General features: G+C 38.2%; 47 protein-coding genes, 1 tRNA gene and 1 pseudogene. 47 read left to right on the forward strand and 2 right to left on the reverse strand.

Features of this window, described 5'->3' with window-relative positions; genetic code table 11:
* The first annotated feature begins 419 nt into the window (after positions 1–419).
* From QM857_RS08660 to glmS, 9 genes are all read left to right on the forward strand, one after another.
* On the forward strand, positions 420–1,214 hold the full coding sequence (locus tag QM857_RS08660; protein WP_414275702.1) for an FxLYD domain-containing protein: 795 nt from the start codon (positions 420–422) through the stop codon (positions 1,212–1,214).
* Positions 1,215–1,577: 363 nt separating this feature from the next.
* Positions 1,578–2,162 carry a DUF6287 domain-containing protein gene (locus tag QM857_RS08665; protein WP_414275703.1) on the forward strand — a complete coding sequence of 195 codons (585 nt, stop codon included), beginning with the start codon at positions 1,578–1,580 and terminating at the stop codon, positions 2,160–2,162.
* A 298-nt stretch (positions 2,163–2,460) separates the two neighbouring features.
* Positions 2,461–2,973 carry a GNAT family N-acetyltransferase gene (locus QM857_RS08670; RefSeq protein ID WP_178894601.1) on the forward strand — a complete coding sequence of 171 codons (513 nt, stop codon included), beginning with the start codon at positions 2,461–2,463 and terminating at the stop codon, positions 2,971–2,973.
* A gap of 146 nt (positions 2,974–3,119) precedes the next feature.
* Positions 3,120–3,806, forward strand: a complete 687-nt coding sequence (locus QM857_RS08675) for an XRE family transcriptional regulator (protein ID WP_178894602.1) — start codon at positions 3,120–3,122, stop codon at positions 3,804–3,806.
* 3 nt (positions 3,807–3,809) lie between these two features.
* Positions 3,810–5,225 carry a Y-family DNA polymerase gene (locus tag QM857_RS08680; RefSeq protein ID WP_414275704.1) on the forward strand — a complete coding sequence of 472 codons (1,416 nt, stop codon included), beginning with the start codon at positions 3,810–3,812 and terminating at the stop codon, positions 5,223–5,225.
* The gene (locus QM857_RS08685) at positions 5,222–5,584 is read left to right on the forward strand and encodes a hypothetical protein (protein WP_414275705.1); all 363 of its coding nucleotides are present in this window, start codon (positions 5,222–5,224) and stop codon (positions 5,582–5,584) included. Before QM857_RS08680 ends, QM857_RS08685 begins: the two co-directional genes overlap by 4 nt.
* Positions 5,577–5,870 (forward strand): DUF5960 family protein, encoded by a 294-nt coding sequence (locus QM857_RS08690; RefSeq protein ID WP_414275706.1) that lies wholly within the window; start codon positions 5,577–5,579, stop codon positions 5,868–5,870. The genes QM857_RS08685 and QM857_RS08690 overlap by 8 nt, the downstream gene beginning before the upstream one ends.
* A 100-nt stretch (positions 5,871–5,970) precedes the next feature.
* Positions 5,971–6,771 (forward strand): ADP-ribosylglycohydrolase family protein, encoded by an 801-nt coding sequence (locus QM857_RS08695; RefSeq protein ID WP_414275707.1) that lies wholly within the window; start codon positions 5,971–5,973, stop codon positions 6,769–6,771.
* Between the two features lie 270 nt (positions 6,772–7,041).
* Positions 7,042–8,850 carry a glutamine--fructose-6-phosphate transaminase (isomerizing) gene (glmS, locus tag QM857_RS08700; protein ID WP_414275708.1) on the forward strand — a complete coding sequence of 603 codons (1,809 nt, stop codon included), beginning with the start codon at positions 7,042–7,044 and terminating at the stop codon, positions 8,848–8,850.
* A 32-nt stretch (positions 8,851–8,882) separates the two neighbouring features.
* Here the strand turns inward: glmS and QM857_RS08705 are convergent, their stop codons facing one another.
* Positions 8,883–10,358: a M protein trans-acting positive regulator PRD domain-containing protein gene (locus QM857_RS08705; RefSeq protein ID WP_414275709.1), complete on the reverse strand. Its 1,476-nt coding sequence runs from the start codon at positions 10,356–10,358 to the stop codon at positions 8,883–8,885.
* Positions 10,359–10,510: 152 nt separating this feature from the next.
* A complete protein-coding gene (locus QM857_RS08710) occupies positions 10,511–11,995 on the reverse strand; it encodes a DUF1846 domain-containing protein (protein WP_414275710.1) in 1,485 nt (494 codons plus the stop codon).
* A 149-nt stretch (positions 11,996–12,144) separates the two neighbouring features.
* Here QM857_RS08710 and QM857_RS08715 point away from each other — a divergent pair, with 149 nt between their 5' ends.
* From QM857_RS08715 to QM857_RS08900, 38 genes and pseudogenes are all read left to right on the forward strand, one after another.
* Entirely contained in the window at positions 12,145–13,755 is a 1,611-nt protein-coding gene (locus tag QM857_RS08715) for a glycoside hydrolase family 13 protein (protein WP_414275711.1), read from the forward strand.
* Between the two features lie 169 nt (positions 13,756–13,924).
* Positions 13,925–15,892, forward strand: coding sequence for a peptide ABC transporter substrate-binding protein (locus tag QM857_RS08720; RefSeq protein WP_414275712.1), 1,968 nt, complete (start codon positions 13,925–13,927; stop codon positions 15,890–15,892).
* Positions 15,893–16,053: 161 nt separating this feature from the next.
* Positions 16,054–18,012 carry a peptide ABC transporter substrate-binding protein gene (locus tag QM857_RS08725; protein ID WP_414275713.1) on the forward strand — a complete coding sequence of 653 codons (1,959 nt, stop codon included), beginning with the start codon at positions 16,054–16,056 and terminating at the stop codon, positions 18,010–18,012.
* Between the two features lie 194 nt (positions 18,013–18,206).
* Positions 18,207–19,655, forward strand: a complete 1,449-nt coding sequence (locus QM857_RS08730; protein WP_414275714.1) for an LCP family protein — start codon at positions 18,207–18,209, stop codon at positions 19,653–19,655.
* A gap of 1 nt (position 19,656) precedes the next feature.
* Entirely contained in the window at positions 19,657–20,388 is a 732-nt protein-coding gene (gene cps4B / locus QM857_RS08735) for a capsular polysaccharide biosynthesis protein Cps4B (protein WP_414275715.1), read from the forward strand.
* A gap of 8 nt (positions 20,389–20,396) precedes the next feature.
* A complete protein-coding gene (locus QM857_RS08740) occupies positions 20,397–21,089 on the forward strand; it encodes a CspC family polysaccharide chain length determinant protein (RefSeq protein WP_414275736.1) in 693 nt (230 codons plus the stop codon).
* Positions 21,090–21,099: 10 nt separating this feature from the next.
* Positions 21,100–21,792 (forward strand): tyrosine-protein kinase, encoded by a 693-nt coding sequence (locus tag QM857_RS08745; protein ID WP_263394413.1) that lies wholly within the window; start codon positions 21,100–21,102, stop codon positions 21,790–21,792.
* A 23-nt stretch (positions 21,793–21,815) separates the two neighbouring features.
* Entirely contained in the window at positions 21,816–23,186 is a 1,371-nt protein-coding gene (locus QM857_RS08750) for a sugar transferase (RefSeq protein WP_414275716.1), read from the forward strand.
* A gap of 41 nt (positions 23,187–23,227) precedes the next feature.
* Positions 23,228–24,400, forward strand: coding sequence for a beta 1-4 rhamnosyltransferase Cps2T (cps2T, locus tag QM857_RS08755; protein WP_414275717.1), 1,173 nt, complete (start codon positions 23,228–23,230; stop codon positions 24,398–24,400).
* 2 nt (positions 24,401–24,402) lie between these two features.
* Entirely contained in the window at positions 24,403–25,548 is a 1,146-nt protein-coding gene (locus tag QM857_RS08760; protein ID WP_414275718.1) for a glycosyltransferase family 4 protein, read from the forward strand.
* Positions 25,549–25,559: 11 nt separating this feature from the next.
* Positions 25,560–26,558 (forward strand): Stealth CR1 domain-containing protein, encoded by a 999-nt coding sequence (locus QM857_RS08765; protein WP_414275719.1) that lies wholly within the window; start codon positions 25,560–25,562, stop codon positions 26,556–26,558.
* Between the two features lie 33 nt (positions 26,559–26,591).
* Positions 26,592–27,560, forward strand: a complete 969-nt coding sequence (locus tag QM857_RS08770) for a glycosyltransferase family 2 protein (protein WP_414275720.1) — start codon at positions 26,592–26,594, stop codon at positions 27,558–27,560.
* Positions 27,561–27,929: 369 nt separating this feature from the next.
* Positions 27,930–28,394, forward strand: coding sequence for a hypothetical protein (locus QM857_RS08775; protein ID WP_414275721.1), 465 nt, complete (start codon positions 27,930–27,932; stop codon positions 28,392–28,394).
* Between the two features lie 380 nt (positions 28,395–28,774).
* On the forward strand, positions 28,775–29,950 hold the full coding sequence (locus tag QM857_RS08780; protein ID WP_414275722.1) for a polymerase: 1,176 nt from the start codon (positions 28,775–28,777) through the stop codon (positions 29,948–29,950).
* 47 nt (positions 29,951–29,997) lie between these two features.
* Positions 29,998–31,413 carry a flippase gene (locus tag QM857_RS08785; RefSeq protein WP_414275723.1) on the forward strand — a complete coding sequence of 472 codons (1,416 nt, stop codon included), beginning with the start codon at positions 29,998–30,000 and terminating at the stop codon, positions 31,411–31,413.
* Positions 31,414–31,415: 2 nt separating this feature from the next.
* Positions 31,416–32,414: an acyltransferase gene (locus QM857_RS08790; protein WP_414275724.1), complete on the forward strand. Its 999-nt coding sequence runs from the start codon at positions 31,416–31,418 to the stop codon at positions 32,412–32,414.
* Positions 32,415–32,427: 13 nt separating this feature from the next.
* On the forward strand, positions 32,428–33,531 hold the full coding sequence (gene glf / locus QM857_RS08795; protein WP_414275725.1) for a UDP-galactopyranose mutase: 1,104 nt from the start codon (positions 32,428–32,430) through the stop codon (positions 33,529–33,531).
* 27 nt (positions 33,532–33,558) lie between these two features.
* On the forward strand, positions 33,559–34,611 hold the full coding sequence (locus QM857_RS08800) for a galactofuranosyltransferase (RefSeq protein ID WP_414275726.1): 1,053 nt from the start codon (positions 33,559–33,561) through the stop codon (positions 34,609–34,611).
* A 234-nt stretch (positions 34,612–34,845) separates the two neighbouring features.
* Positions 34,846–35,715 (forward strand): glucose-1-phosphate thymidylyltransferase RfbA, encoded by an 870-nt coding sequence (gene rfbA / locus QM857_RS08805; RefSeq protein ID WP_414259665.1) that lies wholly within the window; start codon positions 34,846–34,848, stop codon positions 35,713–35,715.
* On the forward strand, positions 35,716–36,309 hold the full coding sequence (locus QM857_RS08810) for a dTDP-4-dehydrorhamnose 3,5-epimerase family protein (protein WP_414259664.1): 594 nt from the start codon (positions 35,716–35,718) through the stop codon (positions 36,307–36,309).
* Between the two features lie 12 nt (positions 36,310–36,321).
* Positions 36,322–37,371: a dTDP-glucose 4,6-dehydratase gene (rfbB, locus tag QM857_RS08815; protein ID WP_414275727.1), complete on the forward strand. Its 1,050-nt coding sequence runs from the start codon at positions 36,322–36,324 to the stop codon at positions 37,369–37,371.
* A gap of 215 nt (positions 37,372–37,586) precedes the next feature.
* The gene (gene rfbD / locus QM857_RS08820; RefSeq protein ID WP_414275728.1) at positions 37,587–38,438 is read left to right on the forward strand and encodes a dTDP-4-dehydrorhamnose reductase; all 852 of its coding nucleotides are present in this window, start codon (positions 37,587–37,589) and stop codon (positions 38,436–38,438) included.
* 392 nt (positions 38,439–38,830) lie between these two features.
* Positions 38,831–40,022 (forward strand): annotated as a pseudogene (gene ftsA / locus QM857_RS08825) (cell division protein FtsA); the annotation flags it as partial.
* Entirely contained in the window at positions 39,998–40,198 is a 201-nt protein-coding gene (locus QM857_RS08830) for a cell division protein FtsA C-terminal domain-containing protein (protein ID WP_414275737.1), read from the forward strand. The pseudogene ftsA and the gene QM857_RS08830, both read left to right, overlap by 25 nt.
* 16 nt (positions 40,199–40,214) lie before the next feature.
* Positions 40,215–41,468 carry a cell division protein FtsZ gene (gene ftsZ, locus QM857_RS08835; RefSeq protein WP_414275729.1) on the forward strand — a complete coding sequence of 418 codons (1,254 nt, stop codon included), beginning with the start codon at positions 40,215–40,217 and terminating at the stop codon, positions 41,466–41,468.
* 5 nt (positions 41,469–41,473) lie between these two features.
* Positions 41,474–42,145 (forward strand): YggS family pyridoxal phosphate-dependent enzyme, encoded by a 672-nt coding sequence (locus QM857_RS08840; protein ID WP_414275730.1) that lies wholly within the window; start codon positions 41,474–41,476, stop codon positions 42,143–42,145.
* 9 nt (positions 42,146–42,154) lie between these two features.
* Positions 42,155–42,703, forward strand: coding sequence for a cell division protein SepF (locus QM857_RS08845; RefSeq protein ID WP_414275731.1), 549 nt, complete (start codon positions 42,155–42,157; stop codon positions 42,701–42,703).
* Positions 42,703–42,963, forward strand: coding sequence for a YggT family protein (locus QM857_RS08850; RefSeq protein WP_006153053.1), 261 nt, complete (start codon positions 42,703–42,705; stop codon positions 42,961–42,963). Before QM857_RS08845 ends, QM857_RS08850 begins: the two co-directional genes overlap by 1 nt.
* On the forward strand, positions 42,960–43,745 hold the full coding sequence (locus tag QM857_RS08855; protein ID WP_195184111.1) for an RNA-binding protein: 786 nt from the start codon (positions 42,960–42,962) through the stop codon (positions 43,743–43,745). The genes QM857_RS08850 and QM857_RS08855 overlap by 4 nt, the downstream gene beginning before the upstream one ends.
* Before the next feature lie 7 nt (positions 43,746–43,752).
* Positions 43,753–44,016: a DivIVA domain-containing protein gene (locus QM857_RS08860; protein WP_414275732.1), complete on the forward strand. Its 264-nt coding sequence runs from the start codon at positions 43,753–43,755 to the stop codon at positions 44,014–44,016.
* A gap of 16 nt (positions 44,017–44,032) precedes the next feature.
* The gene (locus tag QM857_RS08865; protein ID WP_414275733.1) at positions 44,033–44,845 is read left to right on the forward strand and encodes a DivIVA domain-containing protein; all 813 of its coding nucleotides are present in this window, start codon (positions 44,033–44,035) and stop codon (positions 44,843–44,845) included.
* A gap of 250 nt (positions 44,846–45,095) precedes the next feature.
* Complete coding sequence (gene ileS / locus QM857_RS08870; protein WP_414275734.1) at positions 45,096–47,888, forward strand: isoleucine--tRNA ligase; 2,793 nt, start codon at positions 45,096–45,098, stop codon at positions 47,886–47,888.
* A gap of 101 nt (positions 47,889–47,989) precedes the next feature.
* Positions 47,990–48,358: a hypothetical protein gene (locus QM857_RS08875; RefSeq protein ID WP_004254107.1), complete on the forward strand. Its 369-nt coding sequence runs from the start codon at positions 47,990–47,992 to the stop codon at positions 48,356–48,358.
* A 131-nt stretch (positions 48,359–48,489) separates the two neighbouring features.
* Positions 48,490–49,182: a phosphoglycerate mutase gene (locus QM857_RS08880; protein ID WP_016466134.1), complete on the forward strand. Its 693-nt coding sequence runs from the start codon at positions 48,490–48,492 to the stop codon at positions 49,180–49,182.
* 120 nt (positions 49,183–49,302) lie between these two features.
* Positions 49,303–49,455, forward strand: a complete 153-nt coding sequence (gene rpmG, locus QM857_RS08885) for a 50S ribosomal protein L33 (protein ID WP_001809375.1) — start codon at positions 49,303–49,305, stop codon at positions 49,453–49,455.
* A 9-nt stretch (positions 49,456–49,464) separates the two neighbouring features.
* Positions 49,465–49,641 (forward strand): preprotein translocase subunit SecE, encoded by a 177-nt coding sequence (gene secE, locus QM857_RS08890; protein WP_004254104.1) that lies wholly within the window; start codon positions 49,465–49,467, stop codon positions 49,639–49,641.
* A 49-nt stretch (positions 49,642–49,690) separates the two neighbouring features.
* Positions 49,691–50,227, forward strand: a complete 537-nt coding sequence (gene nusG / locus QM857_RS08895; protein WP_016466132.1) for a transcription termination/antitermination protein NusG — start codon at positions 49,691–49,693, stop codon at positions 50,225–50,227.
* 108 nt (positions 50,228–50,335) lie between these two features.
* Positions 50,336–50,407: transfer RNA gene (locus QM857_RS08900), tRNA-Glu, on the forward strand.
* The last annotated feature ends 19 nt before the right edge of the window (positions 50,408–50,426 follow it).

A 50,426-nucleotide genomic window follows, 5' to 3' on the forward strand; every position in this document is an offset into this window, starting at 1 on the left:
GTAAAATCCACACCATTTAGATAAAATTAGTTGAATTTGATTGGAAAAACGCTTTTATAAAAGCGGAGAAAAGTCTTGATATTACGCTGTTTTTAGTCCAACTGAAATTCATACTTTCCAAACCAGGTCTTAAGAAAGCTCGTAAAGCATCACAATTCTCAAAACGTTAATCAATACGATTATATCAACGTTTACAGACATTCAAGAATTTACTCTTGGATGTCTTTTTTGTTGAAAAGTAAGACTTATCACAAAATTTTTCTTGAGTTATTTTTTATCGATAACTTATATCAAATAAATGAAATTTATTTGATATAAAAAAGGGACCGTATTACAATATCTAGTAAAAACTTCTATTAGTTTGACAGTAATCAAAGGAGTGTTATAATAGAAAAAAAGATAGAAATGAGAGATTGATTGTGGGAAAAAAACTAATAGGTGTAGTTTCAATACTTCTACTAATGCTTTTGCTTATATTTAATGCAAGTAAAAACAACAATAATACCTATGATAATGAATTTCTAACTTCGTTAGCAAAAGGGTTAGATAAACGTTGGGAGTTTGTTGCCAAAAGGGAGTATGATAAAGAATCACTAAAAAACTATAGAATCTGTGTGGATTATGAACTAAATGAACTTAAGAAATATAAAAATCGAGAGTTCGAAAATCCTGAGTTAAAGAAACTAGCTGACACCTATATTGATGTCCTTAAGAATGAAAAGGAAACGGCAATAAATCGAAAATACTTGGATAGAATCTTTAGAAACGAGTGGAACAAACTCCAATATAAACGTTATGAATTACTTTTAGATATTAATTCAATAAGTGAAATCCCTGTTCAAGATAAAAATAGTTTAAATAATATATTGAGGTCCGGTGAAGCTGTTAAAGAATTTAATAGAGTTTACGGAATATTAGTAGATACGTTTGATGCAAAAAACTTTGTAGTTGAAGAGGTTGAAGATGGATCAGAAAAAGAGAAACGATACGTGGGGAATTTTGAAAATACTACAGGTCATCGCATCAATTACATTGATATAAATATTTCTTTTTATGATGAAAATGATAAAATTTATTCTGGTTTTAAGTTTGAAACAAGATATTTATGGGAAAATGGAACTAAACAAAGCTTTGAATTCTCGATTCCAGATTCAGACAAGAGGTTCAAATATTTTAAGGTTAATTTGGGTGAAAACAGTTTTAGGTATGAGTAAGTTTCTTGTTTTATTAGCATAAAAATAATATATATTCAATAGACCTTAAGAAAGCTCGTAAAGCATCACAATTTAGTAAACGTTAATTCGAGAGAATTACTATACTTACAAAGAGCACCTTTCGAGGTGTTCTTTTTTGTACTTTCTTACTAAATTGGTGCAACATGACAAAGTCAGTTGCCTCAAAACGTTAATCAATACGATACTATCAACATTTACAGACATTCAAGAATTTTCTCTTGGATGTCTTTTTGTTTTAAAAATACAAAATTCACCCAAACAATATATTTAAATCCAATATTTTGTTCCTTGTATGAGTGTAGTATGATATAATTAAGTAAGAATAATTTAAAGGAGTTATGAATGAAAATAGGAAAAGGCATAAATTGGCTTTTGATTTTGTTATGTTCCTTAATCCCTATAGTGCTGATAAGTTCTCTCTTCTTCCTTTTTAATCATAAGAAGCAAGATGCAGAAGTAGTGACTACTCCTACAACGGAACAGCGTTCTACTACTAGTACGACAACGACTAGTTCACCAAGTACTAGTTCAACGACTTCCCAAGATAGTATTACTACTACCACAGAGGAGGAAAGACCTTCGACACAAGAAGAGAAAACGAATGCTGAATCACAAAAAATAGATGAGCAAGCCATTCTAAATGGAGATTTCTCTACTCTAGTTGGGACATGGAGAAATGGGCTTGGACAAGAGTTTACATTCGATAAAAATGGACTAGTAAACAGTGGGAACATTGAGAAAGTGAGCATGGGTAGCCATGGAACTATTGAATTCAGTGTTAGATCTGGTTTTACAGGGTATGGAATGAGTGTTTACCCTGCTGGACTTATTATAGATGGGTTAGATTCTGACTTAAGTAAAAACAGGCTTACTGCTGGTCAAGCTGCTCCAACTAGCTCAGAACAAGTTTTTTATAAAGTAGACTAAATAATCAACCATCTCAGAATTGATGAGATGGTTTTCTTCTTTATTTGTAAGTCATTATCATTTTATGAAGATGAAGCAAGTAGGGTTTAAAAATAGCTTCCATAGGTGTTTCCAGCTTGTTTAGCAAGATGTTGGAATTTATGAGGACCTTGATGGATATTATTTTTCTTCATAGTATGTTGTGTTATAATGTAGATGCGATATGAATAAATTAAGATAGCTCTGTAAATTCTGTAAATATCACTTTGTGTGAACATGACTACATTTGAATTTATAGAATGGTAGGAGGTGGTTTACAATGATAAGTTTAGAGTTGATGTCTGAAGAAAATAGCATAGATGTTTATTCTTTTGAAAAAGAAAATAGAGAGTATTTTGAGCGAAGTTTACCTCCTAGACCAGCTCACTATTTTGATTCAGAAAGTTTTAAAGAAATTACAAGGGAATTGTTAAGGGAACAAGAGAATCATGATGTCTACATGCATCTTATTAGAGATACACAAGGTGTTATGGTTGGAAGAATCAATTTAAGTGTTTTAGGGAAGGATAGAAAAACAGCAGAACTTGGATATAGGATTGGAGAAAATGTTACTAATTTAGGATATGCCAGCGAAGCGGTTAAACTCGTTTTAGAAAAGGCCTTTACTACTTATGGTTTACATAAGATTATTGCGGGGACGGCAACGTACAATCTGGCTTCTCAGAGAGTGCTTTTAAAAAATGGTTTTACCTTTAGTAAAATCATAGAAAATGACTTTCAAATGAATAACGAGTGGATTAATACGGCAGTATTTGAGATAAGGAATCTATAGCATCATCATTACCAGCCGTTTGCCAAACCTCAACATTTCTAGTAGACATTCGTCTACTTTTTTTATATAATAAAACTAAACCAAAATGGTTGAATTTTGAAAACAAAGTCAACCTACGATGAAAACATCACGCTAGGAGGTAAAACATGTACCAACCAGAAAAACTCAAAGCTCGGAGAAAAGAGTTAAAGCTAACACAGAAAGAAATTGCAGAGCAGCTTGGCATTAGTTTTCAGGCTTATTCAGCTTGGGAACGTGGAGTCAAGGAGCCTTCTAAAGAGAAGGTTGCTCAACTAGAAGATCTTTTAAAAGTACCAAAAGGCTATTTCACCCAAATCGAAATTGTCCGTCTCTATAATAGCCTCTCGAACCAAGGGAAAGAAAAGGTGGTAGTCTATGCCCGTAATTTGGCTCAAGAAGAACAAGCCAAGAAGGTGACTGCTATTTCAGAAAAACTCTACGAGTATCACGTCTATGAACGCATGTCGGCTGGTATCGGAGCTTCGGTTTATGATGATCGAAACTTTGATACGGTTTACTTCAATGAAGAATTGGCTCACGATTTTGCTTCATGGGTGTCTGGGGATTCTATGGAACCTAAATATCAAAATGGTTCCGTGGCTCTGATTCGAGAGACAGGATTTGATTATGACGGAGCTGTCTATGCAGTGGTTTGCAATAACCAGACCTATATCAAACGGGTCTACCGTGAAGAAGATGGTCTGCGTCTGGTCTCTATCAATCCTAAATACAAGGATATTCACATTTCTTACGAAGAAGATCCGCGGATTGTGGGAATTATCGTAGGTAATTTTGTACCGATGGAGGGATAGCCTATGGGCTACTTTGATTATTCCAGAGAGCCCAAAAGTGATATTGCCTTTGTTGATATGAAGTCCTTTTATGCCAGTGTTGAGTGTGTGGAAAGAGGACTCCATCCCCTTAAAACCTCCCTTTGTGTCATGAGTCGAGCGGATAATTCTGTTGGGCTTATTCTAGCCGCCTCTCCTTTGTTTAAAAAGGTCTTTGGGAAAGCGAATGTAGGCCGTGCTTATGACCTTCCCTTTGATATCCAGACGCGCAAATTTTCCTACTACAATGCCAAGAAACAAGGCTTACGGACAGACCAAGACTATGTGAAATTCATCGAAGACTGGGCTCGGGTGACCGTCATTGTTCCTCCTCGGATGGATAAGTATATCGCGGTCAATATGGAAATTCAGCGCATTTTCCAGAATTATGGCAGTCCAGATGATATTTATCCCTACTCTATTGATGAAGGTTTTATCGATTTGACTAGTTCACTTAATTATTTTGTTCCAGACCAGCAGATTTCTCGTAAAGATAAGCTGGATATGCTTTCGGCTCGTATCCAGAGGGATATCTGGCGGCAGACCGGGATTTACTCGACAGTCGGCATGTCGAATGCCAATCCTCTGCTTGCTAAGTTGGCCTTGGATAATGAAGCCAAGCACACACCGACTATGAGGGCCAACTGGTCCTATCAAGATGTGGAAGATAAGGTCTGGTCCATTCCAAAGATGACCGACTTTTGGGGGATTGGACATCGGATGGAGAAGCGCTTGAATGCCTTAGAGATTTATTCGATTAAAGAATTAGCCAATAGCAATCCGGATTTTCTGAAGAAAGAACTTGGCCAAGCTGGACTGCGCCTATGGTTTCATGCCAATGGGATTGACGAGAGTAATGTTCATAAGCCTTATAAAGCTAAATCTCATGGTTTGGGCAATTCGCAAATTTTACCGAGAGACTATGTCAAACGGCGAGATATTGAAATTATCCTTCGAGAGATGGCTGAACAGGTGGCTATCAGGCTTCGAAGGGCTAGAAAGAAGACGACGGTGGTATCTATCCATCTTGGTTTTTCTAAGCAGGAACAAAAACGTTCCATCCATACCCAGATGAAGGTTGAACCGACCAACAGCACCAGTCTTTTAGTCAGTCATGTACTGAAATTATTCCATAGCAAATACACTTCTGGAGCCGTCAGAAGTGTTGCCGTTAGTTATTCAGGATTTGTGGATGAATCCTTTGCGTTGATTTCCCTTTTTGATGATGTTGATAAAGTAGAAAAAGAAGAAAGGCTCCAGACAGCCATTGATTCCATTCGAAAACAATTCGGCTTTACTTCCCTTTTGAAGGCGACTGCCTTAGAGGATGCGTCGAGAAGTATTGCCAGAAGTAAGCTCATCGGAGGACATTCTGCTGGAGGATTAGATGGACTCAAATGATTGATCGTTCTTATTTACCCTTCCAATCCGCAAGGGACTATCAGGATCCAGGGATGCAGAAGTGGATGGGCTTCTTTTTATCAGAGCATACGAGCTCGCTCAGTGAAGAAAAAAATCGTGTCGATTTCTCGACAGATTTGACTCCTGTTGAGAAGTTGCTCTTGCTCTCTCAACTCTATATAAATCGACTAAAAGGCTCTTTCATATTTAGAGAGAAAGAAGGCAAAAGCAGGATATTCGGTGAAGTAAGAGAATTATCTCCTGAAGGAGTCTCTATTAGAACGGATGATGGCTATAGACTGCTAAGGGTTGATGACATCCTAGAAATTCAACTGTGTCAGGAGGAAGTTGATGACTAGAAAAGAGCTTTATGAAAATAAATTGCAGATGGACTATTTCTCAGATGACTACATTCGTTTTGAGGAAGATTTTCAAAAATTCTCTGCCATGAATGTGCCTCTGACTTTCTTGATTGATGATATACTACGAACCATGGCTATTAACCAAAAGGACTACTTTGTCTTAAACAAGGAAAACGCCAAGGACGGTAGGGAACATCGGTTTTATTTTAGGGTGAGGATGGAAAAAGATTGTCCACGTACTCGAACCTATGCTTATCTTGGGCTGAAACAAAACTGCCTGTAGATTGCATAGGAAATACCGAAACAATAGTAAACATGGTATAATGAAGAAAATTCATGAAGTATTACCTGTGAACAGGAGAAAAACTTCTAGGAGGTAGCTTATGCTAGGAGCAGTTATTGGAGATATTATTGGTTCCCGATTTGAGGCGGATAATCATAAAAGCAAAGAGTTTGATTTGTTTACTCAGGATTCTTGCCCGACCGACGATAGTATCATGACATTGGCGATTGCTAAAGCCTTATTGGCTAGTAGGGAAGACTGGAATCAACTCTCACAAAATGCTGTCAAGTACATGCAAGAGATAGGGAGACAATATCCAGATTGTGGCTATGGCGGTCATTTTTTCTACTGGATTTTTTCAGATGATCCTCAACCCTATGGTAGTTATGGGAATGGTTCTGCTATGAGAATTAGCGCTGTCGGTTTTGCAGCAGACAGCATAGAGCAGGCAAAGGCTTTGTCCCGAGCAGTGACAGAAGTGAGCCATGATCATCCTGAGGGACTAAAAGGTGCAGAAGCAGTTGCAGTAGCAATCTTCTTGGCTAGAACTGGTTCTAGCCGCCTTGAAATCAGAGACTACATCGATAAAAACTACTATCCGATGGACTTTACCCTGGACCAAATTCGTGAGGACTATAGCTTTGATGTGACTTGTCAGGGTTCAGTTCCTCAGGCCTTCCAAGCCTTTTTTGAGTCACAAGATTTTGAAGATGCTATCAGAAATGCTATTTCCATCGGAGGAGATAGTGATACGATCGCTGCTATCTGTGGAGGTCTTGCAGAGGCCTATTATGGAATTCCTAATCCAATCAGAGATCAAGCTATGACCTATTTGGATGATCGTTTAGTAGAGATAGTGGAAACTTTTGAAAGTACTTATCCCTTCCAATCTAATAAATAATAGGCTGCGAGGGGTGAGAACAGATAAACTGTGATGTCTGGTGTTCGATAGGGTATAGACATAAGTTGATCAGCTATATTTCTAAGCCATTCAAGAGCTATTTCTTGAATGGTTTTTTGTTTGCGGTTTAAAAGTAATTGAACTATACCAATTTTTATTCTTGACAAGTAAAAGAAACAATTATATACTGTTTTTGCTGATTCTTTAAAGCGAGAATTAGACTATACCAATTTTAAGGAGAAAGCACAGCTTGTCTGTGTCGTATATACTATGTGTGGAATTGTTGGTGTTGTTGGAAACTCAAATGCAACTGATATTTTGATTCAAGGACTTGAAAAACTCGAATACCGTGGTTATGATTCGGCTGGAATTTTTGTTCTAGGTGGTGCTGAGAGCCATCTGGTCAAGGCTGTTGGTCGTATTGCAGAATTGTCTGCCAAGACAGCAGGCGTTGAGGGGACAACTGGTATCGGACATACTCGTTGGGCCACTCACGGGAAGCCAACAGAGGACAATGCTCACCCGCACCGCTCTGAGACAGGACGTTTTGTCTTGGTGCACAACGGGGTGATTGAAAACTACCTTGAAATCAAGGAAGAATACCTTGCGGGTCACCACTTCAAGGGACAAACAGATACAGAAATCGCCGTTCACTTGATTGGAAAATTTGCGGAAGAAGACGGCTTGTCAGTACTTGAAGCTTTCAAAAAAGCTCTTCACATCATCCGTGGTTCATATGCCTTTGCCTTGATCGACTCTGAAAATCCAGATGTCATCTATGTGGCCAAGAATAAATCACCTCTCTTGATTGGTCTTGGAGAAGGCTACAACATGGTCTGCTCAGACGCCATGGCCATGATTCGTGAAACTAACCAATACATGGAAATCCATGACCAAGAATTAGTAATTGTGAAAGCTGATAGTGTCGAAGTTCAAGATTATGATGGGAATAGCCGTGAGCGTGCTAGCTATACAGCTGAGCTTGACTTATCTGATATCGGTAAGGGGACTTATCCTTACTACATGCTCAAGGAAATCGATGAGCAACCAACAGTTATGCGTAAGCTCATCCAAGCCTACACAGATGAGGCTGGTCAAGTTGTCGTAGATCCAGCTATTATAAAGGCTGTTCAAGACGCGGACCGCATCTACATTCTTGCAGCTGGAACTTCTTACCATGCAGGATTTGCTTCTAAGAAAATGCTGGAAGAATTGACAGATACACCAGTTGAACTTGGCATCTCCTCTGAGTGGGGATATGGTATGCCACTTCTCAGCAAGAAACCACTCTTCATCTTTATCAGTCAATCTGGTGAAACAGCTGATAGCCGTCAAGTTTTGGTTAAGGCCAATGAAATGGGAATTCCAAGCTTGACAGTGACAAACGTGCCAGGATCAACGCTGTCACGTGAAGCTAACCATACCATGCTTCTTCACGCAGGTCCTGAAATTGCCGTAGCATCAACTAAGGCTTATACTGCCCAAATCGCAGCCCTTGCCTTCCTTGCAAAAGCGGTTGGTGAAGCAAATGGAAACGAAAAAGCTCAAGCCTTTGACTTGGTTCACGAGTTGTCTATCGTAGCCCAGTCTATCGAATCAACTCTTTCAGAGAAAGAATTGATTGATGCTAAGGTTCGTGACCTTCTTGAAACAACACGCAATGCCTTTTACATCGGACGTGGTCAAGATTATTATGTATCCATGGAAGCCAGTCTCAAGCTCAAAGAGATTTCTTACATCCAATGTGAAGGTTTTGCGGCTGGGGAGCTCAAGCATGGAACCATTGCCTTGATTGAAGATGGGACACCTGTTTTGGCCCTCTTGTCAGACCCAGTCCTTGCTAACCACACTCGTGGAAATATCCAAGAAGTGGCAGCGCGTGGTGCTAAGGTCCTCACCATCGCAGAAGAAAATGTTGCCAAAGATACAGACGATATCGTTCTTACGACCGTACACCCTTACCTCTCACCAATCTCAATGGTCGTACCAACGCAACTAGTCGCTTACTTTGCAACCCTACACCGTGGACTCGATGTGGACAAACCACGTAACCTTGCTAAGTCTGTAACGGTAGAATAACAAAAAAGTCTAGTTTAACTAGACTTTTTTTATTATAAATCTTGCATGGAAATCTTATTGAGTTCGTTGACAACTTGCAGGATAGATAGTCGACTGATATTGATGACGAGCATATCTTCGAGGCCTTTGATATCAAAATTAGTGACAATAGCGTCATAGTCACTTTGCCTAATTTCTTCGATATTTAGAGTTTCTTTGTCCCAAGTTTCATACTGGATGTTATTTGAAGTATGGAATTCGTAGAGAGATATCAAGAATTCTGGATGAGCAAAGTCATACTCACTCAGAACTAAGACTTTGACTTTCTTTTTATGTTCAAATAATTGATCTGTAAGTCCCTCTGCGTGAGTAAACAGGGTGTAGATCAGGTGAGAAAGAGCAGGTATCTTCTCCTTTTGTCCCATAATGTTCTTATAGCGCATCATTTCAAAGACGGTTGCTTCATAAAAATTAGGGAAGAATTTTTTAATCTTTCCAAGTGTATAGTCTTTATTTTGTGAAATGATCGATTCGGAGTTGATTTCTCTTCGCTCGAGTAAGGCAGTATTGTGCAAGTTCCAAATCAAAGTATCCGTATTTGAAAATTGAACACTAAATCTTCGAGTTAAGTTGTCCAGAATGTCTCGTGCAGCATGATAGGACAAATTAACTTTTTCGTCAGATTGACGAGCAGCTAGAAAGTCTTCGACTGTGAAGAAGAGACTAGGTTCAGCAAATGGACTGAAAATTTGATAGAGATTTTCCGGATTGATATCAATGTTAAGTCCTTGGGCCAATTCTTGTAACTGATGCTGAAAATCGGGTAGTTGGTCGAAAATAGGATTTAACCAGGAAATGTTTTGTTCTGATAACTGAACGAAATATCCTCTCTTCATTCGGTGCAAATCGACTGTAGCCTGTGTTCTGATTTGGTAAAGATTTTGATATTTTGCAGGGAATTTCGCCAAATTAATGAAGAAAGAGACAAAATTATTTATATTTCCTTCCTTAACCTCCTCAAAGGGCCAGTCCAGAAAATTATAAGCTTCGTGGAAAAATTGGGAGAAGAAAAATCGAATATCTTTTTCATCTCCAATGATAGATATTGGGGTTACCTTGAGCTTAAAGCGGTAAGTTCCATCAAGTGTCTTATTGATATCCGCAATTTTCTTTCGCAAGGAAGGAAGGGAAATATCCAAAGATTCAGCAAGATGCTCATAGGTAAAGGGGCTGTCCAAAAGGAAAAATGCTTTTAAAATTTGAAAATATTCAGACGTCTGTAAAAAATATTGGTAAATTCGCTCAATGCCATTATTTTTCGTATTCACCATCATTATCCCCGCAGTTGAGTGTCGAATATCAAAATCAGGAAAGATTTCACGTAATTCTTTGATATCACTTTTAATGATGCGAGCATTGTGTCCAATGGTTTTAGATAAATCATCTAGGTAAATCCAGTCAGGATTTTCAAACAAATATTCTAAAATCTTTAATTGCCTTTGCTCTTTTTGACTGAGTAATTCTCTCATTTTTAATAAACTCCCGAAGTAATGTTAGAATAATTAGAAAAGAAGATAGTCGGAAATCGTCAGAATCATAAAATAAAGTCACCCCTTAAGAGAGATTCGAAATCTATCGAAGAGGGGTGATACTTGATAAGAAGTTCTTACTAGTTTTCAATCTACTTACGATATAAACGGTCGTATTGGTAGTAGGGATCAAAGGTTACGTTAATTCCCAATTTACGGAGAACATTCTTATCTTCGTCCGTTAAGATGATCGTAGAATGAGCTTCGCTACCTTTGAGATTTCCGAGTTCTTTCATAGCACGGTCTGCATCAGGATTCTGCATAGCTGTAATTGCAAGAGCGATGAGAATCTCATTAGAATGAAGACGTGGATTGCGACTACCTAAGTGATTAATTTTCAAACCTTGGATTGGTTTCACCACTTCTGGTTCAATTAATTTTGTTTCGGCATCGATGTTAGCTGACTTTTTGATTGCATTGATCACAGCAGCAGCTGTTGGACCAAAGAGTTCCGAGTTCTTACCAGTGACAATTTCACCAGAAGGTAACTCAAGTGCTAGAGCGGGTCCATCTGTTTCTTCAGCTTTTTGTCGAGCAGCAACAGCTACCTTACGGTCAGCTGGTGTGATGCCGAGATCATTCATGAGAAGTTCGATTTTCTTGACAGCAGACTCAGCAACTTTTTCGGCTTTAAAGTCGAGAACTGTTTGATAGTAGCGACGGATAATCTCTTGTTTTGATGCTTCAATTGCAGCATCGTTATCAGTGATTGCAAAACCAACCATATTTACACCCATGTCAGTTGGAGATGCATAAGGAGACTCACCCAAGATACGTTCGAGCATACGCTTAAGAACAGGGAAAATTTCAATATCACGGTTGTAATTGACTGTTGTTTCTCCGTAAGTTTGGAGATGGAATGGGTCAATCATATTGACATCGTCAAGGTCTGCCGTAGCAGCTTCATAGGCTAAATTGACTGGATGATGGAGAGGAAGGTTCCAAACTGGGAAGGTTTCAAACTTAGCGTAGCCAGACTTAATGCCATTTAGTTGGTCGTGGTACATGTTAGACATACAAGTTGCCAACTTACCTGACCCAGGTCCAGGAGCTGTAACGACAATCAAATTGCGGCTAGTTTTGATATAGTCGTTTTTCCCCATACCTTCTGGAGAGATGATGTGATCCATATCTGTCGGATACCCTTTGATTGGGTAGTGAAGATAAGAGTCGATACCGTTTTTAGCTAATTGATTGCGGAAAGCATCTGCTGCAGGTTGGCCAGCATATTGAGTAATAACAACTGAACCTACAAAGATACCTAGCTCGTTGAATTTATCAATCAAACGAAGCACTTCTTGGTCGTACGAAATACCCAAATCACCACGAGCCTTTGAGTGCTCGATATTGCTAGCGTTAATGGCGATAACAACCTCAACTTGTTCTTTCAACTCTTGTAAGAGCTTGATTTTGTTATCCGGCTCATAGCCAGGAAGGACACGGGCAGCGTGGAAGTCCTCCAACATCTTGCCTCCAAACTCCAAGTATAGCTTGCCGTCAAACTGGTTAATACGCTCCAAAATATGGTCGCGTTGTAAGTTTAGATATTTTTCAGAACTAAAAGCTTGTTTTTTCATTTTTTTACCTCTGTTTTCTATTATATAAAAAAAATAGAAGATAAGAAACTACAGAGTAATAAAAGTAAGAAAAAAGATAAAGCAAACGCTTGCACAAATGATGAAAAAAGTCTATGATGGAGTAAAGTTAATTTAAAAGAGGTGAAAAGATGCAAGAAAAATGGTGGCATAATGCTGTTGTTTATCAAGTTTATCCAAAAAGTTTCAAGGATAGTAATGGAGATGGGATTGGTGATTTACCTGGAATTACTAGTAAGCTTGACTATCTAGCTAAGCTAGGAATCACAGCAATCTGGCTTTCACCAGTTTATGACAGTCCAATGGATGATAATGGTTATGACATTGCCAATTACCAAGACATCGCTGCTATCTTTGGAACCATGGAAGACATGGACCAGCTGATTGCTGAAGCCAAAAAACGAGATATTCGAATCATCATGGACTTGGTTGTCAATCATACCTCAGACGAGCATGCTTGGTTTATTGAAGCGCGTGAAAATCCTCAAAGTCCCAAACGTGACTACTATATTTGGCGAGATAAACCCAATGATTTAACCTCTACTTTTAGTGGTTCTGCTTGGGAATATGATGAAAAATCTGGTCAATACTATCTACACTTTTTCAGTAAGAAACAACCAGACCTCAATTGGGAAAATGAAGAGCTCCGCCAAAAAATCTATGAGATGATGAATTTCTGGATTGATAAAGGAATTGGCGGATTCCGTATGGATGTCATTGACATGATTGGGAAGATTCCTGATCAGAAGATTGTCAACAATGGTCCCATGCTTCATCCCTATCTCAAGGAAATGAATCAGGCAACTTTTGGCGACAAAGACCTTTTGACAGTAGGGGAGACTTGGGGGGCAAATCCAGAAGAGGCCAAGAAATATTCGAATCCAGAAGGTCAAGAGTTGTCTATGGTCTTCCAGTTTGAACATATCTGTCTTCAGTATCAGGAAGGACAACCTAAGTGGCACTACCAAAAAGATCTGGATGTCTCTAAGTTGAAGACTATTTTTAATAAATGGCAAACAGAACTCGGAGTTGAAGATGGCTGGAATTCACTTTTCTGGAACAATCATGACCTCCCTCGTATTGTCTCTATCTGGGGAAATGACCAAGACTACCGTGAAAAATCTGCCAAAGCGTATGCCATCTTGCTTCATCTCATGAGAGGGACGCCTTATATCTACCAAGGGGAAGAAATCGGGATGACCAATTTCCCGTTTGAAAGCTTGGATCAAGTAGAGGATATTGAATCCCTCAACTATGCGCGTGAGGCTCTTGAAAAAGGCGTTCCGATTGAAGAAATCATGGACAGCATTCGTGTGATTGGACGTGACAATGCTCGTACGCCAATGCAGTGGGATGCTACAGATTATGCTGGTTTTTCAAGTGCAAAACCTTGGCTATCAGTCAATCCAAACTATGCGAAGATAAATGTAAAAGAAGCTTTAGCAAATCCGGATTCTATCTTCTATACCTATCAAAAATTGGTAAACATTCGTAAGGAAAATAGCTGGTTGATTCGTGCTGACTTTGAACTGCTAGAAACGGCTGAAAAAGTTTTTGCTTATACCCGTAAAGATGGAGATCGTCGTTTCCTTGTGGTGGCTAATTTGTCCAATCAGCAGCAAGAGTTTACAGTAGAAGAGCCAGTTAAGTCTATCTTGATTGAAAATACCTCAGTAGAAGATGCTTTAGAGAAACAACTCTTGGCTCCATGGGATGCTTTCTGTGTCGAATTAGCTTATTAGACCTAAAAAAACTCAAGTATCTAAGATGCTTGAGTTTTTTCTAAAATAAGTGTAGAAATTTCTTTAAAAAATATTAGTTTGAATTTTCTAAAAAATTGCATGAAAACCCTTGCTTTTATAAAAAAATAGGGTATAATGGTGAAAAATAGTATTTTAAAGGAGAATACCGATGAAATCGAAAAAGTTGCTCGCAGTAGCAGGGATAACGATGAGTGCAGCTCTTCTTTTGGTAGCTTGTGGCAAGACTGAGAAAAAAGCAGACGCTCCAACAACATTTTCATACGTATATGCCATCGATCCGACAACATTGGACTATAGCATTACTAGTAAAAGTTCAACATCAGACGTCATCGCTAACTTGGTCGACGGACTCTTGGAAAATGACAAATACGGAAACTTGATTCCATCTCTTGCTGAAGACTGGTCGGTTTCACAAGACGGTTTGACCTACACTTACAAGCTACGTAAAGGTGTCAAATGGTATACTTCTGAAGGGGAAGAGTACGCTGAGGTCAAGGCTCAAGACTTTGTGACTGGTTTGAAGCATGCTGCTGATGGTAAGTCAGATGGTCTAACTCTTATCCAAGATTCTATCAAAGGTTTGGCAGAATACGTTAGTGGTGAAAGCAATGACTTCTCAACAGTTGGAGTTAAAGCAATTGACGACTACACTGTTCAATACACCTTAAACCAGCCAGAAAGCTTCTGGAATTCTAAGGTAACAACAGCGACTATGCTCCCAGTTAATGAAGAATTCCTAAATTCTCAAGGTAAAGATTATGGTGCAGCAACACCTTCAGGTATTCTCTATAATGGACCATATATTTTGAAGAACTTCACTTCAAAATCAGTGATCGAGTACGAAAAGAACCCTAATTATTGGGATAAAGACAATGTTAAGATTGACCACGTCAAACTGACTTTCTACGATGGATCTGACCAAGAATCATTGATTCGTAGTTTCTCATCAGGAGCCTATACAACAGCTCGTCTCTTCCCAACAAGTTCAAACTTTGACTCAACTAAGCAAGAATACGGGGATAAGATTGTCTATAGCCCGCAAGAAGCAACTAGCTATTACTTTACTTTCAACGTAAATCGCCAGTCTTACAATAAAACAGCTAAGACAGATGAAGCGCAAAAGACTTCTACAAAAGAAGCACTTCTCAATAAAAACTTCCGCCAGGCAATCAACTTTGCTCTTGACCGTCATTCTTACTCTGCTCAAATGAATGGTGAAGAAGGAGCGGACAAGATTATCCGTACCAGTCTTGTACCTTATGACTATGTACAGGTCGGTGAAAAGACCTTCGGTGAATTGGCGCAAGAACAATTGGTAACATACGGAGACCAATGGAAAGATGTAGCTTTGACTGATGGTAAAGATACCCTTTACAATCCGACAAAAGCAAAAGCTGCCTTCGAAAAAGCAAAAACAGAATTGCAAGCAAAAGGCGTAACATTCCCAATCCATTTGGATATTCCAGTTGAACAGACAGATGTCATTGCTGTTCAACAAACCAATTCCCTCAAACAATCTGTCGAAGCAGCGCTTGGAACTGAAAATGTTGTCATCGATGTCCTTCAAATGACAGATAATGAGAAAATGAGTATTACTTCTCAAGCCAAGGTTCCTTCTCAGAAAGACTATGACTTGAATGGAACTGGTTGGGGACCAGACTATCAAGATCCAGCTACCTATCTCAATATCCTGGATGCTAAGAAGGGTTCTGCCCTTAAACACTTGGGTATAACAAAAGGTAAAGATCCAGAAGTCATGGCTCAAGTTGGTCTTGATGAGTACAAGAAACTCTTGGATGATGCAGCATCAGAAACAAGTGACCTTAACAAACGCTATGAAAAATATGCTAAAGCACAGGCGTGGGTATCTGATAGTTCACTTCTCATCCCTGTAGCGTCTTCAGGAGGTTCTCCTACAGTTAGTCGTACAGTACCATTTTCGAAAGCCTACTCTCAAGTTGGTATCAAGGGAGATCCGTTTGTATTTAAAGGTTTAGAGTTGCAAAATGATATTGTAACCACTAAAGAATACGAAGAAGCTCTTAAGAAATGGCAAAAAGAGAAACTTGAAACAAATGCTAAATACCAAAAAGAACTAGCAAATCACGTTAAATAGTCTTTTGTAATGAATAAAGAAATCCTGTTTTTTAGCGGGATTTCTTTCATTTCTCCTTTCGTTGAGAAACGGACAAATAAGGATATAACTTTACTTTTAGGTCAAAATTTGATAATATAGTCATATGTTATAAAACCTAACATATAAGGAGAAAATGAATCATGAAACTCAAAAAACGACTGATTGGAGCGGGGTTGACGCTTGCCGCAGCGGTCTTATTGACGGCATGTGGTAAAACAGCGACAGATGCTAAAACCTACTCGTCAACATTTGGTGCTGACCCAACAACCTTTAACTACCTGTTGGACTACTCTGGAGATAATACTGCTGTTGTAACCAACTTGGTGGATGGTTTGCTTGAAAATGACAATTATGGAAATCTTATTCCTGCTCTTGCAGAAGATTGGAGTGTTTCAAAGGATGGTTTGACTTATACCTACAAACTTCGTCAGGATGCTAAATGGTTCACTGCTGATGGGGAAGAGTATGCCCCGATTAAAGCACAAGATTTCGTCACAGGTATCAAATACGCAGCGGACAACAAGAGTCAAGCGCTCGATTTGATTCAAAACTCAATCAAGGGCTTGGATGATTATGTCACAGGCGCAAATACCGACTTTTCAAATGTTGGTGTTAAAGCCTTAGATGACCATACTGTCCAATATACCTTGACACGACCAGAACCATTCTGGAACTCTAAAACTACCAATAGTATCTTGTTCCCTGTCAATGAAGAGTTCTTGGCTTCTAAAGGCAAAGAATTTGGAGAATTAAAACCAGATAGCATTCTCTACAGTGGTCCTTATTTGTTAAAAGAATTTACATCAAAATCATCACTTGAGTATATGAAGAACCCTCATTACTACGACCAAGAAAAAGTGACGATTGAAAAGGTAAAACTAGCTTATGTTGATGGTTCTGACCAAGACATGACAATCCGTAATTTCGAAAGCGGAGCCTACTCGTCTGCTGGTGTCTACCCAAATAGTTCAAACTTTGCTAAGACAAAGGAAAAATACAAGGACAATATCGTCTATAGCTTGCAGGATGCGACTTCTTGGTACTATAATTTTAACGTTAATCGTCAAGCTTACAATCATACAGCTAAGACTAGCGATGAGCAAAAACAAGCTACCCAGGCTGCAATTTTAAATAAAAACTTCCGTCAAGCAATCAACTTTGCCATTGACCGTACAGCCTATTCGGCTCAGTCTAATGGAGAAGAAGCAGCTAAAAACACTCTTCGTAACACACTTGTGCCACCAACTTTCGTGCAAATAGGTGACAAGACTTTTGGTGAGACAGTTTCATCTAAGTTGGTAAACTACGGTACGCAGTGGACAAATATGAATCTTGAAGACGCCCAGGACGGCTACTTCAATAAAGAAAAAGCACAAGCTCAGTTTGCAGAGGCTAAAAAAGAACTAGAAGCACAAGGTGTAACCTTCCCGATTCATTTGGACTTGCCTGTAGACCAAGTTAATAAAACCTTGCTTCCAAAGATTCATTCGCTTAAACAATCTGTCGAATCAACTCTTGGGACAGAAAATGTAGTGATTGATGTCGTTCAAATTTCAACAGAAGACTATGCTAATGCGACATTCCAAGCGCCAACTACAGCTGATCATGACTATGACTTGAACTTGGATGGTTGGTCTGCAGACTATCAAGATCCATCGACTTATCTCAATCCTTTCAACGCTGAGGATGGATTCTATCTCAAGATTTTAGGACTTGATCCAAGTAAGGATACTGATAAGATTACAAGTATCGGATTGGACCAATATACTCAAAAATTGAAAGCGGCAGATGCAGAAAATACAGACGTATCCAAACGTTATGAAAATTATGCAGATGCACAAGCTTGGCTGGTTGATAGTTCGCTATTGCTCCCTGTAAATTCAAACGGTGGTGGAGCTTCAGTGACACGTGTGACGCCATTTACACGAGCTTACTCACTTGTCGGAATCAAAGGTACTGGAAGTAACTACAAGTACATGAGATTGCAAACAGAAGTCGTAACAACTGTTCAATTTGACGAAGCTAAAGCCAAATGGGAACAAGAACGTAAAAACTCAGTCGAAAAGAGTCAAAAAGAATTCGAAAGTCACGTTAAATAATTAAAAATAGAGCTTTTTAAGAGCTCTATTTTTATTTTAGTTGTTTTTTAAAAACATAAAATGTAGTAAAAATGCTAATAAATATACACTAACTAAATACATTTTCAAAATAAAACGTTTCCTTGACTAATGTAGATAGTCTTTAGAGGTACTTTATGATATAATTAAATTAAAATGTTTTGAAGAGGTGTTCCATGAAAAGTAGACGCATTAAAAAAGGTAAATCTAGTAAGTTTCAGCATAGTTTAAATGTAGGTTTGTTGTTAATCTATGCTGTTCTAGCTTCTTTTTTATTGTTTTTGATTTTTAGATATCAGATTTTAGCGGTCAGTTATTTTAATGTTATCTTGGCAGTAGTCTTAGTGCTCGTAGCTTTATTATCCCTGTTGTTGATAGTTAAGCGCAAAGCCAAGATATTCACTTTGATAGTGCTATTGCTCTCTGTCTTATTCAGCTCTGTAGCTTTGGTAGCTGTAAATCGATTTGTAGGACTCGCCAATCAATTCAATGCAACGTCAAATTATTCAAGCTACTCTATGAGTGTGGCGGTACTAGCTGACAGTGAAATCAATAATGTTTCTCAATTATCCAGTGTAACTGCTCCAACAGGAACAGATGGTGAGAATATTCAAAAATTGATAGATGATATTAAAGCAACTCAAAGTAAAGAATTGACAGTTGAGGAAGCTTCTTCTTACCTGGCATCCTATAAGAGTTTGATAAATGGAGAAACCAAAGCGATTGTCTTGAATGGCGTTTTTGAAAATCTAATTGAACAGGAATATCCTGACCATGCTAAAAAGATTAAGAAAATCTATACTAAGGATTTGACAAAGAAAGTGGAAGCGCCTAAGGCTGCTACAGGAAATTCCTTCAATGTTTATGTCAGCGGGATTGATACCTATGGTCCTATCAGTTCTGTTTCACGCTCAGATGTCAATATCATCATGACAGTTAATCAGGATACCAAGAAGATTCTTTTGACGACAACTCCTCGAGATGCCTACGTCCCTATCGCAGATGGCGGGAATAACCAAAACGATAAGTTGACGCATGCGGGTATCTATGGTGTAGATGCTTCTATCCATACCTTAGAAAATCTTTATGGTATCGACCTGAACTACTATGCTCGTCTCAATTTCACCTCTTTCTTGAAGTTGATTGATCTTCTCGGCGGTGTTGATGTTTATAACGACCAAGAATTCACATCGCGTCATGGACAATACCATTTTCCAGTTGGAAATGTTCATTTAGATTCTGAGCAAGCTTTGGGATTTGTTCGTGAACGCTATTCGCTTGCTAATGGTGACGGTGATCGTGGCCGCAACCAACAAAAAGTCATTGCGGCGATTATCCAGAAATTAACCTCGGCAGAATCACTGAAAAACTATGATAGTATTATTCAAAGTTTGCAGGATTCGATTCAGACCAATATGCCACCAGAAACAATGGTTAGTCTTGTAAATACTCAGTTGGCAAGCGGTGGGAAATATACCGTTACCAATCAAGATTTGAAAGGGACTGGACGTATGGGTCTTCCGTCTTACGCCATGCCAGATAGCAATCTTTACATGTTAGAAATTGATCCAACGAGCTTGGAGACTGTTAAGGCGGCCATTAAAGATACCATGGAAGGAAAATAAGATGATTGACATTCATTCGCATATTGTTTTCGATGTTGACGATGGGCCTAAAAATCGAGCTGATAGCAAGGCTCTTCTTGAGGAAGCCTATGCACAAGGTGTTCGAACCATTGTTTCGACCTCTCATCGTCGAAAAGGGATGTTTGAAACACCAGAAGATAAAATTGCAGCTAATTTTAGCGAAGTCAAACAGTTGGCTCAAGAAATTGCACCGGATTTGAATATCGTGTACGGAGCTGAGATTTATTTTTCTAGTGATGCTTTGGAAAAGTTAGAAAAAGATTTAATTCCAAGGCTTAATGACACACGCTTTGCCTTGATTGAATTTAGTATGAATACTCCCTATAGAGATATTCATAGCGCCTTGACAAAAGTTCTCATGTTAGGGATTACGCCTGTGGTTGCTCATATTGAGCGTTATCACGCTTTAGAAAATGATGAAAAAAAGGTAAGGGAACTCATCAATATGGGTTGCTATATGCAGATTAATAGTTCGAGTGTTTTAAAACCTCGCCTTTTTGGAGATACCTATAAGTTTATGAAAAAACGTGCTAGGTATTTCTTGGACAAGGACTTAGTTCATGTAGTGGCTAGCGATATGCATAATCTGGATAATCGTCCGCCTTATATGAAAGAAGCTTATGAGCTTATTGCTAAAAAATACGGAGCAGGAAAAGCTCGTGAGCTTTTTGAAACAAACCCATCAAACATTATAAACGACCAACTAATTTAGGAGAAATGATGAAAGAACAAGATAAAATTGAAATTGATGTACTGCAATTAGTAAAAGTGCTTTGGAAACGAAAATTTGTCATCGTGTTAGTTGCACTATTAGCAGGTATAACAGCGTTTGCTTATAGTTCATTTGTGATCAAGCCTCAGTATACCAGTACTACCCGCATCTATGTCGTCAATCGTAACCAGGCAGATAAGCCGGGATTGACTAACCAAGATTTGCAGGCAGGTGCTTACCTGGTAAAAGACTACCGTGAAATCATCCTCTCTCAGGATGTACTTGAAAAAGTAGTAGCTGATCAAAGTTTAACCATTGATGCAAAAACTCTTGGGAAAAAAGTTTCAGTAACAGTTCCTGCAGATACTCGTATCGTATCTATTTCAGTTCGAGATGGCAAGCCTGAAGAAGCAAGTCGTATTGCCAACGCTCTACGAGAAGTAGCGGCTCAGAAGATTATTTCAGTAACGCGAGTGTCAGATGTAACGACACTTGAGGAAGCAAGACCTGCAACATCTCCATCTTCACCAAATATTCGTCGAAATACAATGATGGCGACTATAGCAGGTGTAGGAATTGTTATAGTTATCGTGCTTTTAGTCGAATTATTGGATGATCGAGTGAAACGTCCAGAAGATATCGAAGAAGTTATGCACATCTCACTTTTAGGTGTTATTCCAAACCTTGAGAAATTAAAGTAAAGAGGGAAATATGGCAAAGTTAGAATTATCACAACAACGATTAAACTCTGTAAAAAAAGCTGAAGAGTATTATAACGCTTTACGTACCAATATCCAGTTGAGTGGGGATGGTCTCAAAGTGATTGCACTTTCTTCGGTTCGACCTGGAGAAGGGAAGTCTACCACTTCAACCAATATTGCCTGGGCTTTTGCGCGTGCAGGTTATAAGACGCTCCTTATCGATGCCGATATTCGTAATTCAGTTATGTCAGGTGTCTTCAAGTCTCGAGAAAAGATTACAGGTTTAACAGACTACTTGTCAGGGACCAAAGATTTGTCGCACGGTTTGTGCGAAACAAATGTGGAAAACTTGTTTGTCATTCAATCTGGTGCTGTTTCGCCAAATCCAACTGCCCTTCTTCAAAGTGAAAAATTTGAAGCAATGATTGAGACCTTGCGCAAATACTTTGACTATATCATTGTGGATACTGCTCCTATCGGAGTTGTTATTGATGCGGCTATTATCGTACAAAAATGCGACGCCTCTATCTTGGTGACTGAAGCTTCAGCAACAAAACGTAGGGAAGTTCAGAAAGCCAAAGATCAGCTAGAGCAAACAGGAACACCATTCTTAGGAGTTATTCTGAATAAATTTAATATTCAACTTGAAAAATATGGTTCATATGGTTCATACGGGAACTACGGTTCATACGGGAAGAAATAAGTAGGAAAAAAAGGGAGTAAAAAATGGAAGGAAGGGGTTTCTACAACGTAACTCTAGCGTTTTTGCAGAGTATACTGGTCAGTATATTGGCTTATATACTAATCTCTGTATCTGAAACAGAAATTGTTGCAAAAACGGTTTTTGTTCTGTATTTTCTTCATTTTGCAGCATTCTATATCAGTGGCTACGGAAAAGATTTTTTCAAACGCAGTCAATCCGTTGAATTGATAGAGATAGTAAAATACATTATCTTTTTTGCATTGTTAATTAGCTTTTCTAGTTTTTTCCTGAAAGACCAATTTGTTATTTCAAGGCGTGGTATGGTTTACTTCCTTTCCTTGTATGGAGTGTTTAATTATGTCCTGAGTTTTGTTATCAAAAAATATTGGGTCCATTTTAATCATAATTTAAAGGGGAGCCGTAAAATCATTTTGATTACTGCGACGTCTCGAATTGAGAAGGTGATAGATCGCTTATTGAATGCAAATGATGTCTTTGGGAAACTTGTCGCTGTAAGTGTACTAGATAAACCAGAATTTAAACATGATAGAGTAACGGTTATTCCTCGAGAATATCTCATTAATTATGCAACCCATGAGGTAGTAGATGAAGTGTTTGTAAATCTACCTAGTGAGGATTACGATATTGGTAGTATCATTTCTCAATTTGAAACAATGGGGATTGATGTTACAGTTAATCTAAATGCTTTTGATAAAAATTTAGGCCGAAACAAACAAATTCATGAGATGGCTGGTTTGAATGTAGTAACTTTCTCTACAAATTTATATAAACCTAGTCATATCATTGCTAAGAGAATCATTGATATTCTTGGTGCTATTGTAGGACTAATTATATTTGGTCTTGTAAGTATAGTCCTTGTGCCAATGATTCGAAAAGATGGTGGACCAGCAATCTTCTCTCAAACCCGAGTTGGTAAAAATGGTCGCTATTTCACATTTTATAAATTCCGTTCCATGAGGGTAGATGCAGAAGAAATCAAGCAGCAATTGATGGACCAAAATACTATGCAGGGTGGGATGTTTAAGATGGACAATGACCCTCGCGTTACAAAAATTGGACACTTTATTCGAAAGACAAGTTTGGATGAATTGCCCCAGTTTTGGAATGTGTTGATTGGCGATATGAGCTTAGTAGGAACTCGTCCTCCAACAGTGGATGAGTATGAAAAGTATACACCTGAACAAAAACGTCGTTTGAGTTTCAAACCAGGAATTACTGGCTTGTGGCAAATTAGTGGTCGTAGTGGAATTACCAATTTTGATGATGTTGTCAAACTAGATGTGGCCTATATCGATGATTGGACAATTTGGAAAGATTTTGAAATTTTATTAAAAACAATAAAAGTAGTTGTGATGAGAGATGGAGCAAAGTGATTTTGTTAATATAGCCTGTCTTTCTATAAATTAGGAGTAGCATGAAAAAAAGTGTCTATATCGTAGGGTCAAAAGGAATCCCTGCAAAGTATGGGGGATTTGAAACCTTTGTTGAGAAACTGACAGAGTTTCAACAAGACAAAGATATTCAGTATTATGTAGCTTGTATGCGTGAAAATTCAGCTAAATCTGGTATTTCAGCAGACAATTTCGAGCATAATGGAGCAAAATGTTACAATATTGATGTTCCGAATATTGGACCTGCTCGGGCAATCGCCTATGATATTGCTGCAGTCAATAAGGCTATCGAATTAGCCAAGTTTAATAAGGATGAGGCTCCAATTTTTTACATTCTAGCTTGCCGTATAGGTCCCTTTATTTCAGGAATTAAAAAGAAGATAGAAGCTATCGGTGGAACCCTTATGGTCAATCCAGATGGACATGAGTGGTTGCGTGCGAAGTGGAGTCTTCCAGTCCGCAAGTATTGGAAGTTCTCTGAGCAACTCATGGTCAAACATGCTGATCTTTTGATTTGTGATAGCAAGAATATCGAAGCCTATATTCAAAAAGATTATGCTAAGTATCAGCCTCGCACTACCTATATAGCCTATGGGACAGATACAAGTAAGTCCGTCTTGAGTAAAGATGATGAGAAAGTACGGACTTGGTTCGCTGATAAACAAGTCTTAGAAGGCAACTACTATCTTGTCGTGGGTCGTTTTGTACCAGAAAATAACTATGAGGCCATGATTCGTGGATTTATGCAATCGAGTTCTAAAAAAGATTTTGTTCTTATTACCAATGTAGAACAAAACAAGTTTTATGAACAGTTACGCTCGGATACAGGATTTGATCAAGACCCTCGTGTAAAGTTTGTAGGGACTGTTTATGATCAAGAATTGCTTAAATATATCCGTGAGAATGCCTTTGCTTACTTCCATGGTCATGAGGTTGGTGGGACCAATCCTTCTTTACTTGAGGCTCTTGAGTCTACTAAGCTCAACCTCTTGTTAGATGTTGGCTTTAACCGTGAAGTCGGTGAAGATGGAGCACTTTATTGGAAGAAAGATCAATTGGTCCATGTCATTGATCAGGCTGAACAATTGGACGATCAAGTAATCGAAGACCTCAATCAAAAATCAAGTCAACGGATTGCGGAAGCCTTTACTTGGGAAAAGATTGTCACAGACTACGAGAAAGTATTTAAAGGTTAGAAATGCAGAAAATATTATATCTCCATGCTGGTGCAGAAATGTATGGTGCTGACAAGGTTTTGTTGGAGCTCATTAAAGGATTGGATAAAGATGCTTTTGAAGCTCACGTCATCCTGCCAAATGATGGTGTTTTAGTCGAGGCTTTGCGTCAAGTTGGAGCTCAGGTCAGCGTGCTGGATTATCCAATTTTACGAAGGAAGTATTTTAATCCCAAAGGCATTGTTGACTATATTCGCTCTTATAATTTCTATGCTAAGCAAATCGCCCTCTACGCTCAAGAACACAGTATTGATATGGTTCACAATAATACAGCGGCTGTTTTGGAGGGCATCTATTTGAAACGCAAGCTCAAGCTACCTTTGATTTGGCATGTTCATGAGATTATCGTCAAACCCAAAGCTATTTCTGACTTTATCAATATGCTTATGGGACGATATGCAGACAAGATTGTGACGGTGTCTCAAGCTGTTGCCAATCATATCAAGCAGTCTCGTTTTGTCAAAAATGACCAAGTTCAAGTTATCTATAATGGGGTCGACAATGCCGTCTATCATGAAATCGATGCTAGCTCTGTCCGTGACCAATTTGGGATCGCACAGAATGCCTTGGTTATCGGTATGGTTGGTCGAGTGAATGCTTGGAAAGGGCAAGGCGACTTCCTAGAAGCTGTGACGCCAATCTTACAGGTCAATTCAAAAGCAGTAGCCTTTTTAGCAGGTAGTGCATTTGATGGGGAAGAGTGGCGCGTGGATGAGTTGGAAAAAGCTATTTCAGACTCACCAGCAGCTAGCCAAATCAAGCGAATTGACTATTATAGCAAGACAACAGAGCTCTATAATATGTTTGATATCTTTGTCTTGCCAAGTACAAATCCAGATCCACTGCCAACAGTTGTCCTAGAAGCCATGGCTTGTGGCAAACCTGTAGCCGGCTACCGTCATGGTGGTGTCTGTGAGATGGTCAAGGAGGGCGAAAACGGCCTTCTCGCCACACCAAATCAGCCTGCAGAATTGTCTAAGACCATCCAAGAATTAGCTGATAACACTGAGAAGAGAGAGCAATTTGGTAAGGCCTCTGTTAAACGCCAAAAAGAGTTATTTTCGTTGGAGAGTTATATTAAGAATTTCTCAGATTTGTATAAAATATAGAAATTAAGATTATGAATAAAATAGATTTTGTTGTTATTTGGGTAGACGGTGGAGATCCTATTTGGCAGGCTAAGAAGGCTGAATACTCTAAGTCTGTGGATACGTCTAAAAAAAGCATGAACTCGGTGAAAGCCTACCGTGATTGGGGAACTTTCAAGTATTGGTTTAGAGGGGTGGAAAAATTTACTCCTTGGGTCAATAAGGTCTACCTCGTTACTGACCAACAAAAACCGTCTTGGTTAAATATTGCAAGCGAAAAATTGGTTTTAGTGGATCATTCAGATATCATTCGTAAGGACTACCTGCCTGTCTTTTCAGCGAATCCTATCGAGAGTAATATCCATCGTATTCCTGGGCTCTCTGAACACTTTGTATTTTTTAATGATGATGTCTATCTTACAGCTCCGGTTGAACCAACGGATTTCTTCTCGGAAGAAGGTCTGCCAAAGTATAATACAGCTTTATCGCCTATTGTCCCAGAACGTTATGGAACAGGGCATTTCCAAGTGAACGATATGGAAATTGTAACCAGTTATTTTAGTCGGGACGAGATTCTTAAAAATGGCAAATTTTTATCTTTCAAGCAAGGTTGGAAAAATATTCTCAAGACTTTGCTCTATAGAAATAGTAAATTTATTTGCGGTTTTTGGGAAAATCATTTGGCTCATCCCCTCTTAAAGTCAACTATGGAATTGGTATGGGAGAAAGAAACTGCTATCTTGGAAAAAACATCTGCTAGTCGCTTTAGAAATCCAGCTGATACCAATGTTTGGCTTTTTAAATACTGGCAGATTGCCAGTGGGAAATATGAAGTCGCTAATCCTAAATTGGGTGGCTTGTTTTCTCTAGATCATGCAGATTCTGATTTTTGGAAACTGTTACATTCTGGAAAATACAAAATTATGTGTATCAATGATGGTTTCAATGTTCAAGACGAAGAGAAAGTAATGGTGGACTTTATAAAAGCCATGGATCAACTTTTCCCAGAAAAAAGTTCATTTGAGCTTTAAATATCTAACTGAGCAAGAGAAAGAAAAGAAAATATGATTTCGGTAATTGTACCTATTTATAATGTGGCGGACTATCTTCGCTATGCTATGGAAAGTCTGGTCAATCAAACCTATAAAGATTTTGAAGTTATCTTAGTTAATGATGGTTCCACGGATGATTCCGGGCAACTATGCGATCAATATGCAAGTGAGTATGATTGGGTATCGGCCTATCATAAAGTAAATGGTGGTCTGTCTGATGCTAGAAACTATGGTGTGACTAAAGCTAAAGGGGACTGGATTGTTTTCCTAGATCCAGATGATTATTTTGAACCTTGCGCCCTTGAGCTTTTGACGGAACTCCAAGAACGGACAGGTGCTCGGATTGTCGCAGGCAAAGGTAAGGATACCTACGATCATGATTCTTATCAAAACTACCAAATAAATGAAGAAATGCTAGCGAAAGCTACCCTTCTTTCTTCTGAAGAAACTTTGGTAGAGATGCTCTATGGTACAATTGCTACGGTCTCTGCCTGGGCTAAACTCTTCCCAAGAGATATCGTAGAAAAACATCCCTATCCAAAAGGGAAAATCTATGAAGATTTATATGTTATCAGTGACTACTTGAAAGAAGTGGAATCAGTTTGTGTGATTGATTTAGGGATCTATCATTATTTTCGTAGACCAAACAGTATTACCTTATCAAACTTCAATAGTAAACACTATGATTTTTATGATTCTATGGATCATTTGGAAGAAGTTGTCCAGAAGGACTATTCTGCCAATACAGAACTTGACGATGCTGTCATCGCCCGTTTGTTCATCGGTAGTCTCCACATTTTCATCTTAATCTCAGATTCATCCAAAGAGGAAATCCTTCGTATCCAAAGCAAGATTCGACCTTATCTAGGAAGAGTACTGAAAAATAAGCGGATTAACTTGAAAAATAAGGCGATTTATGTGATGTTATCATTGACTCCCGGTCTTTATTATCGTTTTAAGAAATTAAAAAAGCCTCAATGAAATAAAAGAGGTTAGAGATTAGAAAATGAAAAAGAAAATGTTAAAGATAGAACGCGATAAACTGTTATTGGCAGTGGTTCAACATTGGTGATATCGATTGATATGATACAGACTTCAATGTTAGTGCCTATCTTACCTCATATCCCCTATAACGTTCCATTTTTCGGAGCGGTCTTGTTAGGGTTGCGTTTTCTTTCTATTAAGCAATATTCTTTTACGTTTCTCTTGTTTGCACCGCTTATACTTATAGCAGGCTGTATGATATACTACAATACGGGGAATCTAAATGCCTTAATGTACCTTCTTCTGATTATCATTATCTAATGAGTGGAGTTAGAGAGTATTCTATAACTTTATGTAGGGATCAGCTTGTTCTTTGTTGTTTTGATTATCCTACTTTCGATGATGGGAGTCATTCCAAACTTGCAGTTTGTTCAATCTCGAGTTGCGGGTACCGTTGTCCAAAACTCTTTTGGATTTATCTACCTAACTGACTTTGCCTCTCATTGTTTTTATCTCTATATGGTTATTTCCTATCTTTATAGAAACAAGTTTATCTTTCTAAGAACTTTATCAGGATTGGCCTTGGCAGGATTTGTTATCTATTTTTGTGATGCCCGTTTAAATGCTGGCTCCATCATAGAAGCAACAGGAATTTATTATCGTAAACACATCAAATTGTTTTTGAAATCTATGAATTGGGAGAAGATGTTCGTTTCAATCGAACTGTATTCGAATGTCTCAATAAAATCGTATTCTCACAAACTTGTTAATATGTCTATACTTCGGGCAGGGGTTCTTCTGCTATGGGAGAGTACAATCCTAATCGAATGAAATATCAACTGGAAAAATTAGAGAAAGTTGACCAGCTGATGTCAATATGGGGCATTTATGATGAACAATTTGTTGATCAAATAAATCTCGTATTCTAATGAGTAATATTCAAAATATTTCAGCTCAAAAAACATCTCTTCTTCTGAAACGGCAATATTTTGAAGAATTGTGTGTAAACAAAGAGATGGTTATTTTGACAAAAAATACTCCTTTTATCAATCTTTTCGTTAGATTCTTACTTAATTATAGAATGTATTGTACGGTGATTTTTCTAAAAAAATACAGATTTTAATCAAATGGGTAAGTTCAATTCTTTGATATTTGATAATAGAGAGTTGTAAAGTTTTAAATATTTTTAATTAAATGATTGAAAGGGTTGGATGACTATTGTGATGAACAATCGTACTATATCAGAAAAAATTTATTTAATCACCTTATTTATATGGGTTGTTGTCACGTCATTAGTCACAACTACTTATTTTATTAGATTGGAGGGCTTTTTATCATTGTATAAAATCGTCCTCTATTTCACAATTGCTATGATTTTTATAAAAGAGTTGGTGAATCTTCCAAGAAGCTTGTATCACTTTAGATTTCATTGGGAACAACTGTTAATAGCAGTATTGTTCATTATTTCTATGTTTATAGTTGCAAAAAATCGAGAGGGGTTACTTGATTTAAATGTTCTTTTACTTGTTTTTTCTGCTAGAGATATAGATTTCAGAAAGTTATTAGGAACTTTCTCTTTTGCCACATTTCTAGTCCTTGTTTTGACGATTTATGCTAGCAACAAGGGCGTGATTTCGAATATGATCATGCGTGCAGATAGCGGATATCGTTTTAGTCTAGGGTTTAACTATGTTTCGTTTGCTTCACAAAGATTATTTTTTGCATTGTGTAGTTATCTAATGTTTCGAGGGAAAAAAATTTCTTACATGGAATTACTGGTCTTACTGTCGGCTACGATTTATATATACCAACAAACTTCGACAACCAGTCCATTTTATTTAAGTATTTTAATACTTACATATGCGTTATTTAGTCTGAAAATCATAAAAAAAGACTTTATTATTGAACACTCCTGGATGAAAACAATCGCAAAATATGGTTTTATTTTGGCTTTAATCATTACCTTATATTTCTGTTTTTATTCATCTGGGAATTTATTCCATTTTGTAGATCGATTTACACATAATCGGCTACGGTTAAGTGTAGAGGGCTTCCGCAATTTTGGAGTATCTTGGTTAGGACAACATATTAAATTTACACTCTTAGACATTTTCGGGAATTTTACTAGTAATTATAATTTCATAGATAGCTCGTTTGTGCAGTTGTTGGTTATTGATGGCTTAATCGTCAGTGCCTTCATGTTGTTGACTCTTACTAAAGTTATGAAATATTTCATAACCATTCGAAAAGATATCGTACTTGCCTGTTTAGGAGTCATGATTATCCATGGCATGTTTGACCCTCAAATGTTAGTTCTTCGATATTCTCCATTGATCTTATTTATCAGTCGTTTGTTTATCATGAATTCAGATAATGAAATTGAATAAAGAAGATTAAACGATAATTTAACAGGAAGGCAAAATTTTCTATATTTATGAAAGTGCTTAAAAACTACGCCTACAATCTTTCTTATCAATTGTTGGTAATTATACTTCCGATTATTACGACTCCCTATGTAACACGGGTCTTTTCTTCGGATGATTTAGGGACGTATGGATACTTTAATTCCATTGTCACCTACTTTATTCTCTTAGCGACACTAGGAGTAGCGAATTATGGGACCAAGGAAATTTCTAGCCATCGTAAGGAAGTCGAAAAGACTTTCTGGGGGATCTATAGTTTGCAGCTAATGGCTACTTGCTTAGCAATTAGTCTCTATATCATATTATGCCTCTTGGTTCCTGACATGAACAATCCAATTGCTTATATTTTAGGATTTAGTTTGTTATCTCGTGGTTTAGATATTTCTTGGCTCTTTCAAGGACTTGAAGACTTCAAAAAGATTACCGCTCGAAACACCATGGTCAAACTTCTAGGGGTTGTTTCAATCTTTCTTTTTGTAAAGAAACCATCTGATTTATATTTGTATATAACTCTTATAGTTGTCTATGATTTATTAGGTCAACTGAGTATGTGGCTTCCTGCTCGTGAACACATTCGAAAACCTCATCTGGATTTGGTCTATGCCAAGCAACATATCAAACCGGTAGTCCTCTTGTTTTTACCTCAAATAGCAATTTCACTTTATATCACGCTAGATCGTACTATGCTAGGAGCCTTGTCTTCTACTAAGGATGTAGGAATTTACGATCAAGCTCTTAAGCTGATAAATATTTTGTTGACTTTAGTAACTTCACTGGGAAGTGTCATGCTTCCACGAGTTTCTAATCTTCTTTCATCTGGAAATCAAAAAGCAGTTAACAAATTACATGAAATGTCTTTCTTGGTTTATAACCTTGTTATTTTTCCAATGATTGCTGGTCTCTTGGTTGTCAATAAAGACTTTGTTAGTTTTTTCCTAGGAAAGGACTTCCAAACAGCTAATATTGCCATTGCCATCATGGTCTTTAGGATGTTCTTTATTGGTTGGACAAATATTATGGGAATCCAGATTTTGATTCCACACAATAAACATCGTGAGTTTATGCTCTCTACGACTATTCCGGCTGTTGTCAGTGTTGGACTTAATCTCTTGTTAATTCCTCCATTTGGCTTTGTTGGGGCCTCGATTGTATCAGTTTTAACAGAGGCTTTGGTATGGTTCATTCAATTGTACTTCAGCCTTCCTTACCTCAAAGAAGTACCGATTCTTGAGTCTATGGCAAAAATTGTATGCGCATCTGCTATGATGTATGGCTTGTTGCTAAGTGCAAAACCATTCTTGCATTTTCCACCTACTTTAAATGTTCTTGTGTATGCAGTGCTTGGTGGCCTCATTTACCTTCTTGCTATTCTAGTTTTGAAAGTGGTAGATGTTAAAGAATTAAAACAAATAATAGGAAAAAATTAGAATTGAAGAAAACACGGAATATAAACTTAGACTTGATAAAAGTAATTGCTTGTATAGGAGTTGTTTTGCTTCATACTACGATGCCAGGGTTTAAGGAAACAGGGCGATGGAATTACTCATCTTATTTATATTATCTAGGTACTTATTCAATTCCCTTGTTTTTTATGGTAAATGGTTATTTATTATTGGGTAAGAGCAAGATAACATATCCCTATATACTACATAAAATAAAATGGGTTCTAATAACAGTGTCTTCATGGACCGTTATCATTTGGTTTCTTAAAAGAGACTTCACAATTAATCCAATTAAAAAAATTTTGGCTTCTTTGATACAAAAGGGTTATTTCTTCCAATTTTGGTTTTTTGGCTCACTAATACTTATTTATTTATGCTTGCCAATATTGAAGAAGTATTTACATTCAAAAAGAAGTTATTTATACTTTCTATCTGTATTAACAATTATTGGTTTGATTTTTGAATTGATAAATTTTTTGCTTCAAATGCCAGTGCAAATTTATGTTATACAGACGTTTAGATTATGGACTTGGTTCTTTTACTACATTTTAGGTGGTTTTGTAGCACAATTCAATATAGATAATTTAAAATCAATCTTTAAGGGATGGATGAAAATAGTTAGCATACTTTTGTTATTGATTTCACCGATAATATTATTTTTCATGGCAAAAACTACTTATCATAATCTTTTTGCTGAATATTTTTATGACAATCTTTTGGTAAAAGTAATTAGTTTAGGACTATTTCTTACCTTATTGACACTAACCATTGATGCTTCTAAACATAGAATGATCTACTTGTTATCAGTCCAAACGATGGGGGTATTTATTATACATACCTATGTTATGCAAATATGGCAAAAGTTGATAGGGTTTAACATAGAAGGTGCACACTTGTTTTTCCCTGTTTTCACATTAGTGATTAGTTTTCTAATAAGTATGATATTAATGAAAATCCCTTATATCAATCGAATAGTTAAATTATAAAAAGGAGTTTATAATGTACGATTATCTGATCGTTGGTGCAGGCTTGTCTGGGGCAATCTTCGCACACGAAGCAACGAAACGCGGTAAAAAAGTAAAAGTGATTGACAAGCGTGATCACATCGGTGGAAATATCTACTGTGAAAATATTGAAGGCATCAACGTTCACAAGTACGGTGCCCACATTTTCCATACGTCAAACAAAAAAGTTTGGGACTATGTCAACCAGTTCGCTGAATTCAATAACTATATCAACTCACCGGTGGCTAACTACAAGGGCAGTCTCTACAATCTTCCCTTTAATATGAATACATTCTACGCTATGTGGGGAACCAAGACACCGCAAGAAGTCAAAGACAAGATTGCCGAGCAAACAGCAGATATGAAGGATGTTGAACCTAAAAACTTGGAAGAACAAGCCATCAAGTTGATCGGTCCGGATATCTATGAAAAGTTGATTAAGGGCTATACCGAAAAACAATGGGGACGCTCTGCAACAGACCTTCCACCATTTATCATCAAACGTCTTCCAGTTCGTTTGACCTTTGATAATAACTACTTTAACGACCGTTATCAAGGGATTCCGATTGGTGGTTACAACGTTATCATTGAAAATATGCTTGGTGATGTGGAAGTAGAGCTTGGCGTAGATTTCTTTGCCAATCGTGAAAAGCTTGAAGCTTCAGCTGATAAAGTTGTCTTTACAGGGATGATTGACCAGTACTTTGACTACAAGCATGGGGAGTTGGAGTATCGCAGTCTTCGTTTTGAACATGAAGTTTTGGATGAAGAAAACTATCAAGGGAATGCCGTGGTTAATTACACAGAACGTGAGATTCCTTACACTCGTATCATCGAACACAAGCACTTCGAGTATGGTACCCAACCAAAGACAGTTATCACTCGTGAATACCCAGCTGATTGGAAACGTGGAGACGAACCATATTACCCAATCAACGATGAAAAGAACAACGCCATGTTTGCCAAGTATCAAGAAGAAGCAGCCCAAAATGACAAGGTTATCTTCTGTGGGCGCCTAGCTGACTATAAATACTACGACATGCACGTGGTTATAGAACGTGCTTTGGAAGTTGTAGAAGAAGAATTGGGAAGTATCTAAGGATATAACTGCTAAAGGGGAGAAAAGGTGAAATATTATCTGAAAGATTCATTCCTGCATAATGCACACGAAAAGAATGCAGGAAATAAGGCGCGAAATGATGTGGAAGCCATTCTGATTTCAGAAAGGTATAAGGGATTAGAAATCAAGGTTGACAACTGGTATCAGATGAATTTCTTTAAGGCCCAAAAACACAAATATAGTGCAACTAAATCTGTGTTTGATCAGCTAGGTTCAGGAGATGAGTTGGTCATTCAGTTTCCAATTATCCATCATACATTTTTCATATCACAGCTCATCAAGCAAGCACAAAAAAGAGGAGTCAAATTCTATCTCCTGATTCATGACATTGAAACCCTGCGCCATGCAGCAGGCTCTGAAGTGAAATTGAGACATAAATTGAGAAACTATTTCCAAGAGAAGAAAGCCTTGATGTCTGTAGATGGGATTATTGTTCATAATGACATCATGAAGAGCGTTTTAGCTAATCAAGGATTTCCAGCAGATAAAATGGTTAGTTTAGAGATTTTTGATTATTTGATTCCAAATTTTCAAGAAAAGTCTCTTCCTCAAAAAGAACAAGCAATCATCGTTGCTGGGAATTTAAACCCAACAAAATCAGGCTATCTGTATAGTTTGCCAGAGAGTCCTGCCTATAATCTCTATGGGGTTGGGTATGATGAAAGCCGTGCTTTGAATAACATCACTTACTTTGGTGCCTTTATGCCTGATGATCTACCAGCAGCCCTGGAAGGTAGTTTTGGCTTAGTGTGGGATGGGGATAGTTCGGAAACATGTCAGGGCACTTACGGAAATTACCTACGTTTTAACAACTCCCACAAAGCCTCTCTTTATTTGGCATCGGGCTTTCCTCTCGTGGTTTGGAAAGAATCCGCCCTTGCTCATTTTGTGTTGGATAAACAGTGTGGTATAGTAGTTGATTCTCTACACGACCTTCAAAAGGTATTAGACGAGTTGACGCTACAAGATTATAATGAACTTTTAGATAATGCTAGACGCGTTGGAGTTGCTCTTCGAGAAGGGGCTTATCTTAAAGCTGCTTTAATGAAATTAAAATGACTTTATAAAACTGATTTGTAACTATTATTTGTAGAGTGTTGTAAGAGTAGCAGTCGGTTTTCGTATTTTATATTTTAAAAGAATAGAGTTTTTTTGATAAAAACATCAGAGTTATCATTTTATTAATAGTATCATACTGTACTGTATAAAAATAAGGAAACAAAAGGCTCGTTAGATTCATTTTTAAGCTAACAATATAAAAGTGAAAAGGATAAAAGAGAAAGGTACCCTATAATGAAAGGTATTATTTTAGCAGGTGGCTCGGGAACACGTTTATATCCCCTTACTCGCGTTGCATCAAAACAACTGATGCCGGTTTATGATAAACCAATGATTTACTACCCGCTTTCAACACTGATGTTAGCTGGAATAAAGGATATTTTAATTATTTCTACTCCACAAGATTTACCTCGCTTCAGAGAGCTTCTTCAAGATGGCTCTGAATTTGGGATTAAACTATCTTACGCAGAGCAACCAAGTCCAGATGGTTTAGCGCAAGCATTTATCATTGGTGAAGAGTTTATTGGCGATGATAGCGTTGCTCTAATTTTAGGTGACAATATTTATCACGGTCCTGGCCTTTCTAAGATGCTACAAAAGGCAGCAAGCAAGGAGTCAGGGGCAACTGTGTTTGGCTACCATGTGAAAGATCCTGAACGTTTTGGTGTTGTTGAGTTTGACAAGGATATGAATGCTATTTCTATCGAAGAAAAGCCAGAATATCCTCGTTCAAATTATGCAGTTACAGGCCTTTATTTTTACGATAATGATGTAGTAGAAATTGCTAAAAATATTAAACCAAGCCCTCGTGGTGAATTGGAAATTACAGATGTTAACAAAGCTTATCTAAATCGTGGAGATTTATCCGTTGAGGTTATGGGACGTGGATTTGCTTGGTTGGATACTGGAACTCATGAAAGTTTACTTGAGGCTTCACAGTATATTGAGACAGTACAACGGATGCAAAATGTCCAGGTCGCAAATTTGGAAGAAATTGCTTACCGCATGGGCTATATCAGTCGCGAAGATGTGTTGAAGTTAGCCCAACCGCTTAAGAAAAATGAATACGGGCAGTATCTGCTCCGTTTGATTGGAGAAGCATAGATGACAGATAATTTTTTCGGTAAGACTCTTGCGGCACGTAAGGTTGATGCAATTCCAGGTATGTTGGAGTTTGATATCCCAGTTCATGGAGATAATCGTGGCTGGTTTAAAGAAAATTTCCAGAAGGAAAAAATGATTCCACTTGGATTTCCAGAGTCATTCTTTGCAGAAGGAAAATTGCAAAACAATGTATCTTTCTCACGAAAGCATGTCCTCCGTGGCCTCCACGCAGAGCCTTGGGATAAGTACATCTCTGTAGCAGATGGTGGTAAAGTTCTGGGTTCTTGGGTTGATCTACGTGAGGGAGAAACCTTTGGTAATACTTATCAGACAGTTATTGATGCAAGCAAGGGAATTTTTGTCCCTCGAGGTGTGGCCAATGGATTCCAGGTCTTATCAGATACAGTTTCTTATAGTTATCTGGTTAATGACTATTGGGCTATAGAACTCAAACCCAAGTACGCTTTTGTAAACTACGCTGATCCAAGCCTTGGCATTGAATGGGAAAATCTTGCAGAAGCAGAGGTTTCAGAAGCAGATAAAAATCATCCGTTACTTAAGGATGTAAAACCTTTGAAAGAAGAAGATTTGTAAAAAGGAAAGAATATGACTGAATACAAAAAAATTATCGTGACAGGTGGAGCTGGTTTTATCGGTTCTAACTTTGTCCACTATATTTACAAGTACTTTCCAGATGTTCACGTGACAGTATTGGACAAATTGACTTATGCTGGCAACCGCGCGAATATTGAGGAAATTTTAGGTGATCGTGTTAAGTTGGTTGTTGGTGACATTGCTAATGCTGAGTTGGTAGACAAGTTAGCAGCTCAAGCAGATGCGATTGTTCACTATGCAGCAGAAAGCCACAATGATAATTCACTCAATGATCCATCTCCATTTATCCATACTAACTTCATCGGAACCTATACTCTATTAGAGGCGGCTCGCAAGTATGATATCCGCTTCCACCATGTATCGACAGATGAAGTTTATGGGGATCTCCCCCTACGCGAAGATTTGCCAGGCCATGGTGAAGGTCCAGGTGAGAAATTTACTGCTGAAACCAAGTACAATCCGAGCTCTCCATATTCATCAACTAAAGCAGCCTCAGACTTGATTGTGAAAGCTTGGGTACGATCGTTTGGTGTTAAGGCAACGATTTCTAACTGTTCAAATAACTACGGTCCTTATCAACACATCGAAAAATTCATCCCACGTCAGATTACCAATATCCTAAGTGGAATTAAGCCCAAACTGTATGGTGAAGGTAAGAACGTTCGTGACTGGATTCATACCAATGACCATTCTTCAGGTGTTTGGACAATCTTGACAAAAGGTCAAATTGGTGAAACCTACTTGATTGGGGCTGATGGCGAGAAAAACAACAAGGAAGTTTTGGAACTAATCCTTAAGGAAATGGGACAACCTGCGGATGCCTATGATCATGTGACTGACCGTGCGGGACATGATCTTCGTTATGCGATTGACGCAAGCAAGCTCCGTGATGAGTTGGGTTGGAAACCAGAATTCACAAATTTCGAACAAGGTCTCAAAGAAACCATTCAATGGTACAGAGATAACCAAGAATGGTGGCAAGGAGAAAAAGAAGCTGTTGAAGCCAACTACGCTAAAACACAAGAGGTTCTTGAAAAATAAAAGGCGGTGGGACAGAAATCGATAGATAAAGTCTCGATTTCGTAGTCCCAGCCCCGCGAAGATGATTAGGAGTTTTTGGAGTCTAAAAGATGAACAAAAAGTTCAATCAGCTACCGCGTCAAAGTTTGATTGCTAATAAAAAGTGAGGTAGGGATCATTTGTCCCAACCTCTATTGCTATACCGAAAAATTGTGAATCAGTTGAAAGGAAGAAAAATGATTTTAATAACAGGGGCAAATGGCCAATTAGGAACTGAACTTCGTCATTTATTGGATGAGCGTAATGAAGAGTATGTCGCGGTTGATGTGGCTGAAATGGACATCACCAATGCAGAGAAGGTTGAGAAAGTTTTTGAACAAGTAAAGCCAAGCTTGGTATATCACTGTGCGGCCTACACTGCAGTTGATGCAGCAGAGGATGAAGGAAAAGAATTGGACTTTGCCATCAATGTTATAGGGACAGAAAATGTCGCAAAAGCGGCTGAAAAGCATGGTGCAACTTTAGTCTACATCTCTACCGATTATGTGTTTGACGGCAAGAAACCAGTCGGACAAGAGTGGGAAGTTGATGATCAACCAGATCCTCAAACTGAATATGGTCGTACTAAGCGAATGGGAGAGGAGTTGGTAGAAAAGCATGTTTCAAATTTCTATATTATCCGTACTGCCTGGGTATTTGGAAACTATGGCAAAAACTTTGTTTTCACGATGCAAAATCTAGCTAAAACTCACCAGACTTTGACGGTTGTTAATGATCAACATGGTCGTCCAACCTGGACACGTACATTGGCTGAATTTATGACATATTTAGCTGATAATCGCAAGGAATTTGGTTATTATCATTTATCGAATGATGCAAAAGAAGATACAACGTGGTATGACTTTGCAGTTGAAATTTTGAAAGATACAAATGTCGAAGTTGAACCAGTAGATTCAAGTCAATTCCCTGCCAAAGCTAAACGTCCACTAAACTCAACGATGAGCCTAGCCAAAGCTAAAGCAACTGGATTTGTCATCCCAACTTGGCAGGATGCTTTGAAAGAATTTTATAAACAAGAAGTAAAATAAGAAGCTAGTTTCTAGCTTCTTTTTTTCTTTAAGAAAAATGAGACACCTTTAATAAGCCAAGATTGTTTAGTGAAAGTTGGTATTACCCTTGTCATGAAAACAAAAATGAAAATAAATGTAATTAAATAAACAAATTTTGGAAAAAACAGGAACTTTCACATCTGTCTTTCAGCTTTTCTGGTTGTCTTTCACTCTTTTTCAGAGAAAAAGATAAAAACAATCACTTGTAATGGAATATTAAAATAAATTTAATGAAAAACCTTTGATAAAGTCACAAAAAATTAGGCACGAATCTGATTTTTGTGATATAATATTCTGTGAATAGCTATGCCTTCTTGTAGCTGTTAAAAAATCAAAGTGTGAAACTTGGAAGATAGAGAGGACGCAATGTAATGACTAGAAATGGTTTCTTTACAGGCTTAGATATTGGAACAAGCTCAATTAAAGTATTAGTTGCTGAGCTTGTAGACGGTGAAGTAAATGTAATCGGTGTTAGCAACGCCAAAAGTAAAGGTGTTAAGGATGGAATTATCGTTGACATCGAGGCCGCAGCGACGGCTATCAAATCTGCTATTTCTCAAGCAGAAGAAAAAGCAGGGATTTCAATCAAATCTGTAAATGTTGGACTTCCAGCAAACTTGTTGCAAGTGGAACCAACTCAAGGAATGATTCCTGTAACATCAGATACAAAAGAAATTACAGATCAAGACGTTGAAAATGTTGTCAAATCAGCTTTGACAAAGAGCATGACGCCTGATCGTGAAGTAATCACTTTTGTGCCAGAAGAATTTGTAGTAGACGGTTTCCAAGGTATTCGTGACCCTCGTGGTATGATGGGCGTTCGTTTAGAAATGCGTGGGCTTCTCTATACAGGCCCAAGAACCATTCTTCACAACCTTCGTAAAACTGTAGAACGTGTTGGAGTTCAAGTCGATAACGTGATTATTTCACCGCTTGCAATTGTAAACTCTGTTCTTAACGAAGGAGAACGTGAGTTTGGAGCGACTGTTATCGATATGGGTGGTGGTCAAACAAGCGTTGCTACTATCCGTAATCAAGAGCTTCAATACACAAATGTTTACCAAGAAGGTGGCGATTACGTCACTAAAGACATTTCAAAAGTTCTTAAAACTTCTAAGAAGATCGCAGAAGGTTTGAAACTGAACTACGGTGAAGCTTATCCGCAACTTGCAAGCAAAGAAACTTTCCAAGTTGAAGTTATCGGTGAAGTAGAACCTGTTGAAGTTACAGAAGAATACTTGGCTCAAATTATTTCAGCTAGATTGAAACACATCTTTGAACAAATCAAACAAGATTTGGAAAGAAGACATTTGTTGGATTTGCCTGGGGGTATTGCTCTGATTGGTGGAAACGCTATTCTGCCGGGTATCGTTGAGCTTGCCCAAGAAGTACTTGGGGTTCGTGTAAAACTTTACGTTCCAAACCAAGTGGGTATCCGCAATCCTGCATTTGCTCATGTGATTAGTTTGTCTGAATTTGCTGGAAGCCTTACAGAAATTAATGTTTTGGCTCAAAGAGCTATCAGAGGAGATCAAGTTTTGCGTCAACAACCAATTGACTTCAGAACTTCAAGTCAGGAAAAACCTGCAGCTTCTCAACGTTCAGTGTTTGGTACAACTTCAACTGAATCAGCAGAACCAACTTATGCTGCTGACTCAACAACTCCAAATCAATCAGAAGAGAAACCAAAATTTACTGAGCGATTCCGTAGCTTAATTGGAAGCATGTTTGATGAATAGGATAGAGGAATAAAATATGACATTTTCATTTGATACAGCAGCAGCACAAGGTGCAGTAATTAAAGTAATTGGTGTCGGTGGTGGCGGTGGAAACGCCATTAACCGCATGGTTGACGAAGGCGTTTCAGGTGTTGAGTTCATCGCAGCCAACACAGATGTACAAGCCTTGAGCAGTACAAAAGCTGAAACAGTTATCCAACTTGGTCCAAAATTAACTCGTGGACTTGGTGCTGGAGGACAGCCTGAAGTTGGTCGTAAGGCTGCTGAAGAAAGCGAAGAAGTTCTAACTGAAGCTATCAGTGGTGCAGATATGGTCTTCATCACTGCTGGTATGGGTGGTGGTTCTGGTACAGGTGCTGCACCAGTTATCGCTCGTATCGCTAAAGGTTTAGGTGCCTTGACTGTTGCTGTTGTGACACGTCCATTCGGTTTCGAAGGAAGCAAACGTGGTCAATTCGCAATCGAAGGAATCAACGAACTTCGTGAACATGTTGATACTCTCTTGATTATCTCAAACAACAACTTATTAGAAATTGTTGACAAGAAAACTCCACTTCTTGAAGCTTTGTCTGAAGCAGATAACGTTCTTCGTCAAGGTGTTCAAGGGATTACAGATTTGATTACAAATCCTGGTTTGATCAACTTGGACTTCGCAGACGTGAAGACAGTAATGGCAAACAAAGGAAATGCCCTTATGGGTATCGGTATCGGTAGCGGAGAAGAACGTGTTATCGAAGCAGCTCGTAAAGCTATCTACTCACCACTTCTTGAAACAACTATCGATGGAGCAGAAGATGTTATCGTTAACGTAACTGGTGGTTTGGATATGACTTTGATTGAAGCAGAAGAAGCTTCTGAAATCGTCAATCAAGCTGCTGGACATGGCGTAAATATTTGGCTCGGTACTTCTATTGATGAATCAATGAAAGATGAAATCCGTGTAACTGTTGTTGCTACTGGAGTTCGTCAAGATGCAGTCGAAAAAGTTGTAGCGCCACAACCAAGACAAGCGTCATTCCGTGAACCAGTAAAATCTGGACATACACGCACTTATGACCGTCATTTTGATTTGGCAGAAACAGCTGAACTTCCAACTCCTTCACAACGTCACACTGAAGCGCCTAAGGCATCAGCTTTTGGTGACTGGGACTTGAGACGTGATTCAATTGTTCGTCAAGGTGAATCAGTCGTATCTCCAGTTGAGCGTTTCGAAGCACCATCTTCTGACGAAGATGAGTTGGAAACACCACCATTCTTTAAAAATCGTTAATAGAGATGGATTTAAAAGAAAACACAAATCAGGTATTTCAACAGGTTACAAAAGCAATTCAAGAAACCGGCCGTGAAGACGGTTCGGTTTCTGTAATTGCCGTGACAAAATATGTTGATATTGCAACTGCAGCAAATTTGATTGACCAAGGAGTCAAACACATCGGTGAAAACCGTGTCGACAAATTTCTTGAAAAGTATCATGCTTTAAGTGATAAAGATGTTACTTGGCACTTGATTGGTAGCTTACAAAGAAGAAAAGTCAAGGATATTATTCCTTTTGTTGATTATTTTCACGCTTTAGATTCTTTGAAATTAGCTCAAGAGATTCAAAAACGAGCCGATCGAACAGTTAAATGTTTTTTGCAGGTCAATATTTCTGGAGAGGGAAGCAAGCATGGTTTTTCAAAAGAAGAACTATTGACAGTCTTGCCAGACTTGTCTAGCTTGGATCAAATCGAGTATGTTGGTCTCATGACCATGGCTCCCTTTGAAGCTAAAACAGAAGAGTTGCAAAAAATCTTTAAAGAAACGCAAGAGTTGCAACAATATATTCGTGAACAACAACTCCCCAATATGCCAATGACAGAACTAAGTATGGGAATGAGCCGTGACTATAAAGAAGCGATTCAGTGTGGCTCAACTTTTGTTCGAATTGGTACAGCATTTTTTAAATAGGAAATAATCATGTCATTAAAAGATAAATTTGATAAATTTATAGATTACTTTACAGAAGATGGAGATGAAGTTGCTTCAGAAGTTGTAGCTGCACAACCTGAACGTTCACTAGCTTCGGTTCCTCAAAAAAGAGAATTGCCACAGCAAGCTGCTGCTCAAGATTCTTCTTCAGTCGAAGCAAAAGAGAAAAATATTACAAAACTTCATGCCCGTCAGCAACAACTAGCAATTGAAAGCCATCACTCTACTGAAAAAGTAACCATCGATGTTCGTTACCCACGCCGTTATGAAGATGCAACAGATATTGTTGATTTGTTGGCTGGGAATGAAAGTATCTTGATTGACTTCCAATATATGACAGAAGTTCAAGCTCGTCGTTGTTTGGATTACTTGGATGGAGCACGTCATGTCCTTGCTGGTGAGTTAAGAAAAGTAGCGAACACAATGTATCTTTTGACACCTGTTGGTGTTGTGGTAAACATTGAAGATATTCGTTTACCTGAAGAAGCTCAAAGCGAAGAATACGACTTTGACATGAAGAGAAATAGAGTACGTTAATGTTTCTAATAATTCGTTTTATCCAAAATGCTACAGATATCTATTCACTGATACTTGTAGCTTTTGCTCTATTATCATGGTTTCCAAATGCCTATAACACACAGTTGGGGAAATTTTTAGAGACTTTGTGTAAACCAATTCTTGAGCCTCTAAAACGTCTACCTCTTCAAATCGCAGGTTTGGATTTCTCTGTTTGGATTGCCCTAATTCTCTTACGCATGATTAGCCGCTATCTCATCAATTTGCTGGTCGTATTATGAGCAAGGAACTTTACCAACATTTCGCAACGGAGGATATTCCATTCATCGATAAGGGCTTGGAATGGTTGAGTCAAGTCGAGGAGCACTATGCACCGATTTTATCTCCTTTTATAAATCCTCACCAAGTATTTATCTTGGAAACTTTGGGAAATAATAGAGGGATAAAAGTCTTCTCTAGTACGAGTTATATCTCTTCGGAATACGCTAGGGTTATTTTAGCGCCCGATTACTTCATGCCAAGTTTGGAAGATTTTGAAATGACCTTGCTTGAGATTGTGTATCCCAGCAAGTTTCAGCAACTGACCCATTCAAAGATATTGGGTACAGTTCTCAATCGACTAGGTATTGACCGTAAGTTATTCGGAGACATTCTGGTGACAGAAGATAAAGCCCAAATTATTGTCGATCGAAGATTTACCACTCTTTTCCAAGATGGAATTCAAAAGATTTCCAAGTTGCCTGTAAGTTTAGTAGAACGTCCTTTTTCAGATATGATAGAATCCAAAGATGACTATCAAGAAAAAGAAGTCTTGGTTTCAAGTCTTCGTCTGGATACCTTCTTATCTAGCATATTGAAATTATCTCGTTCCCAAACTTCGGCCCTGGTTGAAAAAAAGTTGGTTCAAGTCAACTATCATATAGTTGAAAAATCGGACTATCCGGTAAAAATTGGTGATTTAATCAGCGTCAGACGCTTTGGTCGAATTATCTTACTTAAAGAAAACGGTCAAACCAAAAAGGATAAGAAAAAATTAACAGTCCAGCTACTATTAAGCAAGTGAGAAAAATGTGTCAATTACACCACAAGATATTGTTGATAAAGTTTTTTCAACAAAATTCCGAGGCTACGATAAGGAAGAAGTTGACGAATTTTTAGATAAGATTTATATTGACTACGAGGAGTTGGTCCGTTACAAGGATGAGACAGAACGCTATATTAAAAGACTAGAAGAACGTCTTTCCTATTATACGAATGATATTCCTAAGAGAACGGTAACAAACGATCAAGAGAAAGTATCAGAAGCAATTAATAATGATTCTATTTTTTATTAAATAAGTGAGGAAAAATATGCCAATTACATCGTTAGAAATTAAGGATAAAACCTTTGGTGTTCAGTTTAGAGGTTTTAACCGTGAAGAAGTTGATGAATTTTTAGATATTGTTGTTCGTGACTATGAAGATTTAGTTCGTAGTAATCATGAAAAAGATCAACATATCAAAAATTTAGAAGAGCGTCTATCTTATTTTGACGAAATCAAAGATTCGTTGAGTCAGTCAGTTTTGATTGCCCAAGACACAGCTGAACGTGTAAAACAAGCTGCGAATGACCGTTCTAATAACATCATTAAGCAGGCTGAGCAAGATGCTCAACGTTTACTTGATGAAGCTAAGTATAAAGCCAATGAAATTTTGCGACAAGCTACAGATAATGCTAAAAAAGTTGCTGTGGAAACTGAAGAGTTGAAGAACAAGAGTCGCGTCTTCCACCAACGTTTGAAATCAACAATCGAAAGTCAGTTGGCTATTGTTGATTCATCAGATTGGGAAGAAATTTTGCGTCCGACTGCAACTTATCTTCAAACGAGTGACGAAGCTTTCAAGGAAGTTGTCCAAGAGGTTCTAGGTGAAGATGTATCGTCATACCATGAAGAAGAGCCAATTGACATGACTCGTCAATTCTCTCCAGAAGAAGTTGCAGAACTTCAAGCACGTATTGAAGCAGCTAACAAGGAATTGTTGGAAGCGCAACAAACTGCTGAAGAGTCAACTGAAACTGAAGTTGAAGTTCAGCCAGTTGCTGAAACTCTTGTTGAACCATCGCATGAGGAAGGACCTCAAGACGATCCTAACACTAAACAAGAGTCAGTTCTAATTTTATAAGAATCTCATTAGAGAACAAGAATTTATCAATCACATTTCTAGCGAGTAGGAGATGGTGAAAGTCCTACAATCCCTGTTGGTAAATTTATCCTCTCTTAGTATCAAGTCTGAAATGAGTAAGATTTGACGTTGCCCACGTTACGGGAAAAGAGGGAAAAGGACTGAGTCTTTTTCCGAATAAAGGTGGTACCACGATTTTCGTCCTTTTTGCGAATCGTGGTTTTTAATTTGTCTATATAAAGGAGATACAATGAAACTCAAAGAAACTTTAAATCTAGGAAAAACTGAATTTCCAATGCGTGCCGGACTTCCAACTAAAGAGCCAGTTTGGCAAAAAGAGTGGGAAGAAGCAAAACTTTATCAACGTCGTCAAGAGTTAAATGAAGGAAAACCACATTTCACGCTTCATGATGGCCCTCCATACGCTAACGGGAATATTCACGTTGGACATGCCATGAACAAGATTTCGAAAGATATCATTGTTCGTTCTAAGTCTATGTCAGGATTTTACGCACCATATATCCCAGGTTGGGATACACACGGTCTGCCAATCGAGCAAGTCTTGGCTAAACAAGGTGTTAAACGCAAAGAAATGGACTTGGTTGAGTACTTGAAACTTTGCCGTGAATACGCTCTTTCTCAAGTAGATAAACAACGCGAAGACTTCAAACGTTTAGGTGTTTCTGGTGACTGGGAAAATCCATATGTAACTTTGACGCCTGACTATGAAGCAGCGCAAATCCGCGTCTTCGGTGAAATGGCTAACAAGGGCTACATCTACCGTGGAGCTAAGCCAGTTTACTGGTCATGGTCATCTGAGTCAGCTCTTGCTGAAGCGGAAATTGAATACCATGACTTAGTTTCAACTTCTCTTTACTATGCTAATAAGGTTAAAGATGGCAAAGGTGTCCTTGATACAGATACTTACATTGTTGTTTGGACAACAACTCCATTTACCATCACAGCTTCTCGTGGTTTGACTGTTGGTGCGGATATTGATTACGTCTTGGTGCAACCAGCTGGCGAAACTCGTAAATTTGTAGTTGCTTCAGAATTATTGAATAGCTTGTCTGAGAAATTCGGTTGGGCGGATGTTCAAGTCTTGGCAACTTACCGTGGTTCAGAATTAAACCACATCGTGACAGAACACCCATGGGATACAGCAGTAGATGAACTCGTTATCCTTGGTGATCACGTTACAACTGATTCTGGTACAGGTATCGTCCATACAGCCCCTGGTTTTGGTGAGGACGACTACAATGTCGGTGTTGCCAATGGTCTTGAAGTTGCTGTAACTGTCAACGAACGCGGTATCATGATGGCTAATGCTGGCGCTGAGTTTGAAGGTCAATTTTATGACAAGGTTGTGCCAACAGTTATTGAAAAACTTGGAAATCTTCTTCTTGCTCAAGAAGAAATCTCTCACTCCTACCCATTTGACTGGCGTACGAAAAAACCAATTATCTGGCGTGCAGTACCTCAATGGTTTGCTTCTGTATCTAAATTCCGCCAAGAAATCTTGGACGAAATTGAAAAAGTGAAGTTCCACTCAGAGTGGGGTAAAGTCCGTCTTTACAATATGATTCGTGACCGTGGTGACTGGGTTATCTCTCGCCAACGTGCTTGGGGTGTTCCTCTTCCAATCTTCTATGCAGAAGACGGAACACCAATCATGACAGCTGAAACCATCGAGCATGTAGCTCAACTCTTTGAAGAGCATGGTTCAATCATCTGGTGGGAACGTGACGCTAAAGACCTCTTGCCTGAAGGATTTACCCATCCTGGTTCACCAAATGGTGAATTCAAGAAAGAAACAGACATCATGGATGTATGGTTCGACTCAGGTTCATCATGGAATGGTGTCGTGGTTAACCGTCCAGAACTCAAATATCCAGCAGATCTTTATCTTGAAGGTTCAGACCAATACCGTGGTTGGTTCAACTCATCTCTTATCACATCTGTTGCCAACCATGGTGTCGCACCATACAAACAAATCTTGTCTCAAGGTTTTGCCCTTGATGGTAAAGGTGAAAAGATGTCTAAATCACTTGGAAATACCATTGCTCCAAGCGATGTTGAAAAACAATTTGGTGCTGAAATCTTGCGTCTCTGGGTAACCAGTGTTGACTCAAGCAACGATGTGCGTATCTCTATGGATATCTTGAGCCAAGTTTCTGAAACTTACCGTAAGATCCGTAACACTCTTCGTTTCTTGATTGCTAACACATCTGACTTTAATCCAGCTGAGGATGCTGTCGCTTATGAAGAACTTCGTTCTGTTGATAAGTACATGACCATTCGCTTTAACCAACTTGTCAAGACCATTCGTGATGCTTATGCAAACTTCGAATTCTTGACAATCTACAAGGCATTGGTGAACTTTATCAACGTTGATCTATCTGCCTTCTACCTTGACTTTGCCAAAGATGTTGTTTACATTGAAGGAGCTAAGTCACTTGAACGCCGTCAAATGCAAACTGTCTTCTATGACATCCTTGTAAAAATTACCAAACTCTTAACACCAATCCTTCCTCACACTGCGGAAGAAATCTGGTCTTACCTCGAGTTTGAAGCGGAAGAATTTGTTCAATTGTCAGAATTACCAGAAGCTCAAACATTTGCTAATCAAGAGGAAATCTTGGATACCTGGTCAGCCTTCATGGACTTCCGTGGCCAAGCTCAAAAAGCTTTGGAAGAAGCGCGTAACGAAAAAGTCATCGGTAAATCTCTGGAAGCTCACTTGACTGTTTATCCAAATGAAGTGGTGAAAACTCTTCTTGGAGCTGTTGATAGCAATGTAGCACAACTCTTGATTGTCTCTGAATTAACCATCGCAGAAGGACCAGCTCCAGAAGGTGCAGTGGCCTTTGAAGATGTGGCCTTCACAGTTGACCGTGCAGCTGGTGAAGTTTGTGACCGTTGCCGTCGTATCGACCCAAGTACAGCAGAACGTAGCTATAATGCGACCGTCTGTGATCACTGTGCAAACATCGTTGAAGAAAACTTTGCGGACGCAGTGGCAGAAGGATTTGAAGCTAAATAATCCAACAAAAATACAGGAAAAATTCCTGTATTTTTTTTAAAAATAAAAACTTTATTAAAAATATGGTATAATATACCTTATTAAAATAAAAGGAGATATTTATGAAGACAAAAACACTAGCACAAGTAGATGGCTTTATTGGTATTATTGCAGGGGCAATTTTAGCTTTCTTACCAATTTTTATGGTATTTCTTGCAGCTATTTCTGAAGACGAAGATGCTGCAGGGCTTATTTTGGGCATTATTTTCATTGTTTTCTCTTTAGTGAAAATTGCAACCCTCATTCTTGGAATCCTCTCACTTGTCTACTATAAGGATGACAATCGTATTTCACTAGCACCATCGATTCTATTTATCGTTGGATCTGTAGTTGCCTTGATTCCTTTCCTTGGGTGGATTGGTGGAATCGTCCTTGTCATTGGTGGAGCTTTGTACCTAGCAAGCTTGAAACAATTTAGAATTGAAGAATAAATTATTTTTAGGGAAGAGTTCAAGAGCTCTTCTCTTTTTCGTTGATTTTAACTAGCATTTTTGTGAAAAATTGTGTAAAATAGAATAGATAAACGAGGGCGACCTCGAAAAATAAAAGGAGAATCCAACTAATGGTAAAATTGGTTTTTGCTCGCCACGGTGAGTCTGAATGGAACAAAGCTAACCTTTTCACAGGATGGGCTGACGTAGATCTTTCTGAAAAAGGTACTCAACAAGCTATCGATGCTGGTAAATTGATCAAAGAAGCTGGTATTGAATTTGACCAAGCTTACACTTCAGTATTGAAACGTGCTATCAAAACAACTAACCTTGCACTTGAAGCATCTGACCAACTTTGGGTTCCAGTTGAAAAATCATGGCGCTTGAACGAACGTCACTACGGTGGTTTGACTGGTAAAAACAAAGCTGAAGCTGCTGAACAATTTGGTGATGAGCAAGTTCACATCTGGCGTCGTTCATACGATGTATTGCCTCCAGCAATGCCTCGTGATGATGAGTACTCAGCTCATACTGACCGTCGTTACGCTTCACTTGATGACTCAGTAATTCCAGATGCTGAAAACTTGAAAGTGACTTTGGAACGCGCTCTTCCATTCTGGGAAGACAAAATCGCTCCAGCACTTAAAGATGGTAAAAACGTATTCGTAGGTGCACACGGTAACTCAATCCGCGCTCTTGTAAAACACATCAAACAATTGTCAGACGACGAAATCATGGATGTGGAAATCCCTAACTTCCCACCATTGGTATTCGAATTTGACGAAAAATTGAACGTAGTTAAAGAATACTACCTTGGAAAATAATGTAAAATAGAGTCTAGGATTATTCCTAGGCTTTTTTATTTTAAAAATAGGGAAATGCAGAGTGCAATTTAACTTGTCAAAGACAAGGATTCTTGTTATAATAGATAGGATGGAGGCGCTATGGCACTTAAAAAAGCAAGTTTAGCCTGTGCGGTTTGTGGTTCAAGAAACTACTCAATTAAAATTAGTGGGAATCCAAAACCGACTCGCTTAGAAGTAAATAAATTTTGTAAACATTGTGGTAAATACACAACACATCGAGAAACGAGATAGGAGATAAGAATGGGTTTTATTAAGGATATCTTTACACTTCTTAAAGATACAACTTGGCCAACTCGAAAACAAAGTTGGGTAGATTTTAAATCTATCATGGAATACACTGCTTTCTTTGTGGTTATCATTTATATTTTTGACCAGTTAATCGTTAGCGGATTGATTCGATTCATTAACATTTTTTAAGATAGTATAAATAGGCTGAAAGAAGTTTACCATTAAGAAAGGAAAAAAGATGGATAGTTTTGATAAAGGATGGTTTGTCCTACAAACATATTCTGGTTATGAAAATAAAGTAAAAGAAAATCTCTTGCAACGTGCACAAACATACAATATGTTGGATAATATCCTACGTGTGGAAATTCCAACTCAAACTGTGCAAGTTGAGAAAAATGGGAAGAAAAAAGAAGTTGAAGAAAATCGCTTCCCAGGATATGTCCTTGTGGAAATGGTTATGACTGATGAAGCTTGGTTTGTAGTTCGTAATACACCAAACGTTACAGGATTTGTCGGCTCACACGGGAACAGATCTAAACCAACTCCACTTTTGGAACAAGAAATCAGAGATATCTTGGTCTCAATGGGACAAACGGTTCAAGAATTCGATATCAATGTTGAAGTTGGTCAAACAGTTCGAATCATTGATGGTGCCTTTACTGATTACACAGGAAAAATTACTGAAATTGATAATAACAAAGTGAAAATGATTATTTCAATGTTTGGTAATGATACAGTAGCAGAAGTAAACTTGAATCAAATCGCTGAATTGTAATATCAGTTACCGATTAACTTGTGAATCTAGAATCCTGTCAACTAATTTTAAAAAACTAGTTGACAAGATTCTAAAAGTAGGTATAATAGAAAGAGTTGACAAGCTCAGGGTCCGTTGGTCAAGGGGTTAAGACACCGCCTTTTCACGGCGGTAACACGGGTTCGAATCCCGTACGGACTATGGGTGTATTGCGGTTGAT

Origin of the sequence: Streptococcus infantis, from assembly GCF_047463315.1 — a bacterium.
GTDB lineage: Bacteria > Bacillota > Bacilli > Lactobacillales > Streptococcaceae > Streptococcus > Streptococcus infantis_AB.

Bases quoted from the DNA above. Each gene is read 5' to 3' on its own strand.
- ftsZ (WP_414275729.1), top strand. From the start codon at position 40,215: ATGACATTTTCATTTGATACAGCAGCAGCACAAGGTGCAGTAATTAAA.
- QM857_RS08685 (WP_414275705.1), top strand. From the start codon at position 5,222: ATGATTGATCGTTCTTATTTACCCTTCCAATCCGCAAGGGACTATCAG.
- ileS (WP_414275734.1), top strand. From the start codon at position 45,096: ATGAAACTCAAAGAAACTTTAAATCTAGGAAAAACTGAATTTCCAATG.
- cps4B (WP_414275715.1), top strand. From the start codon at position 19,657: ATGATTGACATTCATTCGCATATTGTTTTCGATGTTGACGATGGGCCT.
- glf (WP_414275725.1), top strand. From the start codon at position 32,428: ATGTACGATTATCTGATCGTTGGTGCAGGCTTGTCTGGGGCAATCTTC.
- QM857_RS08855 (WP_195184111.1), top strand. From the start codon at position 42,960: ATGAGCAAGGAACTTTACCAACATTTCGCAACGGAGGATATTCCATTC.
- QM857_RS08715 (WP_414275711.1), top strand. From the start codon at position 12,145: ATGCAAGAAAAATGGTGGCATAATGCTGTTGTTTATCAAGTTTATCCA.
- QM857_RS08765 (WP_414275719.1), top strand. From the start codon at position 25,560: ATGAATAAAATAGATTTTGTTGTTATTTGGGTAGACGGTGGAGATCCT.
- rfbA (WP_414259665.1), top strand. From the start codon at position 34,846: ATGAAAGGTATTATTTTAGCAGGTGGCTCGGGAACACGTTTATATCCC.
- QM857_RS08810 (WP_414259664.1), top strand. From the start codon at position 35,716: ATGACAGATAATTTTTTCGGTAAGACTCTTGCGGCACGTAAGGTTGAT.
- QM857_RS08670 (WP_178894601.1), top strand. From the start codon at position 2,461: ATGATAAGTTTAGAGTTGATGTCTGAAGAAAATAGCATAGATGTTTAT.
- QM857_RS08840 (WP_414275730.1), top strand. From the start codon at position 41,474: ATGGATTTAAAAGAAAACACAAATCAGGTATTTCAACAGGTTACAAAA.
- cps2T (WP_414275717.1), top strand. From the start codon at position 23,228: ATGAAAAAAAGTGTCTATATCGTAGGGTCAAAAGGAATCCCTGCAAAG.
- QM857_RS08875 (WP_004254107.1), top strand. From the start codon at position 47,990: ATGAAGACAAAAACACTAGCACAAGTAGATGGCTTTATTGGTATTATT.
- QM857_RS08745 (WP_263394413.1), top strand. From the start codon at position 21,100: ATGGCAAAGTTAGAATTATCACAACAACGATTAAACTCTGTAAAAAAA.
- QM857_RS08730 (WP_414275714.1), top strand. From the start codon at position 18,207: ATGAAAAGTAGACGCATTAAAAAAGGTAAATCTAGTAAGTTTCAGCAT.
- QM857_RS08785 (WP_414275723.1), top strand. From the start codon at position 29,998: ATGAAAGTGCTTAAAAACTACGCCTACAATCTTTCTTATCAATTGTTG.
- QM857_RS08720 (WP_414275712.1), top strand. From the start codon at position 13,925: ATGAAATCGAAAAAGTTGCTCGCAGTAGCAGGGATAACGATGAGTGCA.
- rfbB (WP_414275727.1), top strand. From the start codon at position 36,322: ATGACTGAATACAAAAAAATTATCGTGACAGGTGGAGCTGGTTTTATC.
- nusG (WP_016466132.1), top strand. From the start codon at position 49,691: ATGGATAGTTTTGATAAAGGATGGTTTGTCCTACAAACATATTCTGGT.
- QM857_RS08695 (WP_414275707.1), top strand. From the start codon at position 5,971: ATGCTAGGAGCAGTTATTGGAGATATTATTGGTTCCCGATTTGAGGCG.
- rfbD (WP_414275728.1), top strand. From the start codon at position 37,587: ATGATTTTAATAACAGGGGCAAATGGCCAATTAGGAACTGAACTTCGT.
- QM857_RS08780 (WP_414275722.1), top strand. From the start codon at position 28,775: ATGACTATTGTGATGAACAATCGTACTATATCAGAAAAAATTTATTTA.
- QM857_RS08880 (WP_016466134.1), top strand. From the start codon at position 48,490: ATGGTAAAATTGGTTTTTGCTCGCCACGGTGAGTCTGAATGGAACAAA.
- QM857_RS08850 (WP_006153053.1), top strand. From the start codon at position 42,703: ATGTTTCTAATAATTCGTTTTATCCAAAATGCTACAGATATCTATTCA.
- secE (WP_004254104.1), top strand. From the start codon at position 49,465: ATGGGTTTTATTAAGGATATCTTTACACTTCTTAAAGATACAACTTGG.
- QM857_RS08845 (WP_414275731.1), top strand. From the start codon at position 42,155: ATGTCATTAAAAGATAAATTTGATAAATTTATAGATTACTTTACAGAA.
- QM857_RS08750 (WP_414275716.1), top strand. From the start codon at position 21,816: ATGGAAGGAAGGGGTTTCTACAACGTAACTCTAGCGTTTTTGCAGAGT.
- glmS (WP_414275708.1), top strand. From the start codon at position 7,042: ATGTGTGGAATTGTTGGTGTTGTTGGAAACTCAAATGCAACTGATATT.
- QM857_RS08690 (WP_414275706.1), top strand. From the start codon at position 5,577: ATGACTAGAAAAGAGCTTTATGAAAATAAATTGCAGATGGACTATTTC.
- QM857_RS08675 (WP_178894602.1), top strand. From the start codon at position 3,120: ATGTACCAACCAGAAAAACTCAAAGCTCGGAGAAAAGAGTTAAAGCTA.
- QM857_RS08680 (WP_414275704.1), top strand. From the start codon at position 3,810: ATGGGCTACTTTGATTATTCCAGAGAGCCCAAAAGTGATATTGCCTTT.
- QM857_RS08725 (WP_414275713.1), top strand. From the start codon at position 16,054: ATGAAACTCAAAAAACGACTGATTGGAGCGGGGTTGACGCTTGCCGCA.
- rpmG (WP_001809375.1), top strand. From the start codon at position 49,303: ATGGCACTTAAAAAAGCAAGTTTAGCCTGTGCGGTTTGTGGTTCAAGA.
- QM857_RS08865 (WP_414275733.1), top strand. From the start codon at position 44,033: ATGCCAATTACATCGTTAGAAATTAAGGATAAAACCTTTGGTGTTCAG.
- QM857_RS08710 (WP_414275710.1), bottom strand. From the start codon at position 11,995: ATGAAAAAACAAGCTTTTAGTTCTGAAAAATATCTAAACTTACAACGC.
- QM857_RS08665 (WP_414275703.1), top strand. From the start codon at position 1,578: ATGAAAATAGGAAAAGGCATAAATTGGCTTTTGATTTTGTTATGTTCC.
- QM857_RS08770 (WP_414275720.1), top strand. From the start codon at position 26,592: ATGATTTCGGTAATTGTACCTATTTATAATGTGGCGGACTATCTTCGC.
- QM857_RS08705 (WP_414275709.1), bottom strand. From the start codon at position 10,358: ATGAGAGAATTACTCAGTCAAAAAGAGCAAAGGCAATTAAAGATTTTA.
- QM857_RS08740 (WP_414275736.1), top strand. From the start codon at position 20,397: ATGAAAGAACAAGATAAAATTGAAATTGATGTACTGCAATTAGTAAAA.
- QM857_RS08760 (WP_414275718.1), top strand. From the start codon at position 24,403: ATGCAGAAAATATTATATCTCCATGCTGGTGCAGAAATGTATGGTGCT.